The following is a 57,671-nucleotide window of genomic DNA, read 5'->3' as shown; positions in this document are numbered from 1 at the left end:
CGGGTGAGCGATTGCTGCAGTCCTTCCACACGGCTAAGCAGCTGCAGCAGTACATCCTGCTCTGCGGGGTTTACAGTCTCCGCCTCCTGCAGAGCCGAAGTATCCTCCACCGGAAAAACAATCTCCGGGAACCAGCTCTGCAGCTTCGGAAACAGCGTGAATCTGGCTTCGCCCATCCATTGTTCCCGTTCGCTGCCCATGCTGTCCAGCTGTGTCTTCAAGTGTGCCAGCTGCTGCTCCTTCACCAGGCTGTCCTTCTCCAGCTGTGCCTTATGCTCTACCAGTTTCTGCTTGTCCTTGTAATCGGACGCTTGCTTGCGCAGACGTTCGGTCCAGCCTCGCAGCGCGGTCTCCCGCTGCTCCAGCTCCGTTCTCCGTACGCCACCGTCTGTAATTGCCCGCTGGATTGCGAAAAGGGCCGTCTCATTGCCTTGCAGCTGCGTATTCAATTGCTCCAGGGCTTTAAGCAGTTCCCGGTGCCGCTCTTCCAACAGCTTCCGCTTAGCCGTCAGGCTGTGGGAATGCTCAGTCTGGAACAGCTGGGCGTAGGCCAGCTGCGCCGTTCTCAGTCTGGAATGGTAAGCTTCAGCGTCCTTCAGCGTCTGCTCCTGTTCTTTGAGCTGTGCTTGAATCCCGTCTCTCCACTTCAGAAACTGCTCGGGCTGAATCACCATCTGCAGGCCTTGATGCTCCAATAGCGTGTAAGCGGCTTGCCCCGCGCTGATCATCTCTTCACGCACAAATACCGGTACCGCCGATTTCAGCAGCAGTTCGGCCAGCAGGCCTGGCTGAATCTTGGCAGCTTCCCGCCGGGTGACAATCAGGCCGTAAGGCAGCAGCGGCTGCCGCTCCAGCTCCTCTCTCCGCTGGCCGAGTGGCAGGTCGTTCAGATAAGAGCTGCCGGCGATGGAATGAATCTTCAGCGCGTCCAGCTTATCCTTCACGGTCAGGATATCACCATTGGGCAGCCAATACGGCTCATGCTGCAGCTCCACATCCAGCAGCTGGTTGTAATAGTCTCTGCGGCAGCGCTTGTTCTGCTGCTCTGCTTGCTCCAGTCTCTGAATGAAACGCGCTTCGATGGCATCCTTCAGCTCGAACAGGGCCGATGCGCCAAGGCGGTGATGCTCCTCATACAGCTCCAGCAGCACAACCAGCTGCGACCAGAGCTGGGATTCGGCAGCTGTGCGGGTTTCCAGCAGCGCAGTAAGGTCGTCCGCCTCGCGTTCGAGCGCTGCCAACTGCTCCGTGAGCCGGGTGTGTGAGGTATGCAGTGACAGCTTGCCACCCTCCGTCTGCTTGCGGTCCTCCTCCAGCCTCGACAGTTCCTCCTTGGTGCTCTTGATCTCATTCAGTGTACGCTGCAGCGCCGGATCAGGCGCATGGGCAGCCTCCTGTCCATGCAGGGCGGCAAAGGCTCCGGTGTCTTCGCTGAACTGGCGAATCGCCGCTGTAAGCTTCGGAATTTCGGTCTGGATGCCACCCAGCTCCAGCAGCAATTCCTCCCTGCTCTTGCGCAGCCCGCGCTCTTCGTCTCTCAGCTTCTGCTGGGATGCTCCGAACCCGGCGAGCGTCTGCTGCCATAGCTTAAACACAATATCCCACTGGCTTCGCAGCTCCGCCTTCACGCTGTTGATCACCTGCTGGCGCTCTTGCGTCTCCAGCGAGCCTTCAATGGCGGCAATCTCTTTCTGCCATTGCTCCATTTGCCGGGTATAATTCAGCCGCTTAGCCAGATAGAAGTCCACCTCCAGCTGCTTCTCGCTCTGCCGGGAATCCTCCAGCCGCTGACGCGCCCGTCCCTGATGATCGCCCAGCCCTTTCAGTTCCTCGGCCTTCAGGTCATGCTCCTGCCTGCTGCCCAGGTATTTCAGATTGTCCCACTCGAATCGCAGCTGCTTGCCTTCCGCATATTGCCCGGACAGCTCTTCCGCCGCCTCACTGCGGCCCGTTTCCGTATTCTTCAGCTCAGCCTGGATGGCCGAGTAGATCTGACGGCCGTGCAGCTCGCTGGCCTGAACACTACTGTCTGCCGCAGCCCCCTGCTCCACCAGCCCTTGCAGCGGGCTGGCCATGCCGATAAACTCGGCATAAGCCTGCTCCCTCTGCTCCAGCATCGGCAGTCTCTGGGCAATGACGGCCACATCCATAAACATCTGCTGTAGGGACTGGTCCTCCTCGCGCAGCCCGTCACCCAGGCTAGCGCCAATCTCCGGGATGATCAGCTTCTCGAACAGATTGTGGTTGCTGAAGGCTTCATGTTTCTTGAAATAGCCTTTGATCCCGCCCTCTTCTCCGTTGATCCGGCGCATATTCCGCCATTCCCCGATATGGATGTCACGCACCGCAAGGAAATCGTAATACTTGCGCAGCTCCGACCCGCTGCTGCCGTAGACTATGACCTCGCCCCGTCGTTCGCGGAGGAATTGCTGTAGAGCTTCAAATGAGGCCGGTTCACCCGCCGCCTGATCATACAGCGGCAGCGAAGCAATCGTCAGCTCCGCCCCTTCTCCGTAATTGAGCAGCGTATACAGCATATAATCAACCTTGATTTCCTGCTGATCCAGCGACTGGTGCGCCGTAAGGGCGATACCGGTTGTGATGTATTCATTCCGTTCACTGTGGTCCAGCAGCCATTCGATGGCTACATGGAAGGTGTAGGGCTTGAGTTGTTTTTTGTGATTATGAAAAAAAGCTTCGACCTGGTTCTCGTTATCCTTGCCCCAGGCAGCCTTAGGCATCAGCAGCTGGAAGATCGCCTGCAGCAGTACACCCTTCCCGCCGCCGTTCATCAGTGTGATGAGCGTGTTGGCCGGACCTTCCTCATTGCACAGGTCCAGCAGCATATCGTCGTATTTCTTCAGCATCTTCTCGTATTTCAGACCTGCAATTCGTATCCGTTCAATTCTGGGCATCCGCTGCACCTGCTTTCTCTGCCAGAGTCTGTTCGATCAGGGTCTTCAGTTCCTTGTAGCGGTCAACATCATGGTACAGATAGCGCATTCTCTCATACAACTCATCCCGGGGGAAGATCCGCTTCTCCTGCTCTGAGATAAAGACCAGATGCTCCTCTTCCAGCAGCTTCATGCCTTCATGGATCAGCCCGATCCGTGAGCCTGAGCCACGTGAGAGAAGATCGCTCTCCTCCTGGCTTTTGGTCTGCATATAGAGGCTGGTCCATACTTTGTACATCGCTTGAATGTCGAGCTGCCACTGTTTGCTGAACCGCCCTTCCCCATCGAGGTTGTACCAGGCCTGCAGCACTGCAGACACCTGGTCAGCCAGCTGCAGATAGGACATACTGTCCTGCCCGGGCTTGAAATGGCTCTCATCCTGGTCCATCTCGGCGAGAAAAATCAGAATGATGACGTTAATGGTATGTAATTGCGCCTTGCGTTCAATGCGCGAATATTTGTTCTTCAGCTGCGTGAAGTTGGTGGCGAACACCGAACCGATCGGATTCACCAGCAGATGCAGCCGTTGTCCCGAGTTCATCACCCGGCAGCCGCCTTCCTTGGCCACATACTGCAGCGCATCATAGGCTCCCGCATCCTGCAGGCATTCGGCGGCTGCGGGATCATTCAGGGAGATGACTTTGCGGCGCAGCAGGTCAAAGAACAGCTTCGAAGCCTGCTGTAATTGCTCTAAAGAATAACTCATGTTGTCTTCTCACCTCTCCGTAATCGTTAGGGTATAAGGGCTGATCTCCAGGCCGGGCCAGCGGACCGGCTCTGTACTACCTGCCTCAATGGTGGTTCGCAGCTTCCGTCCGCGCAGCACCGCAAGCGAAGGGTCATGGGCCAGCAGCTGTGCCAGCAGCCGTCTGCACTCATCCTGCCCTTGTCCGTTCTCCTCGGCGGTATCCTCCACCGTGATTTCCGCATGGAACAATTGCACCCACAGATCGACTGCATCCGGCGTCGCCGTCCACTGCTGCTGTGTCTCCGGCGAGAAGGCATCCGCCGCAAGCGTGAAGCTGCCCTGCTCGGCCAGCACTGTAAACACCGGTGCCCACAAGGCGGTCACCTCGTTCCACGGAATCTCCTGCGGGCTGTAAGGCATCCCCGGATCTTCTCCATGGTCGTCCATTTGGTCTTCAGGCAGTTGCGGCTGGAAGCCGACATCCTGTTCTTCCCAGGCCCAGGCCAGCGGGTACACGAAATCCTGATGAGGAGAGAATAGACCTTCCAGCAGCAGCTCCATGCTGTCACCGCCCGGCAAGCCCGTCTCCTTGACCCATTCCTCCCACACATGTGTGCGGAAGTTGAAGCCGGAGGCTCCCCAGAACAACTCCGGGAAGTTCAGCCGCAGATTCGTTTCCGCTTCAAAAATACTCAGCACCACACCCGCCAGCTCATCATGCACCCGCCGCGACAGCTCCACCCGTTCCGAGAGCATCCGCAGCTCGTTGAAATCGATCACATCCTTCTCGTCGTTGGCCAGCCGGGCCAGCGACCGGTGGATCGTATCGAAATGCTTGCGCTCCGCGTCGAACTGCAGCTGGATTTCCTCGAGCCGCTGATGGCGGTTCACCCCATATTCGCTGAAGATATGCTTCGGATTGCGGCGCAGCGCATTGCGGTATTCCTGCTGCTGCTGAATCATTTTGCGGACCCGTGAAATCAGTTCATTGACATCCTGCAGCGCTCGCGTCACCCTTCCATACTTGATATGCATCTGGATCTCCAGCAGCTTGATGCTGATCTGGAACTCTTCGATAATCTCATGACTCATGAAGATCAGCTCCATCGCATATTCCGAGAGCCTGTAGACCGTCTTGCCGGTCTCCTCCCAGCTGGTGCGTGTGGCATCCTCATCCACAGCGAAGAATTTGTACTTCTGAATCTCCATCTGCCGGGTTGCATCGTCATAATAATACGATTCGAAATCGCCGCCATTCCCGCTCCACAGCAGACCGTCCACCAACCGCTCCACGGACTCCGCCGAGCCCAGACTGCTGATGCCAAAGCGGTTAAGCGCGTTCCAGGCCAGTGAGACCAGATCCTCCTTAGATCTGTCTTCGCTGGAATCCAGCTCCAGATAATACACCTGCAGCAGAATGCTGAGCGCCACCATTTCTTTATACGGCTGAAGCTCGCCCAGGTTCATGCCTGCCCCCAGATTCCACAGCGGGTTCAGCCGTTTATTCCGTTCACCAAAGTCCGACCAGTTCATTGTTCTACCACCCCCAGAGCCAAATAAAACCCACATCTGCCCCATGAAGGGACAAATATGGGTTAAGAAATCCACTATACTTATGAGTCCAGCAACAAGCGCGAATATATGTTTCTATTATACCAATAGGATTATCGAGTTACCAGGCATAAAAAAGCCCCGCTTTCCTGTTAAGGTTGACGGGGTACCTCTTTGATTATGTACATATAAAACCCGCCAGTATCTACTGGCGGGTGATATGGTATAGCCAATTAGATCAAGAAAGTCTTAGAGATGATTACCAACAAGATAAACAGAACCAATATTGCAGTGGTAGAAGTAAAGCCACCATATCCCCCAGCTAATTCACCCATTATAATCTCTCCTTTGTAATTGAATAAAATTTAGAATATGCAGGCTTTCAAGATAATAACTAACAAGATAAAGAGTACCAAGATTGCACCTGTCGACGTAAAAGGACTAATAACTTTTTTTTCATGTTCACACCCATATCCTCCAACAACTCCACTCATTCGTTCATCCCTCCCTTATAATTGAATACATCTTAGAATATGTGGGATTTTTATCTGTGCTTGGGTAAATAGGAATCGAATTGAGGGGGGTTGGATACAAAACTGGCTTGTTGCGGAATCCAGTGTTTACGGAGTTTATAATATAAAATGACCCGTCAGGCATTAGCCCGGCGGGTCATTTTATGTATGCTCTAAACTCAAACCGTTCCCTCATAAACCGATGAAAAATCACATCCTCAGTAACAGTACTTTTCTAGAACTACTTTCAATCCATCTTCGTCATTAGATAACGTTACTATATCCGCAGCTAATTTGACTTCATCAGGAGCATTATCCATAGCCACCCCTAACCCTGCAAAGCGAAGCATATCTATATCATTGAAGTTATCACCAAAAGCGACTATTTCTTCTTTTGTGACACCATTAGCCTTTAATCAAAACACCCCACCAAAGAATGGGTTAGGTGTTTCCGACTAAATTTGCCTATACTAATTTCTTCAAGAACAGACCGATTTCTTCAATGTATTTTTGTTGTTCTTCATCTGGAATCATATGACCGGAATTCTGAAATTCTATAACATTCAATCCGGGGATTGATTCCTTATATATTTTGAGTGTTTCTTCCGATATATCCGAAGGAATTTTTGCCGCCGCATTCCTACCAGCGAAAAGAGCAACTGGAATGTGAAGCTTTGATAGTTGTTCCGAAAAATCAACTTCATCTGCGTCATTCCCCAATCCTTGCAACGCTTCAAGACGCATATGGTTTAATATTGGCACTTGCAAATACACCAATTTACTCCAAAAATCCAAAGCCTCTTTCCCGACACTTCTATGTATAGGTGCTTGGTCAACCAAAATAAGTCCACACATGTCTTTCTGATTTGATAAGCTCCAACCTATAGCGTACGCAGCACCTCTGGAGAACCCAAGTACACAGTAATTCTTAAGGCCGCAATAGGAAATAACTGCTTCAATATCTGATAGATGATCCACAAGATTATAATTATTTTCTGGAGTAGAACTCAACCCACGACCTCGAAAACTAAAAGTAACAACATGTCCCTGAATTTTGGACAGCAGTGGGATGGCTCTCTCTGCAGATTCCCACAATCCATTAATTATAAGTAATGAAGGTGATTTTTCAGATACCACTCCATTCTCAAGAATGTGTAGAACAACTGCCTCATTACGAATAAAATAACTTTTCATATTTCACCATCCATTTCAAATATATTATTCCATCAACAAAGATACCTTCAGGCGGCTGTTCCAAAATCACATCTATCCGTTTCATGTAATCATACATCGCTTCACAGCAGGAAGACATTCTTATTTCTCAGATGGATTCTAAACTCAAATCTCTCCCGAACATTTACACTCACGTGACAGAGCGGATAAAACAGCAAAATTCTGAAAAGATAAAAATACATTTTGGAAACATCTTAAAAGGACGGAAAAATCCGAAGTTGTGATTTTTTTGTAATTTCCATTCTAAATTATAGACCAAAAACCCTTATAAACATTGATGTTATAAGGGTTTTTTATTCCATTTTTTTCTATTATATCAATAGTTTCGCGGATGTGCTATGGATTCATGAATACAACCTCGTAATCGGGAAAAGCTTCGGTCCAGTCTGCAATCGTCTTCGGCAGCTCGGTGGTATTCGGTACGTTGGTGTAGAATCGGACGATGGCAATATCGATTTCTTCGATGCTGTTCTCCTCATCCGTGTCCAACACGGCTGCCCAATAGTGGCCTTTCTTGTCATGCATGATGATGGCTTCCGTAAGCGTAAAGAGTCCCCGCACGCCGCCCTGGACAACCTCTGCGCCCAGACCGTCCAGATCCTTCGGCTTATCCAGCAGTTGCATGCTGTTTAAGAACAGATCGTAATCACTCCATACAACTTTGCGGAATGCCTTGTCTTCGGCTGCCGTTTTGAAGACGCCTGTGTCCTTCAGCGTGTAGTTAACCTCTTTGAATGGACCCTTGGAATACTCCCCGCTGTAGGTCACATTAGCGCCGGCAGAATACACCGGAGTAGGACTGGTTACATACAACTTGCTGCCAAGCAGATAGAAAAAGATGACCGAGCCGTTCTCTTCCTTGTATACGGCCATCCGTTTGCGCACCACTGCCGACTCCTCGTCTAATCCTCCGGAATGGGCACCGTCGAATGCCTCCATGGAGAGCGATAGCTTATCCTTCTTGACGTTGCTGAATTTAACATAAGATCCGTAGAACGGCGAGTTGCTCGCCCTATGCCATTCACCGCTCCACTCTGCTGCCGTAGGAACCTTAATACTGGCCGCTGCAGAGGCAGTCAAGGCTTCCACCGGCAGCTGGCGGGTACCGTCTTGGTTGCTCCACACCCCGGCGAAGCCGGTGCCGGGAATCCACCAGCCCTGAAAATGTCCGGTTTCCTTGCCTTTGGCATCATATTCATACATATTGGCCATTTTTCCGCTGACATTGCCTGTTAGCCTTATCGTCTTTTTGTATTTGTCGTAATAATAGCTGCCAGTCAGTTTCCCGCCGCTCTCAATCTTGATCGACATATGAATCGGCAGATTGCCATTGATCGCGCCAGTCAGCGGCACCAGTCCATTAGTGGCTGGACTCTGGGCTGTGGCCGCCACTTGGAGCGGAGCAGTCCTCTCCTGTGCTGCAGCGGCATCCGACTCCGGTGTACTGAAGAATACGGGCAGCAGCAATGCGGCAGCCAGCAGTGCACCTATTTTTTTATTCAAATTAACGCCTCCCCTTCTCATCTATCAACAACAGAGATACAACACTGTATGCCATAAATTACCCTATTCGTGTCAGGTAAACCGCTGCTTCGGAAACATTTGTTACTCAGGCTTGCCGTGTGGGGACGATGCTGCGTATTTGATCTCCAGCAGATACTGCAGATGAATCTTAACACCAGGCCATTCGTGATCCAGAATACTGTACACCACGTTGTCCTGAAGGGTACCGTCCGTCTTGATTCTGGTGCTGACGCAGCACCCCTTCCCGGACTGCCCCGATCCGCTCGATCGCCCGCTGCGACCTGAGGTTATTGCCAACGATGGAGAATACGCGTGGTGCCTGCGAGGGCTCCCGTTTTTTTGTCGATAATGGTAAAAGGAATTCGTGCCTTCCGCTTGGTGCTCCAGCGCCGACGTTATCAAGCCTTCAACCTGCTGCGCCGGCGTGATGTGCCGCCAGTTGCTCAATCTCGACCACAGTCTCCGCAATGGAATCTGCACCCGCTGTGCGCAGCTCTTCCTCCGAGCCATACCCGAACAGAACCCCGATGGATGCCATGCCGCAGCCCTTTGCTCCGACAATATCATGCAGCCGGTCGCCGATCATCACGGCTTGTCGCGGATCAATGTGTTGCTGGTCCAGCACATATTGAATGACCTCTTGCTTGCGGGAACGGCTGCCATCCAGATTGCTGCCGGCGATAAGCCCGAAGTAATGATCCAGTTCATAGAACTTGAGAATTTGTTCGGCAAAAACAGTAGGTTTCGAAGTTGCCACATGCAGCGAATACCCAGCCGCCTTCAACTGCTCCAGCAGCTCGGGAATGCCGGGAATCACCAGATTCTCGAACATGCCCACTTCTCGGTAACGCTCGCGATACAGCTCTACTGCCCGGAGCGAATGCTCTTCGCTGAATCCGTGCAGCTGCACGAACGACTCATGCAGCGGCGGTCCGATATACGGAATCAGCCGATCCAAGTGCTCTACTTGAATATCAAACTGGTTAAGCGCATATTCCACACATTTGGTAATCCCCTCTTTGGGGTCGGTTAAGGTACCATCCAAATCAAACAAAATACTGTACTCTACAGGTTTCACTGCGGCCTTGCTCCCTCCATCAGATGATTGATCTCCACTTCTCTATCTAGCATTGTCTGTGAAGCTACTTAGTCCCAGCGAGGATTTAGAATATGCCCCTTGACCTTTCCCAGTAATTAGATGCATTTTCGCAACTAAATCGGTAAATCGGACTTTAGAAAACAACACGGAGCTGAGTCTTCGATTGTAAATCATACCAAGCCCTAAGTAGTCACTCCTTGGTAACTCTATTAAATCATACTGCCCTTTCTTCACACTTTCCACAAAAAAAGTCGCGGGTGACTGGTAAGGCTAACTGTAGTTCGTACATTTATATCTATTGAATTATCGCCTAAAGCGCGTTTAAGTGCATTTGGTGCAGCTATATTTTGTCAAAACAAGGATATAGCACGGTACCGTCAGAAATAAGTGTACGGAATGCAGCTATAGGCGTTTGCAGTGCTCATTCGTCGATTTTAGCTGTACAAAATACAGTTAACTCAGCACTGACTGTGGTTGAGCGAGCTAATTATCTTCGAATACGGCCACCTTCTCTTGAACGCCAAACAGCCGGAAGGCTGATGGCCCCTCCGGCTGTTCTGATGGATAGGTATGAACTTACCAGTGCTTCACAATGAACTCATCGCGCCCTGATTGCTCGCGGTCTTCCTTGTAATGCTTGGGATTCTTCTTGTGGTAATCCTGATGATATTCCTCTGCCGGATAAAAAACCGGTGCAGGCAAAATCGCCGTAACCACGGGTCCAGGGAATCTGCCGCTGGCGGCAACCTCGTCTCTCGAAGCAAGTGCCGCAGTTCGCTGCGCCTCTGTATAGTAGAAGACTGCCGTGCGGTACTGGGTGCCCCGATCTTGGAATTGTCCACCGTCATCGGTCGGATCTATCTGCGGCCAATATAATTCAAGCAGCTTCTCATATGCAAAAAGCTCCGGGTCAAACGTAATCTGCACCACCTCATAATGGCCAGTGGTTCCGGTCTTGACCTGCTCATAGGTTGGATGCTCGACCTGGCCTCCCGCATAACCGGAGACGATGCCTTGTATTCCCGGCAGCTCCTCAAAGGGTGTAACCATACACCAGAAGCAGCCTCCTGCAAACATTGCTTGTTCCATAACTTCAATCGCTCCCTGTCTATCATATCTCAGCTAAGTAAGCGTTCAGTGATCTGATATGAAGATAAGGTTAATTGCGTCGAAAGTCAATCCGCCTGGTAGCTGTCAGGTCACGGAAGGATGTATCATTCTTGATGCTGAGGAGCTGTAGATCTGTGTGATCAACTCCAGTGCCTTCAGCCCCTCGCGGCCGTCCAGCCAGAAGCTGCGGCCAGTACTAACATGCTCGTAGAAGTCCTGGATCAGCATTTTGTGGCCGGTGCCCCAGTAGGATTTGGCTCCTTCCGTGATGGCAAAAGGCTCATTCAGCAGCGTCTCCCGTCCCTCTTTCCAAAGATAGAGGCTGTCTCTGCGTTGAGTCAATGTTCCCTGTTCAAAAACAAGCTCCAGCTCTACCGGTGTGTTGACCAGATAGGCGTTGCTGCCGTAGAACAGCCCCCTGGCGTTGTTGCTGAACCGGATGCAGGCATGGGCGGTGTCCTCTACTTCAATAACGCCGTCCAACACATCGGTAGTGACACTTCCTTTGACGGAGGCGATCTCACCGCCGAACCATTGCAGCAGATCCAGCGTGTGAATCGCCTGATTGATCAGCAGGCCGCCGCCTTCGGTAGCCCAGCGCCCTCTCCAGCTGCTGTCAGTGTAATAGCTCTCGCTCCTGTGCCAAGTTACCGTGCCCTTCATGCAGACCAACGGGCCAAGAATTCCCGAGTCGATGGTCTGTTTAATATGGCGGGAGGTCTCATTATAGCGGTTCTGAAAGACCACTCCCAGCTGGCCCCGGCTGCGTTCAGCTGCTTCCACCATCCGCCGGGCGGAGGGCAGATCGACGGCAAGCGGCTTCTCGGTAAGCACATGCTTGCCTGCTTGCAGCAGTGCAACGGCCATCTCTGCATGCTGGCTGTGCGGTGTGCAGAGATGGACTACATCGATGTCCGTGCGGTTCAGAAGTTCCCGGTAGTCCGTTAATGGCTGACCGCCAAATTCGCGGGCAGCTTCTGCAGCGGCAGCAGGATTGCTGTCGACAACCGCCAACAGCTGCACCCCCTGCATGGCTGCTATCGCTCTGGCGTGCAGCGGATATATGGCTCCGCAGCCAATAATGGCTGCTCCAAGCTGCTTCATCTGTGGCACCTTCCCATCTTCATTATGCGCCCATGAAGAGCGCTATTGTAATGTAGCCGGTGTAAGATTGACGGCCTGGGCTTGTGCCTTCAGGCACAGCTCGGCTGCCTTGAAGACATGAGCCTGCGTCATCGCATGCTCCGTCCCGTGGAGACAATCCAGAATCAGCTCGCCGAAGAAGGGATAACCGACTCTGCCGGCTACGTGCTCGTAATGCTCCCCTTCCCCGTCCACCCAGTAGACATGATCCGGCGTGCTGGAGCGGCCAATGTCGCTGTACTTCCGCAGCTCGATATACCCTTCCGTTCCCATAATCATGGTGCGTCCATCGCCCCAGGTTCCAAGTCCGTCCGGAGTGAACCAGTCCACGCGGAAATATTGGGTCGCGCCGTTATCTCCAACGAGCGTGGCATCGCCGAAATCCTCCAGCTCGGGATAAGCTTCATTATTATAGTTCGCCACCTTGCTGTGCAGGATAGTCGCTTCCTGACAGCCGGCGTAGAAGAGGAACTGCTCAATCTGGTGGCTGCCAATGTCGCAGAGAATGCCGCCGTATTTCTCACGCTGGAAGAACCATTCCGGCCGGCTGGCAGCGTTTAGGCGGTGCGGTCCCAGGCCAATGACCTGCAGCACTCTGCCAATGGCACCCTTGGCAATAAGCTGTCCGGCATATATCGCGCTCTCCACATGCAGTCTCTCACTGTAATACACCATATATTTCTGTCCTGTTGCTTCCACGGCTGCGCGCGCATCTTCCAGCTGAGCAAGCGTGGTAAAAGGAGCCTTGTCAGTGAAATAATCCTTGCCGTGCTGCATTACCGTAACACCCAGCGGGCCCCGTTCGCAAGGGATTCCCGCCGCTGCAACCAGCTGCACCTCAGGGTCTTCCAGAATATCAGCGGCAGAGGCAGCCACCTTGACACCCGGATAGGTGTTAAGAAAGGCTGTGACCTTCGCCGGATCGGGATCATAGACCCATTTGAGCTGGGCACCCGCCTCCACAAGCCCGTTGCACATGCCATAGATATGGCCGTGATCCAGTGCCATTGCAGCCATAATAAATTCGCCCTGCTCCACCACGGGCTTCGCTTCGTGCTTTGGAGCGTAGTTCATTCCGTCTTTGGGGTTCATGGTTACCTCCTGAAAAGTTATGGATTCTACAACAGACCAAGCAAATACTTGTAGCTGATCTCCAGGCTCTCGAACGGATTGCGCTGGCACACATCCTGCTCCACCACATACCACTCTACGCCGGTATCGCGGCAGGCCGTTATAATGTCTCCGTAATTCATATTGCCTTCACCGATTTCGGCAAACTGCTGGGTCCGGCCGCTGATCGCCATATCCTTTAGGTGGACGACCTGCATTCTTCCCTGGACCTTGCGGACCCATTCCACAGGACTGGCACCGCCAGCTTGGACCCAATAGAGATCCAGTTCAAATCCGACGGCCGGGTCTGTCTCGGCCAACAATATATCCATCCCGGTTAATCCATCGAAACGTTCGAATTCGAAATCATGATTATGATAGACAAATTGCAGGCCGTGCTGCTCCTTCAAGGTGACTGCAATGCTTGAGGCCAGCTTGGCGAAGCTGCGGTAGCCTTCCTGGCTGCTGCGGTATTCCTCCGGCAGCCCGCCTAGGCCGATATATTTGCAATTCCAGAGCTTATGCTCTGCTGCAAGCGCATCCAAATCATTCACCAACCGGTCCCAAGACACATGGGTGGCACAGATGGAGAGGCCCGCTTCATCGGCATATTGTTTAACCAGCTCGGGAGCAATGGGGCCAATCCCCGAGACTTGAACGGCCTGATAGCCGATCTCGGCCACCCTGTTCAAGGTGGATTTCAAATCTTCAGGCGTACGGGTATACTCGCGCAGCGTGTAGAGCTGAGCAGCAATGGAAGAACGCAACATGTATATTCATCCTTTCAGTAATGAGATTTATTAGTGGGTTCCGCTTACATCCAGTGCCTTGGCACTGACTATGGCTTCTTTCTTAAACGTCGAGTTGTTGACCTGAACCATCAGCTTCTCGTGGAACAGATCGGCATCAATCGGCAGATCTACCCAGTTGTCGGTCCAGGCTGACAGATACATCGCATTGGACAATGTCAGACCATGGATGCCTTCTTCTCCCGGAGCAAGCAGCGGCTCGTCGTTCAGAATAGCATTCGTGAAGTTGCGCAAGATCCCCTTGTGTTGATCACCGTGCCCTTCCTCGACCGGAATCTCACATTTCCAGCATTCCGGACTGCCGAAGCCACCCTTGTATTCGGCATTGAACTGCGGTTCAGGGGTGCGGAGGCGCCAGAAGGTCAGCTGGTTGTCCTCCACGACGATTTTGCCATTGTCGCCGGTAATCTCGAAGCGATTGGTGCCAGGTGCCTCACCGGTAGTGGTCACAAAAAGTCCGGTAGCCCCGTTCTCATACTCCACATAAGCGGTTACATCATCCTCAACCTCAATCTTGCGGTATTTGCCGAAGTGGCAAAAAGCGCGGACACGTTTAGGCATCATCCCTGTAGTCCATTGCCACAGATCAAGCTGGTGCGGGTCCTGGTTCAGCAGCACGCCTCCGCCTTCCCCGCCCCAGGTCGCCCGCCAGCCGCCGGAATCATAATAGTTCTGGCTGCGGTACCAGTTGGTGATAATCCAGTTGGTTCTGCGAATCTCGCCCAGCTCCCCGGACTGTATCAAATCTCTCAGCTTCTTGTATAGCGGATTAGTGCGCTGATTGTACATGATGCCGAATTTAACCGTAGATTTCGCAGCCGCATCATTCATCTCCTGTACCGCTTTGGTGTAGACGCCTGCCGGCTTCTCGATCAATACGTGATAGCCATAGTTGAAGGCTTCGATAGCCAATGTAGGGTGATCATAATGCGGAGTGGCAATCAGCACAGCGTCAATCGTATGCGCTTCGAACATTTCTGCCGGACTAAGATAATGCAGCACCCCCGCAGGCAGCCGCTCTGCCGCCCATTCCAGACGTTCAGCGCTAATATCACACACGGCTGTCAGTTCAGCACCCTTTATCTCATTGACCAGACTTAAGGCATGGGCTCTGCCCATATTTCCAATCCCAATAATACCGTAACGAACCTTTTCCAACTTTGCTCACTTCCCTTTGTATGAGGTTATGTTAAGAGAATATACTTATTCTTGGGCAGTGAACATGACCGTAACTAAGAAGTTTTTGTATAAAACTAAGATGTATTTGCTAAATTACTATGATAATGTAAGTAATATTAGTGTTATAAAGGAGCCAATCTATGAATCACTCAGGCAATCTGACCGGGCGTCTGCTGCAGAATCTGACTGTGACGGTTACCCATGCCCAGGTTAGCAGTAAATATTTCGGATGGAACCGCTCGCGCGAGACGCCTTCCTTCAACCGGCTTTATTTCCTGGACCGCGGGGAAGGCAAGGTGATTATCAACGGAGTCAGCTACTATCCACAGCCGGGACAGCTGATGATTATGCCTGCCGGCAGCACGCAAACGACGGAGACGAACCCGGACAATCCCTATACCCGCTATTACTGCCATTTCGATGCGGACATTGGAGAATGGCCTTTATTTCACTCGGAAAATAAGCTGTATATCAGCGACGCACCTGATCCCGATGCAGTCAGAGCCATCTTCACCGATATGATCGCGCTGTTTCAGAATAATGATGTGCTCTCGATTCTGCGCATTCAGGCCTCCTTGCTGAATCTGATCGCGCTCTGTCTGGAGTCCGGCGGATATACCGATTTCATGAAGGAATTCGTGCAGACCAGCGACCAGGGCAAGCTGGCACATGTGCTTCAGTACATCGACCAACGGCTGAAGCAGCCGCTGGAGGTAGAGGAACTGGCCGAGCTGGTTCACCTCCATCCGAACTATTTCATTCCTTATTTCAAAAAATTCATCGGCGTCCCGCCCATGCATTACGTCCAGCTGAAGCGGATGGAGCTGGCGAAGCGCCAGCTGACCCTGACGGATTTCAGCATCTCCGACATCTCCGAGCAGGTCGGCATGGAGCTGGCCCATTTCTCCAAGTATTTCAAAAAAACAACCGGAGTCTCCCCCTCCGCCTACCGCAACAGCACCAAATAACGGAATATACCGGTCAAAATGACACTAAAAATGACGTGCAAACTGACACCAGTTTTGTACGTCATTTGTCCTTTTAAGGATTATAAATTGCGTGAAACATATAAATTCTTATATTTTCAAAAAAAGGCCCCCTGCCTACAAGCGGCAAAGGGTCTCTTCTATTCCTGCAGAAGCGGCTAACTGTATTTCGTTTCATCTATTTTAGCCAAAAATGGGCCCAAAACAACTTTAGCTGTATTGCGTACAGTTATTTCTCTTCAAAACACGGCTGAACGGCTAAATGAGGAAAATTAGATGTACGAAGTGCAGTTATCTTTCCATTGGCGCTCTATTTCGCTACTTTAACTGCACGAAATACAGTTATCCCCCACTCGACAGCCGGTGTCTGTCATCTACTCTACCTCATGTGACCTGAGTGCTGAACGGCGTTTTTTGGGGGGAGGTTGGGAGGTGGGATAGGTGAAACAGGGGTGGATTAACCACATTTGTTCAAATATATGAATTTATAGGTTTCACGCTATAAATTATCCTTCTATTTCTCGCTGAAACGCTCCGTCTTTCAAAAGGACAGCGTAGCCGTTTCAACTTCCATTAGCCTATCTGCCCGCCTCTCTCGTTCAGCTTCCCGTCCTCCAGATGCAGCACACGGTCACACCATTCCAGCATCCGTTCATCATGTGTCACCATCACGGCGGCTTTGTTCTCGTTCTTCACTTCCTCGGCAATCATCCGCACAACCTCCTTGCCGCGCTTGAAATCCAGGCTGGCGGTAGGTTCATCGGCCAGCAGGATGGCTGGCTTGTTCATCCATGCTCTGGCGATGGCGACCCGCTGCTTCTCGCCGCCGGACAGCTGCTCCGGGTAATGCTTGCGGCGTTCGCTGAGGCCCAGGCGGTTCAGCAGCTCGGCCGCCCGCCGCTTCGCCTCCTTCGCATCCAGCTTCGCCAGCCGGGCGACGTAGAGCAGTTGCTCCTCCACCCGGAGGTAAGGCAGCAACTGAGCGTTCTGGAACATAAAACCGACCTGATGCAGCCGCAGCTCGGCCAGCTCACTTGTGCTTTTGTCACCAAGGACTTCACCGTTGATCCGAATCTCACCGCGGGTAGGCCTTAGCAGCGCGCCGGCTGCGGACAGAAAGGTGCTTTTGCCGGAACCCGAAGGGCCCAGTACAGCCACGAATTCTCCAGCATATACGCTGAGGTCCAGCTCATTCAGTACAGACACTGTTGAACTTCCGTCGCCGTAGGTCTGCGTTACGTGCTTCATCTCTAATTGTGCATTCATGCGCCGGTCCTCCCTATGGCTTCCAAGGCATCTACCCTGGCTACTTTAACTACGGATAGCAGAGACCCCAATAAGGACATGCCTACAAACAGTACGCTGGTCAGCAGCATGGTCGAAGTCTCCAGCTGAAAAGGCATTGAATCCGGCAGCCCCCTATTCATGCCCAGCGTCAGGAGCAAACTTATCGACAGACTGGCTACCGCCAGAATCATCACCTGTCCAATCACACTCCACGCCAAGTAGCCCATATGCGTCCCCATGGCTTTTAATATGCCGAATTGGCTTGTTTTTTGAATCGTAATGACATAGAAGAACACCGCCAGCACAACGGCTGCAATAACAAACAGGAACACAATCATCATCATCAGCGACTTCTGCTCTGCCGAATATCCGGGAATACTTGCAATCGCTTGTTTCTGTGTAATAACCTCCGCCTGGTCCAGCTTGGCAGTAATTGACTTCACCTGAGTGGAGTTGGCCTGGAGTGCGATCACATTATAAGGTGTGGCTTCTCCCGCCGAATCCCCGGCCGCTCCCACTCCCCCGCCCTGGTTCATGGCCTGCCAAGCGCGATTGTTAATATAAACTACCGGAGTATGGCTATAGGAGCTGTCCTCCACATAACCCGCCACCTTCCAGCTCATGCCTGAGGCCTGATCGGTAATGCTGCTGCCAAGAGTGATGCCTGAAGCTTCCAGCTTCCGGTCAACGACAGCGTAACCTTCCTGCTCATTGGTTATGCCTTCACCGCTTACTACTCTGGGGGCCAGCATCCCCTTCATGTCCACAGCGAACAAGGTTACATCCAGCTTGACGTCAGCGCTATCCGCTGTGATTGTGCTCATCTGAACAGCCAGCGAGGCAGCCTGCTGCTCGCCAACCGCTGCACGCGCTGCCGTAAGGTCGGCATCAGTCAGCTGGGAGCGCCGGAAGGTCTGGTCCGCATCCCCTTCTACCACATAATAATTCGCCGGCATATTCTTCACAGCTGAAATATTGGCATATGCCAGCCCGCTGGCTAATCCGGTTACGAACAGGACCAGAAACGAGATGAGCAGCATAATGACCATAATCAGCAGGTATCTGGCTTTGGAATGCCGCATCTCTCTTAAGGCTAGAAACATGATACCCCTCCTTCTACTCTTTATAGACCCAGTCTAGAGGTCCAAGATGAACGGAGTATGAATAATGAATTACAGAAATAGGCGGACTGCAGATGTTTGAATCCCGTTAAATCGGTGTATAATACTAAGTTGACTTATCGTTGCTGCAATGCTAAAGTTTGGGAAACGGAATATTAGAGGACACACAGTGTTCTATGACCTTACTTAAGGACCGCTAATCATTTTATTAGCGGTCCTTTGACGTTTATTGGGCATCATATCCGTTTTCTTAGGAGGAAATCATGTGGTCCGTTGGTTTAATGCCTGGAGTATCCACACCAAAATCATCTCTGGATTTCTGATCATTGTTGGTTGCCTGACCCTTTTTACAGTAGTGGTACACAATCAAATCTATAGTAAGCAAAACGAAGTGAATGTGATCACCACCCATGACCGCCAAGTTACCAGTCTAACCAACCAAATTGAGAAAAGTGTGCTCGATATGGAGAATGGCATGCAGGGGTATGTCATCACCGGCGATCCGCTTTATCTCGATCCTTACAAACGGGGAAAAGCGCAGTGGCAGCAAGATTATGACCAGCTGTATGAAGTGATCGCTGCCGATGAAAGCGGTATCCTGCGGCTGCAAGCCATCAAGGGCAATATAGACAGCTGGGTAAACGAGTATGTCGATCACATCTTAAGCTTGAAGCAAGCCAACAATGCGCTCGGCATCGCCGAGTCCTTTCGCAGCGGCGTTGGCATTCAGCAGGTGGATATAATCCGGCAGCAGTTTGATGCTTTCCGTGATACGGAGAAGCAAGCCACCGATTTGCGGATTACAGCACAAAAAAGCAGCAACAGTTCCCTTGTAGCCTTCCTGTATCTGTTTGCTGTAGTGGTAGCCGGAATCGCTTTAGTGATTGCCGTCTTTCTGTCCCGGAGCATACTGAGCACGCTGCGTGTAGCAACCTCCACCATCCAGGCGATTGCGCTGTCTGAAGATAACCTGGAAGAACGGATTACGGTAACCAGCAAGGATGAGATTGGAGACCTCGCCCACGCCACGAATCTGCTGCTGGACAGCCACCAGCAACAGTATTGGATTCAGACGTTAACCTCTGATTTTGCCGCCATGTATCAGGGAATTGAGGATACGGACGTCCTGGCCGACCTGTTTCTAACCAAGATATGTACGATGCTGAACGGACAATATGGGGCGCTTTATCTACTGAAGGGTAAGGATCTGCTCCTGAAGGCCGCCTCCTATGCAGGCAACGGCAACGACATCGGCAAACAAAGCTTCAAGGTGGGTGACGGGCTGGTCGGCCAATGTGCCAAGGAGCGCACAATTATCCATATCAATCAGATCCCCGGAAATTATATCCGCATCGAATCCGGCTTGGGAGAAGCCCAGCCAGAGCATATTCTGCTTGTGCCTGTGGAATATCAGGGCAGTCTTCAGGCCGTCATTGAGATTGCTTCAATGGAGGAGTTCAATGAGCTGCAGCTGAGGCTTCTGGACAGTATTCTCGGGCCTTTTGCCGCTGCTGCGGATATCGTCAAAGCACGAATGGAAATAGACCGTCTCTACGCGGAATCACAGATTCTCAACACCGACCTGCAGCTGCATTCCAGAGAGGTACAGAGTCAGTCGGTAGAGCTGCAGACCCAATCGGAAGAGCTGAGGCTGCAATCGGAGGAGCTGCAGGCCATCAACGGGCAGCTGCAGGAGCAGCGTAATCACGCCCAGTCCATGACCGCTGAGGCAGAGAAAGCCAAATCTGAAATGCAGCTGTACGCAGAGCAGTTGACCATCAGCTCGCAATACAAATCCGAATTCCTGGCGAATATGTCCCATGAGCTGCGTACTCCGCTGAACAGTATGTTAATCTTCTCCCAATTCCTGAAGGAAAACCATAATCAGACCTTGACGGAGGAGGAGCTGCAATATGCCGGATATATCCAGAATTCGGGCAATGATCTGCTCACACTGATTAACGATATTCTGGATCTCTCCAAGGTAGAGGCCGGTAAAATGAGCATCCATGTCGATCCGGTAAATATTTCTGAGCTGCCGCAAACGATGGAGCAGCATTTCTCGGCGCTTGCCGCCCAAAAGGGGCTGGAGTTTACCGTAAGCGTCGCGGCAGATACGCCTGATCTGATGTATACCGATGAGCAGAGACTCCAGCAGATTCTAAAGAATTTAATCTCCAATGCCATTAAATTTACGGAAGCCGGCAAGGTTGAGGTTACGATTCAATCGGCCCAACCTGCTGTTCTTGAGACGCTGGAGAATGTGCCTGCCAGTGCTGAAGGCGTGATCACTTTTACGATAAGGGATACAGGGATGGGTATTCCCGAGGAGAAACAGCAGCTGATCTTCGAGTCCTTTCGGCAAGCCGATGGAACGGTTGAGCGCAATTATGGCGGAACAGGACTGGGCTTATCGATATCCAAGCAATTAACAGCACTGCTCGGAGGGGAGCTTCATCTCATCAGTGAGCCAGGGGCAGGCAGTGTATTCACGCTGATTCTGCCTTCCTTGGCAGGGAATATCGAACAGATCGAAGTTGCTTCCGCTGCAGAATTCCCTATTTCCCGTACTGTGCAATCTGTAGAACAGGAGAAACTGCCGGGCACGGGCAGCTTCGATGTTCTCCGTGGCAAAAAAGTAATGATTGTAGATGATGACAAACGAAATACCCAAGCCTTAATGGCACCGTTAACCCACCAGGGCATGAAGGTATTCGTCGCTGATTCAGGCAAGGAGTGTCTGCAATTGCTGGAGCAGGAGGAGATGGATATTATTCTTATGGACATTATGATGCCGGAGATGAATGGTTATCAGGTGATGAAGACGATCCGAAATTCGCTGAATAACGCGGAGCTGCCGATCATTGCGGTAACCGCCAAAGCGATGAACCAGGATCGGGACAAAAGTCTGGCCGCAGGCGCCTCCGACTATCTGAGCAAACCTATTGATATGAATCGGCTGTTCTCCTTAATGCGGGTATGGTTAACCCAAAAATGAATAGAGCGCCGATTGATCTTTTGCTTGCGAACCTCCACCGGCTCAGCGGATTCGATTTCAGCGCATACAACCGCAAACATATTCTCAGGCGTCTGGAGCTGCGGATGAAGCTCGAAAACTGCGCGGACCTCAGCCAGCTTCTTGGCCTTCTGCTCCAAAGTCCAGCCTTGCTGAACAATATTCTGGAAGATTTCTCGATTCAGGTTACCAGTTTGTTCAGAGATGCGGAGTTTTTCCAGGAATTCAGGAATAAGATCGTCCCCATCCTTAGAGAACTTCCGGAGATCTACATCTGGCATGCAGGCTGTTCAACAGGCGAGGAAGCCTATTCGATGGCGATATTGCTTACAGAGGAGGGTCTGCTGGAGAAGACACATATCTATGCTACGGATTTCAATGAAAAAGCGGTGGAGCAGGCTCGCAGAGGCGCTTTTCCGCTGCAGCATCTTACCGACTATGCCGAAAACTATCGGCTAGCCGGCGGAAAAGAAACACTCTCAGCATATATGGATACGGATGGCGAGTCGGCTTACTTTCATTCTGCTTTGAGCCAAGCGATTTTTTTTGAACAGCATAATCTGGTTACGGATGGCTCCTTTCACGAATTCCATGTCATTCTGTGCCGGAATGTATGCATTTATTTCAATACCAGCCTGCAAAAACATGTTCAAGAGTTATTCTACAACAGTCTATACCCCGGAGGCCTGCTCTGTCTGGGAGATCAGGAATCCCTGATCTCTCTCGAAAGCAACCAGCACTTCAAAGAATTCGGCGTCACAAACAACATCTACAGCAAGCTGGAGCATCCTAAAAGGGAGTAAGTTCAGCTACAAGGGCAGGGTAACCTTAAATGTGGTTCCTTGCCCCTGCTGGCTCTCTGCTTCTATGGTGCCTCCATGTGCCTGAACAATCCGGGCGGCAATGGCAAGGCCAAGTCCGCTGCTGTTGCTGTCACGGGTGCGCGCTTGATCCGCCTTGTAGAACCGCTCAAAAATATGCGGCAGATGCTCGGGCGCAATTCCTTCCCCGGTATCTGTGAAGGTGACGATGCAGCTCCCGCCGCTGACAGCTGCGTCAATGTGAACAGAACCTCCGGCAGGCGTGTACTTCACGGCATTGGACAGCAGGTTCATCCATACCTGATAGAGCAGATTGGAATCTGCGGATAGGGTAATCTCCTTCAGATTCAGGCGGACGGCCAGCTGCTTCTCCGTCAGCCTCCACTCCATAATCTGCACCACCTGGCGAAGTTGTGCCCGCAGGTCGAGCTTGATCTTCTGCAGCGCATGCTGGTCATAATCCAGTGAAGACAAGGTCAGCAGCTGCTTGCTGAGCTGGGAGAGGCGGCGCGTCTCATCATCGATGATGGACAAGTATTCCTGACGCTGCGCTTTCGGGAGATCCTCATCTTTCAGCGCAAGCGCAAAACCTTTGATCGAAGTCAGCGGAGACTCAATCTCATGGGAGACATTGGCCACAAATTCCACTCTGGCCCGGTTGGTCTGCTCCAGCTCCCGGCTCATCGCCATGAAATGCGAAGCCAGCTGGCCAAGCTCATCCCGCCGCCGCGTATTCAGCTTAATATCGTATCTGCCCTTGGAGATCCGCTTCGTGGCCGCTGTCAGACGGATAATGGGCTTCACCACATGCAGTACGCCGATCATCACGAAGCCGAGACTGAACAGGATCGTGAGTCCGATGATCAAGGCAAAAAAGACCCGCAGCTCGCCAAACTGCACCTCCGCATCCGGCCGCATAAACAGGGCAAAGGTCTGGCTGCCGATGTTCACCGGCACTCCGATCGTATTGCTCAGCTGGTTGTCAAAGAACCCGGTAATAAAGGCCCGCGCCGGAAATTCAGCTACCCCATGGTAGACCTCTCCGCTCAGCACCTGATGCAGCTGGGCTTCATCCAGATCCTTGCTGCGGAACGGCTTGCCATAGAACCGCTCTTCCCCTTCCCCGTCGGTTAAATACAGTTTGTAGCCCAGTGCGGCTGCACTGGATAAGTATTCCTCCATAGATTCCGGGTGGGCTTCTGCGAACCTCTGCAGCTCAATGGCCATGCCGGTGAGCTTGGCATCATTCTGCGGTTTGGTCTGCACCTGGTAGTTCTGATTGGCCACCAGAAAGGCCAGCAGGCTGCTGACAAGGATAACCGAGCAGAAGATCAGGCACATCCTTACATATAGAGACTTCATAGCTGTACCACTTCCAGCTTATAGCCGATTCCCCGCACCGTGCGGATGATGAAATCAGCCGTGTCATCCTGGAAGCGCTGGCGCAGCCGTTTGATATGAACGTCCACTGTCCGCTCATCTCCCTCATAATCCGCGCCCCATACCAGCTCAATCAGTTCACTGCGCGTGAACAATCTTCCGGGATATTGAGCCAGCTGGGCTAATAGCTCAAATTCCTTGACCGGCAGCAGCAGCACCTCGCTGCCCCGCTGAAGCTCATAATTTCTGCGGTCAATCACCAGCGAATTCAGCCGGATCTTGTCATCCGAGGCAATCGAATAACGGCGGAACAACGCCTTGATCCGAAACAGCAGTTCTTCCGGCTCAAACGGCTTGGTTACATAATCGTCCGTGCCGTGCAAATAGCCCGCCTCCTTGTCGCTCAGCTGCTGTCTGGCCGTCAGCAGAATAACGGGAATATCATAGTTCTCCCGGATAAACTGGCACAGCTCCAGTCCGTCCACGTGAGGCATCATCACATCAACAACCGCCAGGTCAACGGTATGCTGCTTCAGCCGGAGCTTGGCTTCCTGTCCGTCAGCCGCTTCGGTTACCAGATAGCCGTCCCGGGTCAATACATGTTTTAAGAGAGTGCGGATATGGCGATCGTCATCACTTACCAATATGGTTTTTATAAGAATTCGCTCCCTTGCAGCAAAGGCCGGATACTCTCAGTAAGCCCGGTTACCGGACCTTCCAGCAGCTGTACCAGCCGATCCGAGGTCGAAGAGGTGTCCAGCTTGGACATGAAAGGATAGATCCAATGCTGAATATTAGGATCTTCCCGGTGCACTACCGGCTTGCCTGCCAGCTCCGACAGCGACGTTGCCAGATCGGTAAAGGTCCAGGCCGCCGGGGCGGTCAGCTCATAGATTTGATTCCGGTGTCCGGCGCTTGACAGCACAGCGGCGATGCCTCCGGCAAGATCCTTCCGCGTAACCGAATTGAACCTCCAGGCTCCCGGAGGCGTGCGCAGCTCACCGCTGCGGATCGCTTCATCCATTCCCAGGACTCCAACGAAATCGATATACAGAGCATTACGCAGCATTGTGTATTCGAGGCCGGATGCCAGGATGGCCTGCTCCGTCAGCATGTGCACGTGATTCGTGGGAATCGGTCCTTTGGGCGGAAATGCGAAGCTGGTATAGAGCAGATGCTTCACTCCGGCTGTCTTGGCTGCCGCAATCACCCGGTTATGCTGCTGGAGACGCAACTCGTCATCTGTGTGCGAGCTTGAGATGAGCAGCACCTGCTCAACACCTTCAAATGCTGAAGCCAAGGTATCCGGGCGGTCATAGTCTGTAAGCCGCACTTGCATACCTTTATCAAGCGCCAAGGTTGCCTGATCGAGATTCCTGACACCTGCAATTACTTGTCCTGCCGGAACTTTTCCATCCAGTGTCTGAATAATTAAGCTGCCCAATTGCCCAGCAGCGCCTGTAATTAATAAGGTCATCTTGTCTCACCCATTCCTTCTCTATTCTCTATTCCCGCTTCCCTGCAGCTTCCGCAAGAGCAACATCAGCTGCTGCATTTCGGCTGTCTCCAGCGGCTTCATTCCAGCTTCGATGGCTTGACGGTTCCCTGGAAGATACTTGCCCAGCAGGCTTCGTCCTTGATCTGCTATTGAAATCACGCTTTTTCGGCCATCCTTCTGATCACTTCCACGGAGGATATACCCGGACTTCTCCAGCGGAGCCAGCAGCAGGCTGATATTGGACTTGGTTACGCCGATCCGGCGGGCCAGCTCGGAAGGGAGGATCGTCCCCCCTTCCTTAACAATCTCCACCAGAATTCTGATTCTCGCACCGCTTAACCCCTGGGAGTGCCAATATTTATCCGAAACTGCGATCAGTTCCACAGTGGCCTCCACCAGTGCGAAGAAAACCTCGGTGGGCAGCGGCTGTTCCCGTACATATTGCTCTAAATCCTCCATAACAGCTGTTCAACTCCAATTAGTTAAGTGCTTAACTATATTTAAGATACGCTTTCCTTTTGGAATTGTCAAAGAAATTTGGGCTCAAAACCAAAACCAGCGGTTGCCCCCTAGTGAATGATGCCCGCTGCGGGTTCGGAGGGTTCTTACGATCGCTGTTAAAGCCCGATTTCCTGATTATTACCTGATTATAGGTTGAAATCGGGTTACTACTTAGGACCCCGTATGATAAGAACACTTCAGATTCAGTTCCATGAGATAGAACGTGAACTTAAGAATGTTATATTCGAGTGGTCCGGGTAGCCCTATGCACCCAGCATTCTGACAACTCCACCGTTTCATTCTTAAGTTCATCTTATATAGTCTCATATGTCCAGTCCAAAGAATTAGTTGCGAAACTGGTTACTACTTAGAGCCCCCTTGTGTTCCATGTGTTACTCGTCCGAGCCTGTCATACCACACCGCGCGACAAGGAGGCTAAGCATAACAAAGGAAGGCTGTCGCCGGTAACCAGCGATTAACTTTCAAACTATTGCGGACTCAGGAGCCTCTATTTGCTGTAAAAAGGCTGTTTTGCAGGTCTAACGGACTCAGGAGCCTCTATTCAGGCAAAAACCCACTAGTTAGGGCCTGTTTTTCCAATATAGAGGCTATGCGGTCCGCTAGACTCCAAACCAGCGCAGAAATGAGGAAATAGGAGCTATACGGAGCGTTAGGACGTGGGTTACCAGAAGGGGGAGTGTTTGGGTTAAGGTAGCGCGATCCCATAACCTTCTCAAGTAACCTTCTATACCCTCGCAGGGTCCTAAGTAGTAACCATATATGCACTTATTATACTTATAATGGGATTTTCGGCTGAAATTAGTTGCAGTTTCGCATCTAATTACTCCGAAGGTTCCAGGGCAACACTCTAAATCCTAGCTGAATCCTAAGTAGTAACGAAATTGGTCTTTAAAGGCGAACACTACCGTTTCTCCAGAAGCCCGTAGGGTCCTCCGCTCTGTTCACTCGTACAGTCAACCGCTAATTTTAAGATTGAGCTGAAATTTGTCTACAGAAATACTACCTGCGGCTATAACAAGGACTCCCGTCATTACCTGACAGGAGTCCTGAATACCTTGTATGTCCCTGCTGCCGCTGGCTAGATTAATACCGTCTTGGCAGTTATGCCTTCCCCGCTGTACTTCTTGCTGCCCTCCAGCATGACCGTAAGCTTGATCAGCTCCGAGCGGCTCGCCCAGCGGATCGGCGGTCCCCAGGTTCCGTACCCGGAGGAAACAACCACATGCAGCTGCTCCTTGCGCAGATAGCCCCAATCCAGCTCGAACAGCCGTTTCGTAATCCAGTGGTTCGGGGCGATCTGGCCCCGGTGGGTATGGCCGGAGAGCATAACGTCCACACCGGCTTCTGCAGCGGCCGCGAAGCCGGTTGGCTGGTGGTCCATCATAATGACCGGACGCGACAGATCCAGCCCTTCCAGCAAGGCGCTGACGCTGGCCCTACCGCCAGCTTCCATTGACTCGGCTGTCTTATCCTTGCGGCCAACGATATAAGTGCCTGCAACTTCGATTACTTCATCCTGCAGTACCTTAATGCCGATGCTGGCCATCTGCCGCGTATACTCCGCAATCGATCCTCCGTAATACTCATGATTGCCAAGTACCGCATACACGCCATGTCTGGCTTTCAGCTGCTTCAACTGTTCACTCATGTTATTGCGCAGGAAAGGTTCAATACTGTCGTCGAGCACATCACCAGCCAGCAAAATGATATCCGGCTGCATCCCGTTGATTTCAGCAACCATTCTGCGGAGGTGGCGGTTGCCGACTATGTTTCCGAGATGGATGTCGGAGGCGACAGCAATCGTAAGCGGAGCACTCGTTCCGGTCGACTTGTCAATGGCAATCGGATGGGTGCGGATCACCGTACTCCAGGCATTCCGGGAGCCCCAGAGGAGGAATATCGCCAGCATCAGCAGCAGGGTTGCTCCGGCCTCGGAGACAAACAAGGCGCGGCTGTAGCCCATCACACCAAGCAGCCAATACACAAGGTCAGTCAGTGGCAGAACAATGATGGCGAATTCCATGCAAGCCAGATAATAAGAGCCAACCACCTTGAAGAGCCGGGCCAGTGGCTTGAGCACCTGCGGCCAAGGGATCATAGCGATCATATAAGCAAAAGAAACCAGTGCGAATACGGTCCAGTACAACCCGGCTGACGTTCCGGGCAGCCATTCCTGTACCAAATACCAGGCATGCTGCCCGATATAGAAATTAATTAACACCAGTGCAAGCAGCATCAGTACAGCTGAGATGATCATTCGAAGCCTTTTCATGTTTTCTCCCCTTTGCGGTGGTATTTCTGTATCTACAACAAAATCATATCACAAACCATCAGCACAGTATAAATTGCGCTCACCAAGTGCAATAAAACTGCAAAAGCCGTATCCTCCCCTGGGAAGATACAGCTACTTACGAGCTTATGGCCACGATGGTCCGGCCTGAACTATGACTATTCTGCTGAAGTTGTGCCCGAGCTTGTGCTTGTGCCGCCTGCTGACTTCCCTCTGAGGTCTTTATCGCCACGAATGCCGCTTCGCCCTTCCTTGCCCGTTAAAGTTCCATTAACCAGTGAGGTGGCCCGTGCGGCCAGCGCAGTTTGCTGTTCGGTATACTCGGCCTGGGTGAGTATACCGTCAGCCAATTTCTGATCGAGCTTCGCCGTCCTCTCTATTTGAACAAAAGGATGCCTGTCGCCATGATCATGGCAGCAAGACATCCATAAGGTTAACTATGTAGTTGGTGAGGCAGCAGCTTGTAGCGGTACAGCTTGGAGGGGCGATGTCCTGCATCCCGGGTAGATTCATCCGTCTCAGCTACCTTGTCCGCAATCTTGCGCCGGAAGGCCGCTGCCAGCAGCTCCTTGCCCAGAATAATCTCATAGACGCGCTGAAGCTCCGAGAGTGTAAACAGCGACGGCATCAGGTTAAAGATAATATCGGTGTATTCGACCTTGCCCCGCAGGCGCTCAATGGCATATTGAATCATAATCAGATGGTCAAAAGCAATCTCTCCGCGCTCAATAATCTCTCTGGTCAGCTTCCGCACAGGACCTTGCACCGTTTCCTTGAGCGAAACAACGCCGGACAGGCTAATCTCCCCGTGTCGAAGCGTGATTCTTATCAGGCGCTCGGCTTCATACCCCTGCTCCAGCGGTATATGCTTCTCCTCCACTACTTCATAGGCTACATCAAACCAGGCTGCATCGTCGGCATCATCACCTGCCTGAACGCGTAGACTGGACCGGTCCACCAGAGCCATATACGACGAGCTGATCACACGCATGCGCGGATCACGCTCCACGGCTCCCCAGGTGAACAGCTGCTCCATATAAATGTTGTCAATATTGGTCTCACTGAACAGCTCGCGGCGGGCCGCATCCTCCAGGCTTTCATTAATTGAGACGAATCCACCGGGAAGCGCCCATTGTCCGAGACAAGGATGCTCCCCGCGCTTGATCAGCAGCAGCTGGAGCGACTTGTCCGGCAGCTTGCGGTAATTGTCCTGCTCGCGGTTCATCACAGTGAAGATAAGCATATCAACGGTAACCGATGGACGTTCATAGCTCCCTGGATCATAGCTCTCAAGAAACTGCCCTTCCGTCAGCCCCTGGCGGTCGGTAATGGATTTAGGCATGTGAATCTCCTTTATTGTCATTTTGGTTAAGCTGTGGCTGCTTAATATTGTTACTATGTTAATATCATGTTGTTATTATATACCGCACTCCCGGTTTATAGTCAAGCTTGCTCCTGCTCCTTGTACCAAGTAGAAACGGCTTCGCCGCCCTCTGCAAAGCGTATGCTTCCGAAGCAGCGATACTACGTATCGCTTTCAGGCGTCCGTTTCTGCGAGAAAGAGAAGGATAATTTATGGCGTGCAGCATATAAATTCTTATCTTTAGAAAAAAGCCCGGTTGCCCGGGCTTACAGCGGCTCTATATGTACCAGCACAGTAGCTACCTGGTGGCGGTCCTTCAGCTGCTCTTCGATCTCTTCGGTAATATGATGGCTCTGCACCACATTAAGCATGGAGTTGACCAGCACGGTTGTGTCGACCAGCACATTGTTTCCATGGATACGGGCTTTGATGTCCTTGATAACCTCCACGCCTTCCACCTCCGCAACCGTCTCTCTCATCAGCTTCAGCTCGCTGGCGTCGAAGCCGTCGGTCAGATCATGCGACGCCTGGCGGAAGATATCCCACGCGGTCTTGCAGATCATCAGTCCAACCAAGGTTGCCGCCAGCGGGTCCAGCCAGGGAATACCGAACTGGGAGCCGACAATCCCGATCAGCGCGCCCATGCTCACCATGGCATCCGAACGGTTATCCTGCGCTACGGCGCGGATGGCATTGCTGTTGATGGAGCGGGCCAGCCGCGAGTTGTATCTGTACACCCCCAGCATAATCAGTGCACAGATCCCGGCCGTCCAGGCTGCCAGCAGATCCGGTGTCTCCAGTGCAGGCTGAACGAACTTGTTCACCCCTTGATACAGAACCTGCAGGCCAACGCCTACCATAATAAAGGATGCTATCAGTGCAGCCACGGTTTCCGCACGGTAATGCCCGTAGCTGTGATTGGAATCGGGAGGCCGGCGTGAAATTCGCAGTCCCGTTAATACGGCAATAGAAGCAATAATGTCCGTAGTGTTGTTCAACCCGTCTGCGAGCAGTGCCTGGGAGCCGGATGCCGTCCCAATCAGCAGCTTGACCGCCGACAGGACAATATAAGCCGCAATGCTTAGCCATGCGCCTTTTTCTCCCCGTTTGATGTCATTATAATTTTCCAGAAAAAGGACCTCCAAACCATTGTATTGTTCCATACTACACGCTCATGTAAGGGTGGGTCTAGAGAAACAGTGTTGCCACATTCCCCAAGAGTTACCCCTGCCAAATAGAGTTGCCAGTGCGGAATAGTGTTGTCTTCTGCAACATTGTTTGCCCTTGTTCAACATTGACAGCTGCTGAAGTGTGATAAAAGCTGGTATACCGCCGTTTACAGGTCTAGAATAATGGTTAAGCTGTGACCAACTTTGACCTGTTAGGATCTCTAATCCTGTCCAGCTATTGAAAGGATGAAACAATACTTATGAAACGAACTCCATATGTAATTTTAAAAACTCATCATACGCGCCCCTATGCCGCTGCAGCCGCTATATTGTGCACGTTGCTTGTTGCCGGCTGCGGCAGCGGGGGCAATGCGCAATCGGCCAGTCCGGCGCCGCCTGCGGCTTCCACTGCACCGTCAGCCTCTGCACCTGCGCAGCAGCAGGACTCTACACCGCTGCCCTCCGCATCACCCGCTGCCGCTGCCACGGCTGAAGCCGATCCGCTAGCGCTGAAGGTATCAGCCATGTCGCTGCCGGATAAGATCGGCCAGATGCTGCTGGTCGGAATCGACGGGACAACGCTGGATGACACAGCAAAAAGGATGATCGCCGAAGATAAGGTCGGCGGAATCATCCTGTACAAAGATAATATCAACAATCTGAAGGGGCTGGTGAGCCTGGTGAATGACCTTCGCTCCAGCAATGCCGGCAGTCCCGCCCCGCTGTTCCTGAGTGTCGATCAGGAGGGCGGCAAGGTCAGCCGGATGCCATCCGAGTTCGCTGCCCTCCCTTCCAATCGCACGGTAGGAGCAGCGAATGATACAGCAGCCGCAGAAACGATGGGGCAGCTGCTTGCCAAGCAGGTACGGGCAGCCGGACTGAACATGGATTTCGCTCCGGTGCTGGACATCAACAGCAATCCGGATAATCCGGTGATCGGCGACCGTTCATTTGGCAGCACCGCCGAGCTTGTCACAAGGCTCGGACTCGCAGAGCTGAAGGGCTTCGAAGACGCCGGAGTCATTCCGGTGGTGAAGCATTTCCCCGGACACGGCGACACGTCCGTTGACTCCCATCTGGAGCTGCCCGTGGTGGATAAGACGCAGGCACAGCTTGCCAAGCTGGAATGGCTGCCCTTTCAGGCAGCTGTCGATCAACAGGCAGATGTTGTTATGGTAGCGCATATTCTCTACCCCAAGCTGGACCCTGATCGGCCGGCTTCCCTCTCCAGTGCAGTGATTGGCGGTCTGCTGCGCGAGGATATGGGCTTCCGGGGCGTAGTCATCACAGACGACCTGACGATGGGGGCCATCACAAAGAATTACAAGCTGGGTCCCGCAGCCGTCGATACCGTTAATGCAGGCAGTGACATTCTGCTCATTGCACACGGCTACGATAATGAACGGACCGTCCGTAATGCGCTGCTGCAAGGTGTGGAGAACGGAACCATCAGCATCGAGCGGATTGACCAAAGTGTGCACCGGATTCTTGCGCTGAAGCAGAAATACCAGCTATCTGACCAGCCGATTGAAGTTCCCGACCTGGCAGCGCTCAACAAGGAAATCGCTGCCTGGCGGGACAAGCTTAAGCGCTAGCGAGCTATTGCAGGACTACCACATCACCGGGCTTGAGGCCGGTGAGCACTTCCGTTTTGTCAGAGGTTTCAAGACCAGTCTTGATTTCAATCCGTTCATATTGACCATTGCCTTTGTCCAGCGTAACAAACGCCAGCTCTCCCTCTCTGGTCACTGCCATACTTGGAACGACGGTAGCTTTCTCCTTACGTACCGTTTCGATCTCACCGGACAAGCTGAGTCCACCGATCAGATGCTCATCCGGCTGGAGGGAAATGACCACTTCAAATTGTGGTACCTGGCTCGTGCTGTTGTTCTGGCCCGCAGTTGTGGTGGCGAATTTGGATACCTTCTTTACCTTGCCCTTCAGCTGCAGGTCTTTTTGCGCCGTCATTTTGACGGCCACTTCCATGCCCTGCTTGATGCGGAAGATATCCTGTTCCCCCACCAGGGCGATGAATTCCAGTTTGTTTAAGTCGACGATTTTGCCAATATACTGATTGTCCGTTACCGCCTGGGCTTTCTCACTCTCAGTGTCGAACAGAAAGATCCCGGTAGCGGGCGCATGAACGATGGCCGTATTCAGCTTGGTCCGTTTGTCGGATAACTCCTGCGCCTGAATTTCTGCACTCACCTTGTTTAACTCATTGCTCAAGCGTGCCGTCTCCTGGGCAGCCAGCGCCTTCAACCGTTCGGCTTCTGTGGCTCCCATCGCGGCGGCTTCTTCATCCTGCTGGCTGACAAAAGTATTCAACTCGGCCTCCAGCTCTGCCTTGTGGATAGTTGCCTCAGCGGTCTTGATCTCGTTCTTCAGCGCAGTCTGGTCCAGGGTAAACAGCACATCCCCCTTCTTCACCTGCCCCCCGTTCTCCACCTTCCATTTGGTGACCTTGGAGGCAAACGGCGCATACACCAGCGTCTCCTGATCATATCGCGATTTACCTTTAACTTGAACAAAGTTGATGACGGTTTCCTGCGTAACCTCAAACGGAATCACCTGCGGTGGCTCGATTGGCAGCACCTGCTCTTCCGGCTTGATCATCTTGGTGTACAGCAGGTAACCGGCGGTCGCCACAACCCCCAGGATGATAACCCATTTAATGCCTTTTTTCACTTTCGTATTCATGATCTATCGGCTTCCTTTCCACTCGTATTCCTGATTTCTAATCACGTTTGATAGCGGTGAGCGCATTGGTTCTGGAGGCGCTGATCGCCGGATAAATACCGGATAGAACACCGGTCATAATGGCAAAAGCCATGCCAACCGGAAGCGACATTAAGGGAACCTCAATCACCAGCGCTTCGCCCATTCCCATGCTGGAACCGATGAGCCGAGTCAGACCCATGGTAATCAGATAAGAGAATCCGATCCCCAGCAGACCACCCAGCATGCCCAACAGAGCAGCTTCCATAATAAACATATTGCGGACCTGGCCCATATTGGAGCCAAGCACCTTCATAATGCCGATCTGGCGCCGACGCTGATGCGTGGACATTGTCATGGCTACAATGATCGAAATCGAGGCAATCACGAGAATGAAGATCCCGATCCCGATTGCTGCCTTCTTGAGCATATCCAGCTGATCCTTCAGCGCCACCTCCTGAAACAGGTTGGTTTGGGTTGACAAGGATAACTTCTGGATCATTTGCTCCACCTGGACTATGTTCTTCTTGCTGTCTACCTTCACAATCGCGGAGTTATAGACCCCAGCTTCGGCGATAGAGCCACCCATGACATTCAGTTCCTCCTTGAGCAGCTCGGCAGTCTCTAGAGAAACATAGATTTTCTTCTCATACATTAATCGCATGGGATCGGAACCCTGCGGGTTCTCCAGCACACCGACGACTCTAAGCGGCGAACTGGTAAATTTGTTCTGCGTCGGAGATGAATAATCGATTGCCACCAGCTCGACCTGCTGCTGCATCATGTCCGACGGCTTCATGTTTAAGGTCTCGAACTGTTCTCGTACTTTCATATTAAAGGGATCAGAACCCATCTGATCATACAGCTTCTGCCGCGTCTCAGCGTCCATCAGGCCAACCGTCGAACCGTAATCAAACACCACGGTTCCAGGCTGAACAGAGGGACGTCCCTGTTTGAATTTGTGATCGTATTTCGTAAGCAGGGTGAGATCGGTGCCAAGCACCTGGACATCGTTGTTTCTATTGTCCATGGTAGTCAGCTGCATATATCCCAGTTCCTGAAAAGGGGTCGCAGCGGTCACATGGTTCAGCCCCTGGATGATCTTCAGTTTCTCATCCGTCAGCTTGCCGGGGTCCATATTGCCAGTGACCTCTATCCCGCCGCTTTTATTGCCTCCCTGCTGAGGCATTGCGCCACCGGGCATGACCGTGATTTCGTCCATTTTGAAATTGCGGTTCAGTTCCCGTTCCAGATACCCCTGTGCCGAATCTCCGATACTTATGGCTACTATAATTGCTGCACATCCGATCGATAATCCGGTCATACAGAGTGCGGTGACTACCTTTCTGCGTTTGATCTGGCTCCAGGCCATTCTGGTTATATCGGTAATTCTCACAGCATTTCGCCTCCTTGAGGCTCAGCAGTGGCAGCAATCTGCTGCTCTGTCACCAGCGAACCGTCGTGCAGCGTGAAGATCCGCTGCATCTGCTGCGCCACCTCTGCATCATGGGTTACGACAATGAAGGTGGTATTCATCGTCTTGTTCAGCTGGAGCAGAATGCTGATAATTTCATTCTCTGTCTTCGAGTCCAGGTTGCCGGTAGGCTCGTCCGCAAAAATCACCGACGGCTCGGTAATCAGCGAGCGGGCAATACTCACCCGCTGCTGCTGTCCACCGGATAGCTGGGAGGGGAATAGCTCTGCTTTGTCGGGTATCCCTACACTTTCCAGCAGGGCCAGCGCCTTCTGCTTGCGGATTCTGGGAGACAAGGACTGGAACACCAGCGGCAGCTCCACATTCTCTCTCACTGTGAGGCTGGTAATCAGCTCATACGCTTGAAAAATAAAACCGATGTGCTTGCGGCGGAAGACGGACAACTTGTTCTCACTTAGCTTGACGATGTCCTGATCCGCTATGTAGATATGCCCATCGCTGGGCTTCATCAATCCTGCCATCAGGTTGAGCAGGGTGGACTTGCCGGAGCCGGAGCTGCCGAGCAGGGCCACCATCTCGCCTTTTTTGACAGAGAAATTAATATCATTCAGAACCGGTGTGACTTCATTGCCATTCTTGAAGGAATGGCTGATCTTCTCAACTCGCAGCATGGGGCTTCTCCTTTGTGTACTTGTTTAATGGAATCACTGTTTATCGTCTGGCGGAATCACCCGATCAATCGTCATGTTATACACCTGGCTGGCCAACTCAATCCGTTCACCCTGGAACTCATCGTACAAGGTAAGCTTGTAGGTTCCTCCTGTAATGGATTTATAGATGTGGTTGGTGAAGGAAGCCGCATAAGTGTTGTTAGTCCCTTCTGTCAGTTCTGTTCCAATGTTAAGACTTCGCTCCTGGGATTGGCCGAACGGATCAGTCATCTTGAGCACCAGCTTATGGCTGAAGGTACCCATATCGTAGCTGCTGTCACGGGTCAAATTGTAATTCATGGTGACATTAATGGAGTCGCTGCCTATCTGCGTGCGTCCCTCCGATCGGGTCACGGCCAAGGTATATGGATATAAGGCAACCTTTAGCAGATTAGTATCAGCTACATTCACCTGTGGATTCAGCTGCAGCGCGGCAATGTTAATGAAGCCCGTCGGCTCCTGTCCAACCTCCGTCAGCTTGGTTCCGGTAATGCCCGGACCCATATACAGCTGAAGATCCGTGATGCTGACCGATCGGGGCAGCTTCGCCCAGAAGGTGATCAGCTGTTTGCCTCCCGGTGCCGCAGACATTTCGGGCTGATTCGATACAGCTTCATAGAACTCGCCGTCGGATGTTCTGTAATAAGCCTGTATACGGGCCATCTTGCTCTGTCTCTTCTCCTCGCTGGTAAGCAGCATTTCGGAGTAGAGCACCTTGGAATTCACGCCTTCATAGACGGCGGTCTTGTTCTCCAGGACCTTCGCATTCTTCCCTTTGCCCACCACGGAATAGCTCCCGCCCGTCTTCACTGTCTCCACGGCATTCATTACGCTGTCCGTTGTGAAGCTAAGGAAGGGTACGTTCTCTTCCTTCACTACAGAATACAGGCTTAACTTCAGATTGTTATATTCCTCTGTGTAGGGCACCTTGGCCAGCACATCGATCTCCACAGTAGCTCCGGGTGCAATCGTTGTGGTGTCCTTGTCCACGAACAGCTCTGTGCCTGCGGTATAATCATCATTGTCCAGCTTGATGGCTCCTTTTAGCGCCGGCAGGGTCAAGCTGTCCTTCTGCGTGTTGGTCAGGCTCAGTCTGGCGACCAAGATGTCATCATCTTTCCAGGGCAGACGCTGCAGGGAATGCAGGTTGTAGGAGAAGCTGCCATACTGGTTGGTCATGCTGTAAACTTGCCCTTTCTGGGCCTCGGTTTTGAGGGCCAAAGGCATGGTGAAATAGGCAACAGGAACCCTAAGCGTGGCTGTAGATGTTGGTACAGTGGTTGGTGCAGACGCTTCTCCACCTGCTTTGCCACCCGCTCCTCCCCCCACTTCCACAGCGTCAGGTGCTGCCGAGACAGCTTCAATCATCTGCAGCTGCAGCGAGCTCTGATCCACCTCCAGTGGAACCTCTGCGGTTAGCTGGACGACCTTCTCCTCCAGCGGCTTCACCACGATACCGTTCAAGGCCTTGGCATTCACCGGAAACGTGGTCCCTGTGGCCGTCTTCACCGCCAGTTCGTAAGTAGGCAGGGTAACCGCCTTCTTGCCGGAATTCTTAACCTTAAGCTGTAAAGACCACTTGGCGACACTATCTTCCGAAAACACGTTGGCATTGGCCAGCCGGAATTGCAGCGTATTGCTGTTGATGCTGATTTTGCGGACGCCATCCGGACCTACGACAAGATTTGGAATTTTGGCTGCAGGCAGCATAAAGGAATGCTTGGCCATTTCCAGCTTCAGGGTGGGGTCGGTTTGTGTAAATTGCAGCTTCATATTCTCTGTCTTCAAATAAGAGGGGATTTCAGTCAGGTAATAGATGATCTTCTTCTCCTGTGGCTGAATCTTATATCCGCTCTGGGCACTGTCCAGCGCCAGCTCGAAGTAACTGCCGCCTGCGGATTGCAGATAAGCGGCATACCCCGGATCGCTAAGCACCTTGTTGCCACGGTTGGTGAAGCTGACACCGACTTTGGCGAATACCTTGCCACTGTATTTATACAGCTCCAGGGATTCGGCGCCAATGACAGCCGGAATGTCATTGACAGGCTTGCTCAGACTCCGGCCGCCAGCTACTGTTGAGGTATAGCCGGAAGGGATGCTGAAGCTGCCCGCATGCCGCAAATAGCCTTTAGCCTTGGCATCCCAGACATACATCGGGATCTTTAAGCCCTTTAATGAGGTAGTGGAACCGAGATTGGCATAATAGGTTACTCTAAGCGTAGTTTTGGAGCCGATCTTCTTCTTCATAGCGTCGGCAGTTACGGGGTTGCCCGGAATCACGGACCCGCCGGGTGTCGCAGCCCTGGAGAAATAATGCAGCAGATTCGCATTGCCGCTGCCTGTGTTCGAGTAGTTAAGCGTGTAAGTAAGGATATTGCCGCCAGCCTGTTGCCAGAGATTAACGTCTTCAAGTGTGGCTTTGACTCCGGCGCCAAGCTGAACGCTGCCCAGACTCGCGGGCACTACGGCCGCAGTTGATGCTCCTTTGGGGGCTTGAGCGGGAGCTGCCAGCGCCGTTTGCCCTGCCAGCTGTCCAAGAATTAAAGTGCTTAACAACACTGCTGTATATGTACTTCTATACGTTCTCATTCATGTACCTCCAAGTATAATTTCTAAAATCATTATAAAGGCTTGTGTACAAGCAAATGTATCCATTTTGTAACCCTTATCATAGGGTTGTAACCTATTTGTTCCATTTTATGCAATTCGGAAGGACAATCATCATGAGCCAAAGGCCCGCCGGTATTGGTTCGGCGGCAGTCCCTCCGCTTGCCTGAACACCTTAATGAAGTAACTGGACTGCATGAATCCGCTGCTGCGGGCCACCTCTGCCACGGATAGCTCCGTGGATACAAGCAGCAGCTTGGCCCGGGCCAGACGGCATTCGGTCAAATAACGGCTTGGGGTCTTGCCCATGATCTCCCGGAACAGCCGCAGAAAGTGATAGCTGCTGTAGCCCGACAGCCGGGCCATCGATTCGAGCGTCCAGGGCTTGCCACATTCGCCGTGGATGATATCGGCCGCGCTGCGGATCGATTGTCGGGTCTCCTGCGGAACCGGGCTGTGGAGCGGCTGCGAATTCTGCAGCAGCGTCACCAGAATCTCATAGAGCAGCGCTGACAGACGCGGTTCATTACGTGTCTCATAGGCGGCACTCAGCTGATACATCTGGTCGAACAGGCTGTCCAGGCCTGCCGAAGGATCGAAGGAGAAGAAATAACCGCGCGTATGGTCGGCCGTTTCCAGCAGGGGCAGGGACAAGCCTGTTGTGAAATGAACCCATCTCACATCCCAAGGCTGCAGCGGGTCAGATCCATACTGCTGGTACGCGCCGCGCGGGTAGAGAAACCCCGTTCCCTTGCCCATAGCCGTCCGCTCTCCTCCCTGGAACACATACCCTTCTCCGCCAAATATCAAATGCAAATTATAGCTGCCGAGGAAACCTTCCTCCCGCCGCTCCGCATGCTGCGGGAATTGATTGTATTGTCCAAGCAGCTCCGGATAACATACATAGCTGCTGTAGGCCGGGGCAGGCAAAACGTAATGCTGTCTGATCGCAATCCCTCCGTAACCGTTATCATTGCAAAGACGCAATAAAGTAATACGATAGCAATATTATGCTATATCACATCTAACATAACTGATATTACAATATAATCAAGTAGTATATAAAGCATATATTTAATACTTTGGAGGTAAAGATGAAGAAACCCGTCGCTTCTGAGCAGTTCGAACTTGGTGTGTGTTATTACCCGGAGCATTGGCCGGAGAAGATGTGGGAGGACGACTACCGCCGTATGCGGGAGATGGGCTTCACGATTGTGCGGATGGGCGAGTTCGCCTGGTCCATTTTTGAACCGCAGGAGGGCTGTTATGAATTTGGCCTGTTCGACCGGGCGATCAGCCTGGCTCACAGCCATGGCTTGAAGGTAGTGCTGGGAACGCCCACCGCCACCCCTCCTGCCTGGCTTACAGACCGTTATCCGGAAGTGCTGAATGTAACCTACGAAGGGGTAACCCTGCAGCATGGCATGCGCCGCCATTATAATTACAGCAGCCCCAAATATCGTGAGCTGTGCGCTGCCATTACAACACAGCTAGCCGAGCACTACAGCGGCCATCCCGGCGTAGTCGGCTGGCAGATTGACAATGAGCTGAACTGTGAAATCAATGTCTTCTATTCAGAGAGTGATCATATTGCCTTCCGGGAATGGCTGAAACAGAAGTACGTCACGCTGGATCAGCTGAATGAAGCCTGGGGCGCTGTATTCTGGAACCAGACCTACAGCGACTGGTCGCAGGTGTTCCTGCCGCGTCCTACACCGGTGCCTAAGCAGCCAAATCCGCATCAGGCGCTTGATGAGAAACGGTTCATTTCCGACAATACGATTTCCTTCGCCAAAGTCCAGGGTGATATTCTTAGAGCCAAAGCTCCCGGACAATGGGTAACCACAAACGGGCTGTTCGGACATCTAGACAGCCATGCCTTAACGGACGGACTGCTGGATTTCTTCAGTTATGATTCCTATCCACAGTTCTCCAGCATCTCTAATGATGCAGCGGAAGTGAACCCGCTGCGTGACCGCGGCTGGGGTCTGTCGCTGTCGGTGGTCCGCTCCATCTCCCCTAACTTCTGCATCATGGAACAGCAGTCGGGACCGGGCGGCTGGGTGAACCGGATGGATATGCCTTCACCGAAGCCGGGCCAGATGCGGCTGTGGACGTACCAGTCGATCGCACACGGAGCGGATATGGTGCTCTACTTCCGCTGGCGGACAGCAACGATGGGCAATGAGATCTATTGGCATGGGCTGAACGATTATCATAACCAGCCTAACCGCCGGCTGCGCGAAGCCGCAGGCATCGGCAAGGAGCTGGCCGGGTCGGGCCAAGCGATCATAGGCTCAGTCACAGAGGCCAATGTGGCGATTGTGCGCGATTATGACAATGAATGGGACGGCGAATACGATGTGTGGCATGGCCCGTTTATGTGGCAGAGCAACAAGGAATGGTACAAAGCCCTGCAGCATAAGCACATCCCGAATGATGTTCTGTATATCCGGGAGCAGACAACACTTGCAGAGCTGGCCCGTTACAAGGTGCTGATCTATCCACATCCGGCCATTCTCAGTGATGAAACAGCTGCGTTGCTGGGTCAATATGTGCAGCAAGGCGGCAAGCTGGTCTTTGGCTGCCGAACCGGATACAAGGACACACGCGGCCAATGTTATATGCGCCCGTTCCCTGGGGCAGCCAGAGAGCTGTGCGGAATTACGGTGGAGGAATTCACTATGGTCAAAGGAACACGGCAGCCGACTTCCATCCAGTGGAACGGCATGCCGGATACAGGAGCCGATGCCTTCAATGATATCCTGCATGTGGAAGAAGATACGGTGGAGGTTATGGGGACCTATGCGTCGGATTACTACGCAGGCAAACCGGCTGTAACCCGCAATACACGCGGTAAGGGCGAGGTATGGTATTATGGCGCTGTATTTAATGAAGAGGCCGCACTCAATCTAATTGAGCATTTGGGTCTCCGTTCTCCTGCTGCGGAATGGCTGGAGCTGCCGGCGGAAGTGGAACTGCAGATCCGCTCCAATGCAGACACAAGCTTCACTTTCTTGCTGAACTATGAAGAGACACCTGCGGTGATCCGGGTTGCAGGCAGCAAGACGGACTTGCTGAGCGGCGAAGTTATTACAGGAGAATATACGCTGGAGGGCTATGGCGTATTGATTCTACAGTAAGCAAGCTAACCCTATAAACAGCTTAGCGCTTCATATAAACACAAGCAGCACCTGGCCACGATTCATGGCTCAGGTGCTGTTTATGCGTTAGGGGGTCGGTGCCGTTGTTGGCAATTGACAGAAATAGCGTTAACTACTATAGTAAACTTTTGATTGCAGCACGGATTGAAAGGAGATTTATAGATGACACAGGAAACCGCCGGGCTGGCGGAACCTGCAGTTCCAGATACAGAGGACAACTTCCTGCAGGGCGTGAAGGATTGTCTTCCCACACTGCTGGGATATTTAAGCATCGGCTTCGCTGCAGGAGTGGTTGAGAAGACGGCCGGACTTACCCTCGCCGAAATCGCACTGATGTCCACACTGCTGTATGCCGGCTCAGCACAGTTTATAGCTGCCGGAATGATCGCGGCAGGTAGTACGGTCTCTGGAATTATTATTACTATCCTGTTCGTGAACCTGCGCCACCTGCTGCTGAGTGCTGCCTTGTCCCCCTATTTCCGCCACTTGACCCCGTTGCGGAATCTGCTGCTCGGTGCTCTGCTGACCGATGAGACCTTTGGTGTGGCGATTACCCGCGCCGCTCGCAGCCGCCGCATCAGTGAACGCTGGATGCACGGCCTGAATCTTACGGCTTACCTGAATTGGATTATCGCCAATATGGCCGGGGCCTTCCTGGGGCAATGGATAGCAGAGCCGGAGCGTTATGGACTGGATTTCGCACTGCCGGCGATGTTTATCGGTTTATTGGTGCTTACCTTGGTTAGCCGAAGCAAATATGCAGCAGATATCGCTGTAGGCCTGACCGCTGTTGTACTTGCAGTTGTGGTCTCCATCTTGGTTTCGCCCAGCATGGGAGTCATTGTAGCCACAGTTGTTGCGGCAACCTTGGGAATGGTGGTGGAACAATGGAAATAAGAGCAGAAATCCTTCTTATCATCGCGGGTGCCGCACTGGTTACTGTCATTCCGAGAGTGCTGCCGTTGATGCTGCTTAGCCGGATCGAGCTGCCGGAGTGGGCAAACCGCTGGTTAAATTATGTCCCGATCGCAGTGATGTCTGCGCTGATCGCCCAGGAGCTTTTGATACATGATGGACAACTGACCGGATGGAGCCTATCAGGCAATCTGGAGCTGCTTGCAGCCCTTCCTACCTTCTGGATCGCAGTCAAAACACGCAGCCTGCTGGGTACCGTCATTGCCGGGATGATCTCAATCATGCTCTTGCGCTATTTCTTCTAATTTTTCATCCAAAAGAGTTATTTAATGGTGTACCCGCCGTCCACCAGAATGCCTGCACCCCTTTTCCCCATGTGCAAAAGCAACTGAACCTTTGCCGTGGGATTAACAGTAGTTTTTCCCCATAGCCACCTACGCGTTACTCCTTAGAAAGCTAAAACCTCTATCAGAAGGCAAGGGGCCTTACGTAGTAACCTATACCTCATCAAACAAGCCTCTCATCCGCTACAGGAAGAGAGGCTTGTTCTCACATTTCGTTACTTCTTAAGCTCCAACTAGGATTTAGAGTGTTGCCCTGGAACCTTCGGAGGAATTAGATGCGAAACTGCAACTAATTTCAGCCGAAACACCCATTATCAGGATAATAAGTGCAAATCTGGTTACTACTTAGGTCCCCTAGCCCCCTTCGCTCGTAACCCTCGCTTCGATTTCAGACGGTTGCGGACTCAGGAGCCTCTATTTGCTGTACATAGGCCGTTTTGCAGGATTAACGGACCCAGGAGCCTCTATATCACAGAAAACCCTCGCTTTAAGAGCCTGTTTTGACGACTTAGGGGCTATACGGTCCGTAAGACGTCAAAAGATCGCAGATAGGAGGAAATAGGGGCTATACGGTCCGCTAAAATGCAGGTTACCTAGTTCAAGGGCTTAAGTAGTAACCAGTTTCGCAACTAATTCTTTGGACTGGAGATATGAGACTCTATAAGATGAACTTAAGAATGAAACGGTGGAGTTGTCAGAATGACTGGTGCATAGGGCTACCCGGACCACTCGAATATAACATTCTTAAGTTCACGTTATATATCATGGAACTGAATCTGAAGTGTTCTTATCATACGGAGTCCTAAGTAGTAACCACTTGGGCCACATTCTTATTGGCGTCGGATACTGCGTCCAGCTTGGCCATAATTCCCTGTACAGCCGCACTAGTATTATTGGGAGCAGCCGCTGCAGCCTGTACAGCTTCATTCTCAAGCGTTCCTTCTACCATGGCCGCAATGCCCAGGGACTGATTATTCAGATTGTCCAGAGCCAGCTTGCGTTGAATTCCAACCCCTCCGAATGAAATGACCAGCCCGATAACAAGAATACTGGCAAAAGCGACAATGAGGTTCTTGGCAAAAAATGAAAGACGTCATGTTATGTTATATGTCTTCTTGCGAATTGAACTATTCATCGGCAGAAGCGTCCATTTTTTTATGTTCCTTTTGTTATTTTCTTCAAGGAGTTTTCAAAACAGCGCCTCAAACAGCAGAACAAAATCACCCTGGCGGGTGAATAACTTTCTAGCCAGCGGTTATTTATCCGCTGGCTCTTCTTTTCTCACCAAGGTTCCATTACAAACAGGACAGAAAAACTCTGGGGATTCTCCGCCTTCCAGTTCATACGAACACTCGGCTACTATAAATTCAGGTACAGGGTCCATCATCCCACATTTCACGCAGATATAATCGATCCATACCTCTGGCTCCTCTTCTTCCTCCCATGGATTCCATAGGTCCAGTTCTTGTTCTTTATCCTGTCCGGACTTTTGGCCCTGTTCTTTTCCCATGACTTCGTATCCCCCATTTCTTTTGGTTTTCATATTCTCGCTGCTCGTCATAATAATAAATTCTCCCATATTCCGCATGCCAAATCACCACAAGCAACATCCGGTGCTTGCAGCAGGGACAAAGCATCGGGTCTCGCCCATAGCTCTCCAGCATCCGCTGGCGGTAGCTTTTCTTCTTCCTTTCCTCCGCTGGAAAAGTCATCTCGATTTGTTTGTGCACCATGTACCGCCACAGATTAATTACCTTTTGTGACTCTTTGTTTTTCCCCCGGCTGTATAGACCATAGCGCCCCACCATCCGAAAATGCTTGGGCGGAATGTGCTGCACCAGATCGTAAATGAATTTCATTACCGGCGATACCACATCCACCCGTTTGCCCGTTCGGTGATCCTCATACCAGTAGTGCACCTTGTGGTAGTTGTAGCTTACTACCCGGTACTCCGCGATCGCCGGACGCGCCAAATAGCGCCCAATGTATTTCGCTGCTCCTCGGGCATTTTTCATCCGCTGCTCCGCATTCACATAAAACCCCTGCGAATAGCGCTGGTATAACTCATTCACCAGTCTCTTTACACGTTCTTCCTCCGGATACCATTTCATCATTAAATCCAGTAGCAGTTTCTGCCACGATTTCCGCAAGTACTCATACGAGATATACTCCGCCTTCTTCCACTCCTTGTTCCGGTCTAGCGCGCCTTCCGTAATTAGCGCATGGATATGCGGATTAAACTTTAAATCACGGCCAAAGGTATGAATCACGGTAATCACACCGACTTCGTATTTCTTGCTCTTATTTTTCCGCCGGTAATAATATTGAATGACCTTGGCCACTTGGTTACTCAGTTCATTTAACTTCCGCCGGTCTTGAAAGAATACCTTGCGTAGTTCTTCAGGCACTGTAAATACGAGGTGGCGATGAGGTACATCTAGTATTCGTTCTTGCTGCTTTTCCGCCCATTCATCCGTATATTTCTTCCCACATCCATGACAAAAACGGCTTTTACAGGTGAAGCAAATAAACACGGGTTCCGGCGTTCCCTCCGTGCATCCCTTGCACTCATATCTGGCATAGCCCATATCCCGTGTACCACAGCGTATCGCTTTATTCACGGTTTCTATCATGCTACTGTGGAGTTCCTTGGGCAGATGATGTCCGTGCATTTCCATGAATCCATGAAAGTGATCTTTTAAAATCTGCCGGATGACTCCTCGTTTCTTCCACGTTTCCTGATTCTTCACGTCCATCCCTCCTCCTTTTTTCATCGGAGTTATCCACATTTTTTTACACTCTATAATTTCCTATACAATAAAAAAGCCTGTTCGAGGTGCCGAACAAGCTTGTACCAAACGTTAAAATAAGGATGCCCACTTTCACTTGCCGATAACCCTCCGTACGAATCCGCCAATATTGGCAATGGCTTGCCTCGCTTCAGGTAATATCGCCGCCAGCAGCTGAAAAGCGCTCCACATGTCCTCCCATACTTCCAGGGTGACTTCAACACCGGCAAGCCTGGCTTGCTGCGCCAGCCGTTCGGCGTCACTCAGCAGCACTTCGGCATCACCGACCTGGATCAGCAGGCTGGGCAGCCCTTCCAGGTTCATCCGCAGCGGCGAGAGCAGCACTGGGGCAGCACCTCGCGGACACCGGGATTCTTCTGTTCTGCAACCAGATCGGACTTCAGGTGCGCCAACATCAGCTTAGTCTGTTCCAGCTTGCCGATTTCCAGGTCGATGCTGTTCAGCTTGCTGTCGATCACATCAGTGAACTCTGTGATGGAGATCCCCGCATCAACAGACTTCGTAAGTGCCTTGCGGATTTCCTTCAGGGTAAACCCGCACCGTTTGGCATTATGGATGAACGTGAGCCGGGTCAAGTCCTCCTCACTATAGAGCCGGTAGCCCGATTCAGAACGTGACGGAGCTGGCAGCAGGCCATGCTGCTCATAATAACGCAGCGTTTCAATATTCACATTGGCCGCCTTCGCCATCTCTCCGCGCAGATACAGCACCATCGCAGGATCTCCTTTCGAAGCATAAATATACGATATTATCCGCTCGCTGCCTACAGCTTCAGCTGCTCCTTGACCGCAGTCACATCTGCGTGCGGTGGCTCCTTCCCGCCGTATCTGACCTGCTCGTACAGCCGGATCAGCGGCGCTGCACGATCCGGGTCAGCGCCCCCTTTGCGCGTCTTGGCTTGACCCGCCTTCCAGCGGTGGACGTCGGCTGCCGTCTCTTGCGGAGTCAGGCTGGCCTTGGCTTCATAACCGCCGGCCTGCTGCTGGCCAACCCAGTGCCGGTACAGCCAGCGAACCTTCTCCTGTCCATTGTTCAGCTGATCCCAGCGCTCCCGGCGTTCGCCTGGTGTGAAGCGGCTGCTCCAGAAATTCCTTAAGCCCTGCAGCGCCTGATCCCAGGTGAAGACACTGTTCTCTTCATCCCGGTACCGGCTGGAATCCTGCGGCACATGTTGCCGCCGCAGCAGCTTCAGCAGTGCGTCCATCGCCCGGCGCAGGGTGCCTCCGGCGTTCCTGTACAGCCAGCGAATACCGAAATAAACAATTGTGCCAATGACTGCCACAGCAAATACATATAGGGCAATATCGAGGATTAAACTCAGCAGCCCGGGGCCGGAGGTATCGTCGGGAAGCATCTCTGGAGCCGCCGCAGGCGGTGCGGAAGGCGGCTGCGGGGGCGGCGTGTCTGTGAACCAGCCACTGATCCAGCTGATCAATCCGCTCAGCAGAAGCCAGATTCCGTGTGCGATGGCGCGACCGGCTCCAACGGCCAGCAGCACCGCTGCAAGGAGAATACCGATGACAAACACACGGTTATGTCGCCGCAGCCCTGCCGGCAGCGGTCCATTCTCCTCAGACAGCGAGCTGTAACGCAGCAGATGACTGTTGGACATAAACAACGTCAGGATCAAGGTCAGGCTGCCGCACCAGGTGATCAGCGGAATGCTGCCCTCCAGTGCAGGAATGCGCGGGAAGATTAGAGCTGCGAGCAGATAGACGGCGATCCCCGCCCAATATATACGGAACCTTTCGGTCCTGGCATCGGCGGTCAACCCTTGAATGCTGCAGATGAGGCCAGCTGCTCCCAAGGACAGGCAACTCAGAGACCCTGTGCCCGCTATAGCCAGGAAGCCCACTGCCATACCAATCACTACGGCCATGCCAAGCTGCTTCCAGCGGACATTGCCGAAGCGCCGCAAGAGAACGCCTGCCACCGAACTAAGCGGCAAAGCCAGCATCCAGCGGATATCCACAGACTCCGGCAGCAGATAACGGGCAAATATAATCAGCAGCGGGAGGAACACGAGCAGCTCGATCAAGCTGATCAGCCCTAACCTCAAGCTTTCTCCCGTGTAACCTCTAAATCGTAATCTCACGCTCATGCGATCTCCCTCCCCTGCTGCGGAATAATCAGCCACTCCACACCGTTGCCCTGATCCATCAGCACTCCGGCAGCCTCCTGCAGCTCTGCACCTTGATGGCAGCTGATCAGCAGGTAATCCGTGTCCGCCGCGCCGGCCTCGGCCTGCTCCAGCAGCAGGCGGCCCATCGGAAGCGTACGGTCCAGCTCCAGCTTGGCCAGCAGCTCGAGAAAATCCTCCAGCCGGCCCATCGGCTCCTCCGAGACGGGGTCGGCTGCACCTGTGCCTACCAGCCTGCCGTTGCAGATGAAGCCGGTCTCAATGCCATGCCCCAGCGCATATTCTGCCACTGTAGCCGCGTAACGGATACCCATTTCAACCCGCTGCACATCGGTTACCGTTCTCCACATCGAATCGCTGATCTCGATGTTCAGGCAGATGATCAGCCGGGAATCGGCTGTGTAATCCTTCTTGTGCACCTGCAGGGTGCCGGTGCGCGCGGTCGCCTGCCAATTCACCAGCCCCAGGGCATCTCCCGCGCTGTATTCGCGGATACCGGAGGTCAGGAACGGGTCCTCAACGATCCAGCGCTTCACCGGCAGCTCGCCCAGCCAGCTGTGGACCGGCAGCGGCAGCTCGGACAAGTCGAGCAGCTGCGGATACACCAGCAGTGTAAGCTGCAGAGGGTAGGTCTGGGTCTTGCGGCTTAACCCGAACAAATCGCCGGTAGTCATCGTGACCGATTCCAGCCGATAGAATCCTCTGCGTTCACAAGTAATCAGATGGCGTCTTTTGATATGCCGATAGGATCTGAGAAAGAACAGGCTGACATGATTCTGATAGATATCTCCGGTGCTGATGCCGAGATTGTCCTGTGCTCCGAACAGCAGCCCTGTTTCGATGCTGGATTCCAGCCGCAGCCAGGGCAGTGGCAGCAGCTTCCGGTTCACAATCTCTTCGACCATCTCTACTTCCTGGCCTGCAAAAGCTGCCGGATGCGAGAAATAACGCGCGTAACTGACGGATCTCAGCGCATGCCGCTGGTAGATTATTGATATTGCCAGCAGGAGCGCCAGTGTGCTGAAGATGAACCCTGCCAGGCCCATGCTTATTCCCCCCTGGCCTTGCCCGAAGCTGCAACCGGCTCTGCGGGAACCTCCACCTCACGGAGCACCTGCTGCACAATTTCAGCTGCTTGTCCTTCCCGTACGCCAAGACCCCGGCTGAGCAGCAGCCGATGAGCGAGCACCGCAACGGCAACAGCTTTGATATCGTCCGGAATCACATACGAACGGCCCTGGATCAGCGCATACCCCTGGGAGGCGCGCAGCAGCGCGCCGCTGGCGCGGGGACTCGCACCCAATCTGACCGAAGACGATTTGCGGGTCGCTTCCGTGATACGGATGATATAACCCAGCAGCTCATCGCTGATCTCTATCGCCGCCGTTAACCGCTGCGCAGCCAGGATGTCTGCCGCACTTGCCACCGGAACCGCCTCGTCAAGCGGATTGGATTCCCGAAAACGCTGCAGGATGTGGACGCCTTCCTCAAAGCTGGGATAGCCCGTCGTAATCCGCATCAGGAATCGGTCCAGCTGCGCTTCAGGCAGCGGAAACGTACCCTGGCTGTCCACCGGATTCTGGGTGGCAATGACCAGGAACGGCGACTCCAGCATATGGGTCACACCGTCAATGGTGATCTGCCGTTCCTCCATGCTCTCCAACAGGCTGGACTGGGTACGCGGGGTGGCCCGGTTGATCTCGTCCGCCAACAGGATGCTGGTAAAGACAGGACCGGGGCGGAATTGAAACTCGCCGGTCTTTTGGTTATAGAAATTAATGCCGCTGAGGTCTGAGGGCAGCAGATCTGGCGTGAATTGTATACGCTTGAATGAGCTGTCCAGCGAGCGGGCGAGCACCTTGGCCAGCAGGGTTTTGCCAGTGCCTGGGACATCCTCCAGCAGTACATGGCCATTGGCCAGCAGCGCGGTCAGCAGCAGGTCGACGCCTTCTTTTTTGCCTACAATTACCTTCGCCAGGTTCTCTCTGATCGAACCGACCAGCTTCACGGCTTCTTGAAGATTCATTATGAAACACACCTTCCAATTAAGAGATTAGGATATGTACTATAACAACCAATATATACCTAATCATAACAGAAAGCGTCTTCAGTTTATAATGACAACTGGCGGGAGCAGCACAAAGAGCCGGTACGGGACCGGCTCCTGAGGAATAGTGTATTTAGTTGCGGTAGAATATTCTTATTTCAATGCATCCAAACCGCCGCTGACTTCATGTGGAATGTACGGCTCCTCCAGCCGAAGGATCTCCTCACTGCTCAGCTTCAGGCTGACCGCTGCGGCGGCATCCTCCAGATGATTCACCTTGGTTGCCCCTACAATCGGCGCGGTGACCGGCTTCTTCTGCAGCACCCAGGCCAAGGCGACCTGTGCCCGCGGGACATCACGTTCAGCGGCAATTTCCTTGACTCGTTCCGCGACAACCCGGTCTGCTTCGTCCGTCTTCGTGTAGAGTATCTTCGCGAAAAAATCGCTCTGCGAGCGGGAGCTGGTCTCCTCCCAATCCCGGGTCAGTCTACCGCGTGCCAGCGGACTCCAGGGGATTACGCCAATGCCTTCCGCTTCGCAGAGCGGCAGCATCTCCCGCTCCTCCTCACGGTAGAGCAGATTGAGATAATTCTGCATCGAGACGAACTTGGTCCATCCATGCCGCTCAGCGGTATGCAGTGCCTTCATGAACTGCCAGGCGTACATTGAGGAAGCACCTATGTAGCGTGCCTTGCCGGACTTCACTACGTCATGCAGGGCCTCCATCGTTTCCTCGATCGGAGTCTCATTATCCCAGCGGTGAATCTGGTAGAGGTCGACATAATCCGTACCCAGCCGCTTCAGACTGTGGTCGATTTCACTCATAATCACCTTGCGCGACAATCCGCCGCCGTTGGGACCCGGGCGCATCCGGCCGTGCACCTTGGTAGCGATAACTACCTCATCCCGCGTAGTGTAATCCTTCAAGGCGCGCCCGACAATCTCCTCGCTTGTCCCGTCCGAATAAACGTTGGCGGTGTCGAAGAAATTAATTCCCAGCTCCAGTGCCTTGCGGATAAACGGGCGACTCGCCTCTTCATTCAATGTCCAGGGGTGGGACCCTCGGTCCGGCAAGCCATAGCTCATGCATCCCAGGCAGATACGGGAGACTTCCAGCCCTGTAGTACCAAGCTTCACATAATCCATCCTAACGCCATCCTCTCTGAATAAGACCGTTAATAATTTCCAGCCCCTATAGTATAATATAAATATTTCAAAAAAGCCGCCCGCAAGGGACGGCTTATCTGTTCATGCTTCGATCTGCATGTTGCTGCAGCTTAGTAAGCGGTTTTGAGCCAGTTGTCCTTGGACCAGGACAGCTTGCCAGCCCCGGAGCCATTGGAGGCGGTTAATCTCGCCGCAAGTGTGGACGGATCATCTGTTGTATAGCTGTAAGGCAAGCCCGAGATCCCACTCCAGGAGAACGGTATAATCGTTGCCGGCACCGGTGCCAGCGGACTGCCGGAGGTTTCGCTGCTGCCTCTGAATACAGTACCGTTCAAGGAATAGATCGTATCCAGCGCTTTGATCTTGCCGGTATAGCTGGAATCACTGGGGTCGGTCTGATTGTTGCGCAATGGATACTGGATGTCAATAATGTTCGATTTCTCCACCAGTACCGCGCCGCCTTCTGTAGCAATGGTGCCATTGCTGGTTACGCCAAATTTATAGCCTTTGGACGCAAGCGCGGTTGCCATCGCCGTAGTGATCTTGGATTTGGCTGCCCAGGCTGCAGAATTGTCAGCCAGAATGTTATATACATGGGCATTGCCGCCTCTCAGGCGGGGCAGACGGTCCTGAATATCCAGATAAAGATTGTGATGCAGGGTGATGCTCAGCTTCGGATTGCCGGAATCAAAAGAGGTTGCACCCACCAGATGCCCCTTCTTCTGTGAGCTGGCCACCGCAATAATATCGCTCTTGCTCAGTCCGATGGCGCTGCTGCGCAGATATGCGTACATCGGATACTTGGAAGGGTTGGCTTCCAGCGCATTGATCTGCTGTGTCACCCAGCTGTTCGAGCTGCGGTCATCCCCCTTGAAGGTGGACCATGAGATGGTCACTCCCGAGGTGCCTTTCTTGGAATCGACCAGCCCGTCATAGGCTTTGTTGAAGGTACAATGGTCAATCCAGACCTTGTTGTTCTCTTCAAGCGTAATGTAGTCCCAGTCATTTTTGTCATAATCGCCTTTGGTTGATTCATCCCATTCCCACAGCTCATCAAATTCCAGATTGCGGATAATGATATTCGAGCTCCGTTTGATCGTGAAGGCTGCGTGTTTAATCTTGGCTCCATTGGCCGAGAAGATCGTTAATCCGTCAAAGCCATCCATATTGATCTTGCTTACTCCGGTCTGGAGCAGCACGGGATGAGTCAGCGCTGTGTTGTGGGCAGAGAATGGAGATACCTTGGCAGCAGCTGGAATCTCGTTCCAGCCCAGATTAAGGTCATTCATGATCTCAATTACTTTGACTCCTGAATTCTTCTTAAGTGCCAAGGCCAGGTCAGTTGCAGTGTATACTTTCTTATAAAGTGCAGTGTTGGATTCGCTTACATTTCCTCCACCCGCATTACCGGCGGAGAACCCGTTCAGATTATAAGCGCTTAGTGCGCCTGGAGCCGTGCTGGCCGCAGGTGTCTGAGAAGGCGCTGCTGTTGGTGCCACCGTTGGTGCCGGTGTTGAGGTTGCTTGGACAGTTGGTGCCGGCGTTGCGCTTGGCTGCGGTGTGGTGGTAGCTGTTGGTGCTAGAGTTGGCGTCACCGAACCTCCACCGCTTAAGGATGCCCCGATATTGGTTCCGCTTGGTGTGCCGGAGCCAATCAGATCACTGCCGCTGGCTAGCTTCAGGAAGTTGCCCAGCGAGAAAGAGCCGTCCGCACTGCGGGTGACCCAAGGCGTAAGACTGACGAAGTCGGCGGCACTGGCAACCAGCCCTTTGCCGTTGGTACTGGCATTGCTCTTCCACCATACATTGGTGTTCTGGACATCGGTTCCGCTTGATTTGTCACTGGAGGAACCGGCAAAGGACAAATTGTTGGTGAACTGATGAGTTCCAGTATCAAAGGCAAAATTGCTCTGACCATTGCTCCACGAAGTATTATTGGTCATTTGGATCGAACCAGGATTGCTGTTATAGGTGAACCCGTGTTTTTTGTTCTGGTAGGCGACACTGTTCTGAACGATATGGTTGACGGCGATCTTCTCGCCGCCCAGCTTGAAGCCGTTGCCGTCGCTGTTGGAGGTTGTGCTGCCGTCAGAGGTCTGGCCGTTCTTATAGGCAATACTGTTCTTGATCGTTACTGCACCGATCGGTCCGGTTTCAGACTTGGTGTACAGATCCCAGCCATCATCCGTATTCCAGGCCGAGATACAGCGGTCAAATACATTGCCGGGGCCAATGGTCAGCTTGGCGGCGAACCCGTCCGCATCCTCCCCATTGTCCGGATCGAAATTGTCATGCGAGTAGACGCCGATAATCTGATTATAGCTCGGCCAATCGCTCATGTTGGTCATTGATGAAGCTGCGCGGCTGATCTGCAGACCGGAATCCCGGTTATGATGGGTTTCAAGGTTCTCGATAATATTGTAATTGCCGCCGATAAAGACACCGTTGTCTCCGGCTCCTTTGACTTCCAGCCCTTTCACATGCCAGTAGCTGCCGTTAATCTGCAGGCCGCGTTCTGTAGACGCAAAGGTCTGGGCGAAGAAATCAAGTACCGGCTTCTCGCTGCCGTAAGCTACAAGCGTTTTACGCTGGCTAGATGTACCGCTGTTGGTCAAATCGATGGTAACGGGCGACGAATAGCTGTAAGTTCCGCCACGCATGTAAATGGTGCCTCCGGGAGCCACTGCGGCAATAGCCGAAGTCAATGTAGTCGGGCTGCCAATTGTACCAGGGTTGCCAGCCACACCCTCAGGAGCTACATAGATGGAGCCTGTAACCGGAGTGGCTGATGCCGTTGGCGCTGCGGTAGGGGAAGCCGTTGGCGCTGCGGTAGGGGAAGCCGTTGGCGCGACAGTTGCGGTAGGTGCAGATGTTGGTACTGTTGTTGGTACCGCCGTTGGTGCAGTTGATGGACTTGCCGTAGGTGCAGAAGTTGGTGCGGTTGTAGGTGCGGTTGTAGGCGCTGCTGTAGGTGCAGGCGTTGGAGTGGTCGAATCTACGCTGCTTACGGATATATTGTCAAATTTGGCTGCGGTTTTGTATGCAATCAGGCCAATGCCGCCTGAGGCCAGATTGTTATCGTGTGCATTAAGCTGCAGAACATTATTCACATACATATTAAGCGAATCACCGATCATTTCAAGCTTTACCGTGTATACGGTACCTGCAGTTATGGGGAAGTCTTTTTTGCTGGCCAGCGTGGTGCTTGAACCGGCGGCTTTTTTGTGAAGCTCCAGGGTTCCACCGCTGCTGTTCGATAGGGAAGCGGCATAATAATTGTTGCCGTCCGTGTACCTTCCGCTTACATAAGTCCGGTTGTTGCCATTGAAATTATCAATCTTAACATCTGCCTGCACGCTGTAATCGGTCCATGAGCTATTGCCTGCCGAGGTGCGCGCTTCGGTTGCACTGGACTGATAATAAACACGGGAGCCGTTATCTTCAACTACGGCCCAAGAACCTGTGGTACTGTTCCATTGATCTGCATTGCCGGATTCAAAATCATCGCTGAACATACTTGATGCAGCTTGCACAGATGGGGTACTCCATTCAAATCCGTTTAGTACCAGAGATACTGTAAGCGCAATCATAATCACGATCGATAAACCTTTTTTACATTTCACGTGAACATTTTCCTCTCTGATATTACTTTTTTTGTACAAAGTGCTGCAGAGGTGTAATCAGGAACAACCAGCAGATTCGGGCAGAAACATTCCTCCTGTCAGTATTAAAATATAGATTGCGGACATGGTCGCCCTCCTTAAGAGTAATTGCTTCAGGAGGGCAAATCCATATCCCCACTATAGGTAAATTTATGGTAAAAAACAACGAAAAATATTCTAATTTATTACAACAAAGTGAATAATACCAAATATCTGAGTTAAGGATTATCGAGGATACTTGTTCAAGAAATTCTGGACCAGCAGTTCAGCCCTCCGATAGGATTAGAAGCCTCTGATAACCGATCAGCATCTCCACGCAGGTACAGTGATATCTGATGTTCACCCAGCTGAAGCCCGAATAGCTGTTCAACATGATAAACACCGGGACTGCCTGACCATTCCTTGAATAGTATTCCGGCAATAGCTGCAGCGACTTGGGCTGTAATTGTAGATTCCTTGGACCCTTGAATCACATATTCAGCCTTTGCCTTGGCCCCGTTCCTAAGACCTGTCGCTTCTACCTTTATAGCATATTTGTCAGTACCCCAGCGGACTCTGCCAAAAGAACGAACCGCAGCGTTTCGGATCCGGCTTCGTTCGAGCCATCTTAGCAGACCCAGCTTCTGAAGCAGAGCCAAGCCATATGTGGCTATTCTGGAATCGAAGCATAAGCGGGTAGATGCGGTGGCAATGCCGAGTGTATCCGGGAGAGTCAACTGGTCAGAGAAAGGGAAGCGGTAAGCCCGCCTTCTCCCCAGCGATTGTCCCCAATCGATGGTTTGACCATCCGTAAAGCTCTTCACCCGATGGGAACGGCCACTCTGCATAACCTCATACTCTGCATTCAGATTGTCCACCGTCCATTCGATGGCCGCTTGTCCATGGCTGTCCCCCAGCCCCAGCAGAACGGAAATGTCCAGCTGCCAGGTTTCATCCATCGACCGCCTTGCTTCACCCGCGAGCAGATTGGTCAGTCCGGGTGCCAGTCCCACGCTGAGTACAGCCGAGGCCGCATAGGTATTGCCTGAGCTTGTCAGCTGCTTCATTTGTCTGTAGAAATCAAGATTAGCCGTGACATCCATGTAATGTATCCCCTGAATTAGACAGGCCTCGGCAAAGGAGGTGTCACTCTGATCGAGGCACATCACCACAAGCTTGACCTTTCGCAGCTTATCTACCGATAGCGCAGCGGAAACGTCAATCTGCATCGGCTTGATTCTGCCTTCGGAGCCTTTGCAGAACTGTTCCGCACGCGCCAGGCTTCGGCCTGCCGCATACACCACACCCGGATAGAGGTCAGCCAACAGCGTGCATATTTGTGATCCTACATGGCCGTAACCGCCAATGACTACAATATCAGTTCTCATCCTGTTCACTCCCCCTCTTAACCGCCATCCATCCGTCTACCCGATAGGAACCGAAGAATCTGCTGATTGCCGTAAATCCGGCTTGCCTAAGCATCTCCTCGATCTCTTCTGCCGGAAGAGGATGGGACGTTATTCCAAAAGATTGCTCAAATTGCTCCCACTGCTGCAGCGTAATGCCTTGACCGAGCATATGAAGCTTCCAGCCTGCCAGCTGGCTTAACCAAGCCGGGGATGTCATATCCCCGTTTATCGCAGACAGAAACAGCGGAGCGCCTGGCTGCAGACGCGAGGCAATTGATTGAAGCAGCGCAAGCTTGCGTTCACGCCCTTCCACGAAATGCAGCACCAGCATGCAGGTTGCCGCATCATACAGTCCGTGGTCATCCCAATCTGCCAGCTCACATTGCTGCAAAGACACTCTTGTCGTAAGCGCTGCTGCAGCAAGCCTTTCTTCTGCTACCAGCAGCATCCGCTGCGAGTTGTCAACGCCGGTGAAGCTCCAGTGCGGATGTTTCTGCGCCAGAGTCAGGATTTCCTGTCCTCCGCCTGCTCCCACAATCAGCAGCCGTGCGGCTGTCCGCTCCGTAAGCGCTGCTGTAGCCAGTGTGTCCAGAAGGTCATACTGCAGCTGATAACCGGGTATTTTTAGCGCAATCTGCTCGTGATATTTAGCCGCTGCCGCCTGCTCCCAGGGACTGGCCATTTCTATGCTATTGTCTTTCATAGGTTTCCCCTCCGGGTCATTGATCTGATGAAATAGTGTATACTAAGAACTAATCTTAATTATCACGATAACGACGCAAAACCACCATCCCACATTTATGGGATTTAGAGAGGCTGACATGATGAAAGAACCTTCCCATGTAATTGTTAAACTACTTCAAGAGCTGGATCAGGCAGACCTCTCCTCTTTGATGTACAGAGAAATCATGTTAACCCGGCTAAGAACGGTACTGCCCTTTGACGCAGCCTGCTGTACAACCGTTGATCCGGTTACCTTACTTACTACGGGCGCTATTACAGAGCAAGGCGTGGAGGCCATTCATGGTAGTCTGATGGATAATGAATATCTGCACGAGGACTATAACAAGTTCAGCCAGCTAGCCGATGCGAAGATCCCTGTAAGTGCCTTGGGACAAATAACGGGAGGACAGCCGGAGCTTAGCCGAAGATACCGCGAGCTGCTTAGACCTGCTGGCTTCGCAGATGAGCTGCGGGCTGCACTTAAGGTGGATGGAGTATGCTGGGGATTCCTGACGTTATTCCGCAGTGTGGATAACGGCCTTTTCACCGCGGAGGAACTGACCTGGATCGAGGACATTATTCCGCTGATAGCCAGAAGGTTAAAAGCGGGCACGCTCAGCCGGTTGCACACCAATGAGCCTGAACAACAGCTGGAGGAAGGCATTCTGCTGCTTGATGAGCAGCTGGTTCCGATAAGCCTTAATTCCGGAGGCAACTATTGGCTTGGCAAGCTGCAGCAGGCGGAAGGCCAGGGTCAACAGAAACTGCCCGGACCGATTCGGGCCGTCAGCTTGCAGGCGCTGGCCGAGAAGCCGCTTCCTCAAGGCGGATTGCCAACCGCCAAATTGTGTTTTCAGGCAGCGGCTGGACAATTCCTGACCATCACCGCCAGCAGACTCGAAGGCCCCTCCGGGCTGGTACAGCTGGCGGTTTCTTTTACAGCTGCCAAGGCAGCAGACCTGCTCCCGCTGATTACTGAAGCCTACGGGCTGTCAGAACGCGAGAAAGAAATCGTTGAACAGCTGTCCAAAGGGAAATCGACCAAGGAGGTAGCGGAAGCTCTTTATATTTCGGCCTACACGGTACAAGATCACCTCAAATCGATTTTTGCCAAAACAGGCGTCAAGAGCCGCCGGGAGCTCATCTGGCAGCTGTATTCATAATACAGTACTAGCTAACCCCTGCCCTTCTAGCTCACACGCTTCAGGTCTGGATCAGAGGCTTCAAGGTCCGCAGCATCTCTTGGAGCTGTAAGGAGCACTGCTCATACATGTTTTTGGCCTCCTCGTTGGAGGTGGACAGGCTGAACAGTTCCAGATCCGCTTCACATTTCTTCAGCAGCGCATAGAGCTGCGGCTTCTCCTCCAGCTTGGGAACCTCAACCTGATCGGTATAGAGATCCACCGTCAGCTCACCATATGAATCCACCTGCCCCAGGAATACATTTTGCACCGACAGATTGAGCTCTGCCAGCTT

Annotated in this window: 50 protein-coding genes and 2 pseudogenes (2 of these 52 cut by a window edge); 8 read left to right on the top strand and 44 right to left on the bottom strand. The window is 52.4% G+C overall.

Annotated features, from left to right (window positions below; genetic code table 11):
• The 15 genes and pseudogenes from B9T62_RS11820 to B9T62_RS11765 form a co-directional block, all read right to left on the bottom strand.
• Positions 1–2,915: the 5' portion of a coiled-coil domain-containing protein gene (locus tag B9T62_RS11820; protein ID WP_087915436.1), read on the bottom strand. It extends 1,564 nt beyond the left edge of the window; 2,915 of the gene's 4,479 nt are visible here — the first part of the coding sequence; the start codon lies at positions 2,913–2,915; the stop codon falls past the left edge of the window.
• On the bottom strand, positions 2,902–3,660 hold the full coding sequence (locus B9T62_RS11815) for a DUF6063 family protein (RefSeq protein WP_087915435.1): 759 nt from the start codon (positions 3,658–3,660) through the stop codon (positions 2,902–2,904). The genes B9T62_RS11820 and B9T62_RS11815 overlap by 14 nt, the downstream gene beginning before the upstream one ends.
• A 9-nt stretch (positions 3,661–3,669) precedes the next feature.
• Positions 3,670–5,175 carry a hypothetical protein gene (locus tag B9T62_RS11810; protein ID WP_087915434.1) on the bottom strand — a complete coding sequence of 502 codons (1,506 nt, stop codon included), beginning with the start codon at positions 5,173–5,175 and terminating at the stop codon, positions 3,670–3,672.
• Positions 5,176–5,426: 251 nt separating this feature from the next.
• Positions 5,427–5,528: a YjcZ family sporulation protein gene (locus B9T62_RS40230; protein WP_211296453.1), complete on the bottom strand. Its 102-nt coding sequence runs from the start codon at positions 5,526–5,528 to the stop codon at positions 5,427–5,429.
• A 30-nt stretch (positions 5,529–5,558) separates the two neighbouring features.
• Positions 5,559–5,687 carry a YjcZ family sporulation protein gene (locus tag B9T62_RS41760; protein WP_425436646.1) on the bottom strand — a complete coding sequence of 43 codons (129 nt, stop codon included), beginning with the start codon at positions 5,685–5,687 and terminating at the stop codon, positions 5,559–5,561.
• 236 nt (positions 5,688–5,923) lie between these two features.
• A pseudogene (locus tag B9T62_RS11805) lies at positions 5,924–6,103 on the bottom strand (HAD family hydrolase); the annotation flags it as partial.
• Between the two features lie 67 nt (positions 6,104–6,170).
• Positions 6,171–6,899 carry an alpha/beta fold hydrolase gene (locus B9T62_RS38975; RefSeq protein WP_157685580.1) on the bottom strand — a complete coding sequence of 243 codons (729 nt, stop codon included), beginning with the start codon at positions 6,897–6,899 and terminating at the stop codon, positions 6,171–6,173.
• 375 nt (positions 6,900–7,274) lie between these two features.
• Positions 7,275–8,441 carry a lysozyme family protein gene (locus tag B9T62_RS11795; protein WP_087915432.1) on the bottom strand — a complete coding sequence of 389 codons (1,167 nt, stop codon included), beginning with the start codon at positions 8,439–8,441 and terminating at the stop codon, positions 7,275–7,277.
• A gap of 102 nt (positions 8,442–8,543) precedes the next feature.
• The gene (locus tag B9T62_RS40225; RefSeq protein WP_211296452.1) at positions 8,544–8,909 is read right to left on the bottom strand and encodes a hypothetical protein; all 366 of its coding nucleotides are present in this window, start codon (positions 8,907–8,909) and stop codon (positions 8,544–8,546) included.
• Complete coding sequence (locus B9T62_RS11790; RefSeq protein ID WP_087915431.1) at positions 8,869–9,540, bottom strand: HAD family hydrolase; 672 nt, start codon at positions 9,538–9,540, stop codon at positions 8,869–8,871. Before B9T62_RS11790 ends, B9T62_RS40225 begins: the two co-directional genes overlap by 41 nt.
• A gap of 597 nt (positions 9,541–10,137) precedes the next feature.
• Positions 10,138–10,650: a peptide-methionine (S)-S-oxide reductase MsrA gene (gene msrA, locus B9T62_RS11785; protein ID WP_087915430.1), complete on the bottom strand. Its 513-nt coding sequence runs from the start codon at positions 10,648–10,650 to the stop codon at positions 10,138–10,140.
• Positions 10,651–10,755: 105 nt separating this feature from the next.
• Positions 10,756–11,775, bottom strand: coding sequence for a Gfo/Idh/MocA family protein (locus B9T62_RS11780; protein ID WP_087915429.1), 1,020 nt, complete (start codon positions 11,773–11,775; stop codon positions 10,756–10,758).
• Between the two features lie 42 nt (positions 11,776–11,817).
• Complete coding sequence (locus B9T62_RS11775) at positions 11,818–12,906, bottom strand: Gfo/Idh/MocA family protein (protein WP_087915428.1); 1,089 nt, start codon at positions 12,904–12,906, stop codon at positions 11,818–11,820.
• A 26-nt stretch (positions 12,907–12,932) separates the two neighbouring features.
• Positions 12,933–13,694, bottom strand: a complete 762-nt coding sequence (locus tag B9T62_RS11770) for a sugar phosphate isomerase/epimerase family protein (protein ID WP_087915427.1) — start codon at positions 13,692–13,694, stop codon at positions 12,933–12,935.
• A 30-nt stretch (positions 13,695–13,724) separates the two neighbouring features.
• On the bottom strand, positions 13,725–14,891 hold the full coding sequence (locus B9T62_RS11765) for a Gfo/Idh/MocA family protein (protein ID WP_087915426.1): 1,167 nt from the start codon (positions 14,889–14,891) through the stop codon (positions 13,725–13,727).
• A gap of 161 nt (positions 14,892–15,052) precedes the next feature.
• Between B9T62_RS11765 and B9T62_RS11760 the strand changes: the two genes are divergently transcribed.
• Positions 15,053–15,880, top strand: coding sequence for a helix-turn-helix domain-containing protein (locus tag B9T62_RS11760; protein WP_087915425.1), 828 nt, complete (start codon positions 15,053–15,055; stop codon positions 15,878–15,880).
• A gap of 591 nt (positions 15,881–16,471) precedes the next feature.
• Here the strand turns inward: B9T62_RS11760 and B9T62_RS11755 are convergent.
• A complete protein-coding gene (locus tag B9T62_RS11755) occupies positions 16,472–17,164 on the bottom strand; it encodes an ABC transporter ATP-binding protein (RefSeq protein WP_087915424.1) in 693 nt (230 codons plus the stop codon).
• Complete coding sequence (locus tag B9T62_RS11750) at positions 17,161–18,288, bottom strand: ABC transporter permease (protein ID WP_087915423.1); 1,128 nt, start codon at positions 18,286–18,288, stop codon at positions 17,161–17,163. The genes B9T62_RS11755 and B9T62_RS11750 overlap by 4 nt, the downstream gene beginning before the upstream one ends.
• 283 nt (positions 18,289–18,571) lie before the next feature.
• On the opposite strand from B9T62_RS11750, the gene B9T62_RS11745 reads away from it, so the two are divergent.
• The gene (locus tag B9T62_RS11745; protein ID WP_169834372.1) at positions 18,572–21,304 is read left to right on the top strand and encodes a response regulator; all 2,733 of its coding nucleotides are present in this window, start codon (positions 18,572–18,574) and stop codon (positions 21,302–21,304) included.
• Positions 21,301–22,125, top strand: a complete 825-nt coding sequence (locus tag B9T62_RS11740) for a CheR family methyltransferase (protein WP_245864424.1) — start codon at positions 21,301–21,303, stop codon at positions 22,123–22,125. The genes B9T62_RS11745 and B9T62_RS11740 overlap by 4 nt, the downstream gene beginning before the upstream one ends.
• 6 nt (positions 22,126–22,131) lie before the next feature.
• Here the strand turns inward: B9T62_RS11740 and B9T62_RS11735 are convergent, their stop codons facing one another.
• The 8 genes from B9T62_RS11735 to B9T62_RS11705 all read right to left on the bottom strand — a co-directional run bounded on the left by B9T62_RS11735 (position 22,132) and on the right by B9T62_RS11705 (position 30,359).
• A complete protein-coding gene (locus B9T62_RS11735; RefSeq protein ID WP_087915420.1) occupies positions 22,132–23,505 on the bottom strand; it encodes a sensor histidine kinase in 1,374 nt (457 codons plus the stop codon).
• Positions 23,502–24,170 (bottom strand): response regulator transcription factor, encoded by a 669-nt coding sequence (locus B9T62_RS11730; RefSeq protein ID WP_425436684.1) that lies wholly within the window; start codon positions 24,168–24,170, stop codon positions 23,502–23,504. The genes B9T62_RS11735 and B9T62_RS11730 overlap by 4 nt, the downstream gene beginning before the upstream one ends.
• Positions 24,171–24,175: 5 nt before the next feature.
• On the bottom strand, positions 24,176–25,000 hold the full coding sequence (locus B9T62_RS11725; RefSeq protein ID WP_087915418.1) for an SDR family oxidoreductase: 825 nt from the start codon (positions 24,998–25,000) through the stop codon (positions 24,176–24,178).
• A gap of 21 nt (positions 25,001–25,021) precedes the next feature.
• Entirely contained in the window at positions 25,022–25,480 is a 459-nt protein-coding gene (locus B9T62_RS11720; RefSeq protein WP_087915417.1) for a MarR family winged helix-turn-helix transcriptional regulator, read from the bottom strand.
• 1,141 nt (positions 25,481–26,621) lie between these two features.
• Positions 26,622–27,815 carry a metallophosphoesterase gene (locus tag B9T62_RS11715; protein ID WP_087915416.1) on the bottom strand — a complete coding sequence of 398 codons (1,194 nt, stop codon included), beginning with the start codon at positions 27,813–27,815 and terminating at the stop codon, positions 26,622–26,624.
• A 176-nt stretch (positions 27,816–27,991) separates the two neighbouring features.
• Positions 27,992–28,183, bottom strand: coding sequence for a hypothetical protein (locus B9T62_RS38965; RefSeq protein WP_169834371.1), 192 nt, complete (start codon positions 28,181–28,183; stop codon positions 27,992–27,994).
• Positions 28,184–28,266: 83 nt separating this feature from the next.
• Complete coding sequence (locus B9T62_RS11710) at positions 28,267–29,175, bottom strand: NUDIX hydrolase (protein WP_087915415.1); 909 nt, start codon at positions 29,173–29,175, stop codon at positions 28,267–28,269.
• A 287-nt stretch (positions 29,176–29,462) separates the two neighbouring features.
• Complete coding sequence (locus B9T62_RS11705) at positions 29,463–30,359, bottom strand: cation diffusion facilitator family transporter (protein ID WP_281257719.1); 897 nt, start codon at positions 30,357–30,359, stop codon at positions 29,463–29,465.
• A gap of 266 nt (positions 30,360–30,625) precedes the next feature.
• Here B9T62_RS11705 and nagZ point away from each other — a divergent pair, with 266 nt between their 5' ends.
• Positions 30,626–31,960, top strand: a complete 1,335-nt coding sequence (gene nagZ, locus B9T62_RS11700; RefSeq protein ID WP_087915414.1) for a beta-N-acetylhexosaminidase — start codon at positions 30,626–30,628, stop codon at positions 31,958–31,960.
• A gap of 4 nt (positions 31,961–31,964) precedes the next feature.
• Here nagZ and B9T62_RS11695 read toward each other — a convergent pair whose 3' ends face one another.
• The 5 genes from B9T62_RS11695 to B9T62_RS11675 form a co-directional block, all read right to left on the bottom strand.
• Positions 31,965–33,065, bottom strand: a complete 1,101-nt coding sequence (locus B9T62_RS11695; protein ID WP_211296451.1) for an efflux RND transporter periplasmic adaptor subunit — start codon at positions 33,063–33,065, stop codon at positions 31,965–31,967.
• Between the two features lie 37 nt (positions 33,066–33,102).
• A complete protein-coding gene (locus B9T62_RS11690) occupies positions 33,103–34,479 on the bottom strand; it encodes an ABC transporter permease (RefSeq protein ID WP_211296450.1) in 1,377 nt (458 codons plus the stop codon).
• A complete protein-coding gene (locus B9T62_RS11685) occupies positions 34,476–35,189 on the bottom strand; it encodes an ABC transporter ATP-binding protein (RefSeq protein ID WP_087915413.1) in 714 nt (237 codons plus the stop codon). Before B9T62_RS11685 ends, B9T62_RS11690 begins: the two co-directional genes overlap by 4 nt.
• 33 nt (positions 35,190–35,222) lie before the next feature.
• Positions 35,223–37,817, bottom strand: coding sequence for a hypothetical protein (locus tag B9T62_RS11680; protein ID WP_087915412.1), 2,595 nt, complete (start codon positions 37,815–37,817; stop codon positions 35,223–35,225).
• Between the two features lie 132 nt (positions 37,818–37,949).
• A complete protein-coding gene (locus tag B9T62_RS11675) occupies positions 37,950–38,765 on the bottom strand; it encodes a helix-turn-helix transcriptional regulator (protein WP_169834370.1) in 816 nt (271 codons plus the stop codon).
• 164 nt (positions 38,766–38,929) lie between these two features.
• Between B9T62_RS11675 and B9T62_RS11670 the strand changes: the two genes are divergently transcribed.
• From B9T62_RS11670 to B9T62_RS11660, 3 genes are all read left to right on the top strand, one after another.
• Positions 38,930–40,978 carry a beta-galactosidase gene (locus tag B9T62_RS11670; protein WP_087915410.1) on the top strand — a complete coding sequence of 683 codons (2,049 nt, stop codon included), beginning with the start codon at positions 38,930–38,932 and terminating at the stop codon, positions 40,976–40,978.
• A gap of 183 nt (positions 40,979–41,161) precedes the next feature.
• Complete coding sequence (locus B9T62_RS11665) at positions 41,162–41,896, top strand: AzlC family ABC transporter permease (protein ID WP_087915409.1); 735 nt, start codon at positions 41,162–41,164, stop codon at positions 41,894–41,896.
• Positions 41,887–42,219 (top strand): AzlD domain-containing protein, encoded by a 333-nt coding sequence (locus B9T62_RS11660; protein WP_087915408.1) that lies wholly within the window; start codon positions 41,887–41,889, stop codon positions 42,217–42,219. The genes B9T62_RS11665 and B9T62_RS11660 overlap by 10 nt, the downstream gene beginning before the upstream one ends.
• Before the next feature lie 841 nt (positions 42,220–43,060).
• Here the strand turns inward: B9T62_RS11660 and B9T62_RS38960 are convergent.
• The 13 genes and pseudogenes from B9T62_RS38960 to B9T62_RS11595 form a co-directional block, all read right to left on the bottom strand.
• Complete coding sequence (locus tag B9T62_RS38960; protein ID WP_157685578.1) at positions 43,061–43,207, bottom strand: hypothetical protein; 147 nt, start codon at positions 43,205–43,207, stop codon at positions 43,061–43,063.
• 306 nt (positions 43,208–43,513) lie between these two features.
• A complete protein-coding gene (locus B9T62_RS11650) occupies positions 43,514–43,768 on the bottom strand; it encodes a hypothetical protein (RefSeq protein ID WP_087914532.1) in 255 nt (84 codons plus the stop codon).
• Positions 43,731–45,008, bottom strand: coding sequence for an IS91 family transposase (locus B9T62_RS11645; protein ID WP_169834369.1), 1,278 nt, complete (start codon positions 45,006–45,008; stop codon positions 43,731–43,733). Before B9T62_RS11645 ends, B9T62_RS11650 begins: the two co-directional genes overlap by 38 nt.
• A gap of 132 nt (positions 45,009–45,140) precedes the next feature.
• Positions 45,141–45,392, bottom strand: coding sequence for an alpha/beta hydrolase (locus B9T62_RS11640; protein WP_211296449.1), 252 nt, complete (start codon positions 45,390–45,392; stop codon positions 45,141–45,143).
• Positions 45,368–45,781, bottom strand: coding sequence for a MerR family transcriptional regulator (locus B9T62_RS11635; RefSeq protein ID WP_087915405.1), 414 nt, complete (start codon positions 45,779–45,781; stop codon positions 45,368–45,370). Before B9T62_RS11635 ends, B9T62_RS11640 begins: the two co-directional genes overlap by 25 nt.
• A 50-nt stretch (positions 45,782–45,831) precedes the next feature.
• Positions 45,832–47,169, bottom strand: a complete 1,338-nt coding sequence (locus tag B9T62_RS11630; protein ID WP_087915404.1) for a DUF4129 domain-containing protein — start codon at positions 47,167–47,169, stop codon at positions 45,832–45,834.
• Positions 47,166–48,254: a DUF58 domain-containing protein gene (locus tag B9T62_RS11625; protein ID WP_087915403.1), complete on the bottom strand. Its 1,089-nt coding sequence runs from the start codon at positions 48,252–48,254 to the stop codon at positions 47,166–47,168. Before B9T62_RS11625 ends, B9T62_RS11630 begins: the two co-directional genes overlap by 4 nt.
• Positions 48,255–48,256: 2 nt before the next feature.
• Positions 48,257–49,234 (bottom strand): AAA family ATPase, encoded by a 978-nt coding sequence (locus B9T62_RS11620; RefSeq protein ID WP_087915402.1) that lies wholly within the window; start codon positions 49,232–49,234, stop codon positions 48,257–48,259.
• Positions 49,235–49,408: 174 nt separating this feature from the next.
• A complete protein-coding gene (locus B9T62_RS11615) occupies positions 49,409–50,401 on the bottom strand; it encodes an aldo/keto reductase (RefSeq protein ID WP_087915401.1) in 993 nt (330 codons plus the stop codon).
• Between the two features lie 131 nt (positions 50,402–50,532).
• Entirely contained in the window at positions 50,533–51,921 is a 1,389-nt protein-coding gene (locus B9T62_RS11610; RefSeq protein WP_087920235.1) for a pectate lyase family protein, read from the bottom strand.
• A 423-nt stretch (positions 51,922–52,344) separates the two neighbouring features.
• Positions 52,345–53,082 (bottom strand): annotated as a pseudogene (locus B9T62_RS41755) (right-handed parallel beta-helix repeat-containing protein); the annotation flags it as partial.
• A 1,244-nt stretch (positions 53,083–54,326) separates the two neighbouring features.
• Positions 54,327–55,451, bottom strand: coding sequence for a saccharopine dehydrogenase family protein (locus B9T62_RS11600; protein WP_087915400.1), 1,125 nt, complete (start codon positions 55,449–55,451; stop codon positions 54,327–54,329).
• Entirely contained in the window at positions 55,441–56,175 is a 735-nt protein-coding gene (locus tag B9T62_RS11595; protein ID WP_245864423.1) for a class I SAM-dependent methyltransferase, read from the bottom strand. The genes B9T62_RS11600 and B9T62_RS11595 overlap by 11 nt, the downstream gene beginning before the upstream one ends.
• Before the next feature lie 118 nt (positions 56,176–56,293).
• On the opposite strand from B9T62_RS11595, the gene B9T62_RS11590 reads away from it, so the two are divergent.
• Complete coding sequence (locus B9T62_RS11590; RefSeq protein WP_245864422.1) at positions 56,294–57,358, top strand: helix-turn-helix transcriptional regulator; 1,065 nt, start codon at positions 56,294–56,296, stop codon at positions 57,356–57,358.
• 40 nt (positions 57,359–57,398) lie between these two features.
• On the opposite strand, the gene B9T62_RS11585 is transcribed toward B9T62_RS11590, so the two are convergent.
• Positions 57,399–57,671: the 3' portion of a DUF421 domain-containing protein gene (locus B9T62_RS11585; RefSeq protein ID WP_087915398.1), read on the bottom strand. 588 nt of this gene lie beyond the right edge of the window; only the last 273 of its 861 coding nucleotides appear in the window; its start codon lies off the right edge, out of view — the gene reads right to left on this strand; the stop codon is at positions 57,399–57,401.

This window comes from Paenibacillus donghaensis, from assembly GCF_002192415.1.
GTDB lineage: Bacteria > Bacillota > Bacilli > Paenibacillales > Paenibacillaceae > Paenibacillus_AQ > Paenibacillus_AQ donghaensis.
The sequence above is the reverse complement of the archived record's forward strand: the minus strand, read 5'-3'. Positions and strand labels throughout refer to the sequence as shown.

Bases quoted from the DNA above. Each gene is read 5' to 3' on its own strand.
- B9T62_RS11815 (WP_087915435.1), bottom strand. From the start codon at position 3,660: ATGAGTTATTCTTTAGAGCAATTACAGCAGGCTTCGAAGCTGTTCTTT.
- B9T62_RS11810 (WP_087915434.1), bottom strand. From the start codon at position 5,175: ATGAACTGGTCGGACTTTGGTGAACGGAATAAACGGCTGAACCCGCTG.
- B9T62_RS40230 (WP_211296453.1), bottom strand. From the start codon at position 5,528: ATGGGTGAATTAGCTGGGGGATATGGTGGCTTTACTTCTACCACTGCA.
- B9T62_RS41760 (WP_425436646.1), bottom strand. From the start codon at position 5,687: ATGAGTGGAGTTGTTGGAGGATATGGGTGTGAACATGAAAAAAAAGTT.
- B9T62_RS38975 (WP_157685580.1), bottom strand. From the start codon at position 6,899: ATGAAAAGTTATTTTATTCGTAATGAGGCAGTTGTTCTACACATTCTT.
- msrA (WP_087915430.1), bottom strand. From the start codon at position 10,650: ATGGAACAAGCAATGTTTGCAGGAGGCTGCTTCTGGTGTATGGTTACA.
- B9T62_RS11780 (WP_087915429.1), bottom strand. From the start codon at position 11,775: ATGAAGCAGCTTGGAGCAGCCATTATTGGCTGCGGAGCCATATATCCG.
- B9T62_RS11775 (WP_087915428.1), bottom strand. From the start codon at position 12,906: ATGAACCCCAAAGACGGAATGAACTACGCTCCAAAGCACGAAGCGAAG.
- B9T62_RS11770 (WP_087915427.1), bottom strand. From the start codon at position 13,694: ATGTTGCGTTCTTCCATTGCTGCTCAGCTCTACACGCTGCGCGAGTAT.
- B9T62_RS11760 (WP_087915425.1), top strand. From the start codon at position 15,053: ATGAATCACTCAGGCAATCTGACCGGGCGTCTGCTGCAGAATCTGACT.
- B9T62_RS11755 (WP_087915424.1), bottom strand. From the start codon at position 17,164: ATGAATGCACAATTAGAGATGAAGCACGTAACGCAGACCTACGGCGAC.
- B9T62_RS11750 (WP_087915423.1), bottom strand. From the start codon at position 18,288: ATGTTTCTAGCCTTAAGAGAGATGCGGCATTCCAAAGCCAGATACCTG.
- B9T62_RS11740 (WP_245864424.1), top strand. From the start codon at position 21,301: ATGAATAGAGCGCCGATTGATCTTTTGCTTGCGAACCTCCACCGGCTC.
- B9T62_RS11735 (WP_087915420.1), bottom strand. From the start codon at position 23,505: ATGAAGTCTCTATATGTAAGGATGTGCCTGATCTTCTGCTCGGTTATC.
- B9T62_RS11725 (WP_087915418.1), bottom strand. From the start codon at position 25,000: ATGACCTTATTAATTACAGGCGCTGCTGGGCAATTGGGCAGCTTAATT.
- B9T62_RS11720 (WP_087915417.1), bottom strand. From the start codon at position 25,480: ATGGAGGATTTAGAGCAATATGTACGGGAACAGCCGCTGCCCACCGAG.
- B9T62_RS11715 (WP_087915416.1), bottom strand. From the start codon at position 27,815: ATGAAAAGGCTTCGAATGATCATCTCAGCTGTACTGATGCTGCTTGCA.
- B9T62_RS11710 (WP_087915415.1), bottom strand. From the start codon at position 29,175: ATGCCTAAATCCATTACCGACCGCCAGGGGCTGACGGAAGGGCAGTTT.
- B9T62_RS11705 (WP_281257719.1), bottom strand. From the start codon at position 30,359: ATGGAACAATACAATGGTTTGGAGGTCCTTTTTCTGGAAAATTATAAT.
- nagZ (WP_087915414.1), top strand. From the start codon at position 30,626: ATGAAACGAACTCCATATGTAATTTTAAAAACTCATCATACGCGCCCC.
- B9T62_RS11695 (WP_211296451.1), bottom strand. From the start codon at position 33,065: ATGAATACGAAAGTGAAAAAAGGCATTAAATGGGTTATCATCCTGGGG.
- B9T62_RS11685 (WP_087915413.1), bottom strand. From the start codon at position 35,189: ATGCTGCGAGTTGAGAAGATCAGCCATTCCTTCAAGAATGGCAATGAA.
- B9T62_RS11680 (WP_087915412.1), bottom strand. From the start codon at position 37,817: ATGAGAACGTATAGAAGTACATATACAGCAGTGTTGTTAAGCACTTTA.
- B9T62_RS11670 (WP_087915410.1), top strand. From the start codon at position 38,930: ATGAAGAAACCCGTCGCTTCTGAGCAGTTCGAACTTGGTGTGTGTTAT.
- B9T62_RS11665 (WP_087915409.1), top strand. From the start codon at position 41,162: ATGACACAGGAAACCGCCGGGCTGGCGGAACCTGCAGTTCCAGATACA.
- B9T62_RS11660 (WP_087915408.1), top strand. From the start codon at position 41,887: ATGGAAATAAGAGCAGAAATCCTTCTTATCATCGCGGGTGCCGCACTG.
- B9T62_RS38960 (WP_157685578.1), bottom strand. From the start codon at position 43,207: ATGGTAGAAGGAACGCTTGAGAATGAAGCTGTACAGGCTGCAGCGGCT.
- B9T62_RS11650 (WP_087914532.1), bottom strand. From the start codon at position 43,768: ATGGGAAAAGAACAGGGCCAAAAGTCCGGACAGGATAAAGAACAAGAA.
- B9T62_RS11635 (WP_087915405.1), bottom strand. From the start codon at position 45,781: ATGGTGCTGTATCTGCGCGGAGAGATGGCGAAGGCGGCCAATGTGAAT.
- B9T62_RS11630 (WP_087915404.1), bottom strand. From the start codon at position 47,169: ATGAGCGTGAGATTACGATTTAGAGGTTACACGGGAGAAAGCTTGAGG.
- B9T62_RS11625 (WP_087915403.1), bottom strand. From the start codon at position 48,254: ATGGGCCTGGCAGGGTTCATCTTCAGCACACTGGCGCTCCTGCTGGCA.
- B9T62_RS11620 (WP_087915402.1), bottom strand. From the start codon at position 49,234: ATGAATCTTCAAGAAGCCGTGAAGCTGGTCGGTTCGATCAGAGAGAAC.
- B9T62_RS11615 (WP_087915401.1), bottom strand. From the start codon at position 50,401: ATGGATTATGTGAAGCTTGGTACTACAGGGCTGGAAGTCTCCCGTATC.
- B9T62_RS11600 (WP_087915400.1), bottom strand. From the start codon at position 55,451: ATGAGAACTGATATTGTAGTCATTGGCGGTTACGGCCATGTAGGATCA.
- B9T62_RS11595 (WP_245864423.1), bottom strand. From the start codon at position 56,175: ATGAAAGACAATAGCATAGAAATGGCCAGTCCCTGGGAGCAGGCGGCA.
- B9T62_RS11590 (WP_245864422.1), top strand. From the start codon at position 56,294: ATGATGAAAGAACCTTCCCATGTAATTGTTAAACTACTTCAAGAGCTG.